We start from the raw sequence: 57,112 nt of genomic DNA on the forward strand, positions 1-57,112 counted from the left end.
GTTCACAGCATCGGCGCCTGGCAATCCGGCGTTCCCCTCACCTGCCACTGGTGCACTACCGCCAACTCGTGCGGGTGGCTGCACCTGCCAGGCCGGGCCTGGTTGCAGGGTCCTGCCCAATTGCACGTCGTCGACTTCAACCACATAGCCATTCAGGCGTGCTTGCTCGTCGAAGTAGATATCACCGAACGCAGCGGCAATTTGCGCAGCAACATCGTGCTGCCAGAAATGTTCGACCCAGTCCTGCGCCGGTCGTGTAGCAATAATTGCCTTGTTGGCGCCGAAGTTAGGCGCCACATGACTGGGTGGCCACAGCGCATTCAAGCGAGCCACTTCGACTTCCCCCAACTCACTGAGCGCCGCGGCCATCCACGGTGATTTATCCGGCGAATAATGCACATGCAACCAGCGGCCATCGGCGCATTGGTGCAACGGAATCGGAATGTGTTTATCCAGGCCCTTGGCGAAGGCCGGGGTTGGCGTTTGCGCGCGGTTCCAATGCATGGTCATGGGTACAAGGGCTGCCTGAGCCAGGCTCGTATGCGCAATGCCGCCGAAGCCATCACGGTCGCGCGCCAGCAACCGCGCCATGACCGCGACCACACACAGCCAGCCCCCCAGCCAATTGGCGAACGGCATGCGGATGAAGGCCGGACCGGGTCGATGCGCGGGTTGCTCGTCCAACAGGCCCAGGCGCGCCAGGATCAATGTTTCCCGAGGCAGGGCATTCGCCAGCGCATGCCGTTGCGGCCAGCCGCTGACCGCCGAGATCACCAATCGAGGGAAGTCTGCGCAGAGCTGCGCGTCAGCCAGGCCATGCGCGTGTGCCACCTCAGGCGTGAAGTCGTGCAGCAGCACATCGGCATCCGCCAGCAGGGATTGCAACTGCTGGCGATCTGCGGCGTTTTCCAGGCTGAGGATGACACTTCGTTTGCCACGGTTAAGCACAGCAAACAGCGCCTGTTTGTCTCTGGTGTGGTTGGTGGGTGGCTCGATCATCACCACTTCGGCACCCGCTTCGCACAGTTGCAAGCCAGCGGTGGAACCGGCAATGCCGGAACACAGACTGATGACGCGAATACCTTCGAGGATTGCCTGGCTCATTCAGCACCTGCCTTGTTCTGCGCTTAGCGTTTTGCAGCAGAGCTGCAGAACGAATCCATGGCGTTACCCTAAGTCATCAAAGCGAAATTCCATAGATAGATTAGTATTCCGAATATAGAATCATAAGCATGAATATGAACAACAAATAACAATTCGTCTAAATATCACTAAAAAGCCGATCAGGGGAGTTGCGATGATTCTGCGCATGGACCACTTCACCATCGTCTCCGACCAACTGGAGGCGACACGGGATTTCTATATTGGAATACTGGGGTTGGTGGAGGGGCCGCGCCCGCCTTTCCCGGTTCCCGGATTCTGGCTGTACGCCGAGGGTCAGCCCGTTCTGCATGTGGTGGGCGTATCACAAATGCCGGAGCCGCGACGTGGCGTGCTCGACCATATGGCCTTTCACGCCCGGGGCTTGCAGAGGATGTGGACGCACCTGGATGAGCTCGGCGTGCGCTTCAAGGTGATCCGTGCTCCCGGCGCCGAGCGCACGTGGCAGCTGTTCATGCAGGACCCCAATGGGGTTGAAGTAGAACTGGACTTCGACGCCAGCGAAGTACCGCCCGCCGATTGGAAAGATCGCCGGGGCGGCTAAATCAATCCGGCGTAACTGCCGCCGTCGATCTGCAGATTTTGCCCGGTGATGTAGCCAGCCTGTGCCGAACAGAGGAATGCGCAGGCGGCGGCCAATTCGCTCGGCTGGCCAAATCGTCGTGCGGCGATCGGCTTGAGCATTTCCACCCGCGCCTCTTCAACACTGAGCTGACGATGCTTGGCCAACTGTTCGGTCATGAAGCGCAGGCGATCGGTTTCAATACGTTCCGGCAGCAGATTGTTGATGGTCACATTGTCCCGCGCCACCTCGACCGACAGGGCTTTGCAAAACGCAGTCAGCCCCGCACGCGCCGCCGTGGACAAACCCAAGGGCAAGCGTGGCGACTTGACCATCGCCGAGGTGATATTGACGATGCGGCCAAAACCTCGCGCACGCATACCGCCGACCACCGCCTGAATCAGCAGGATGCCCGAGAGCATGTTGGCCTCAATCGCGGCCAGCCAGGCCGCGTGATCCCAATCCTCCAGGCGACCAGGCGCGGGTCCACCGTTGTTGGTCACCAGAATGTCGACTACCGGGCACGCGGCCAACAATGTCGCCCGCCCGGCAGAGGTGGAAAGATCCGCCACTACCGTGCGGGGCAGCCGGCCAGTGTGGAGAAAAATTTCCTGCGCGGTTTGCGCCAAGGCATCGGCATCGCGGCCGTTGATCAGGACCTCGCAACCCTCTTGCGCCAATGCCAGCGCACAGGCTTTGCCAAGCCCTCGTGAGGACGCGCATACCACCGCCATGCGCCCGCCAATGCCCAGATCCATAGCCGTACTCCTTGTGTGATGCCGTCAATCGTTCATGCCCAACAAGGCACTGATATCGCGCCCGGGTTCAGCGTCGCTGCCGTAGACGAATTGGCCGGTGCGCTGGCGCTCGACCAATTGCTCCATCTGGTAGCGATAACGAGTTCCCGGGGTATCAAAACGTGAATGCAGGTCACGTCGCTCATCGGTCTCGAAATAGCGCTGATTCTGTGGACGCACCACCGAGTTGTCCTGGGGCTGGATGATGTAGTTGATGCGCGGCATCACGTAGCGAAACGGGGACGGCGCTGCGGTGGTATTGAACGTGACGTCACAGCGCGAGCGATGCTTGCCCACCGGCAAGAACGGTTGCAGGTTAGGCACGTCATAACCGGGACGAAATCGCGGGTAGGAGATGCATACATTACTGCGCAAATGGATGTGCAACACCGCGCGAAAATCCTGGTATTTGGCGCGCACTCCGCCCACCCAACGCATGATCGGTGCTACTGATTTTTGTGCGACGGTGCGGGTGCGGGTCACCGTTTCAGAGGTCCATTGCACCTCGACCTCATCCGACTCACTGATGCCGTCGCCGATGGTATTGGCGTGCAGGAAATCGGCGTGGGTCAGGTCAATCAGGTTTTCGACCGAGAGCGCCGAAGTTGCATCAAACCGCGCGGTCCGCTGGGTGTAGCCGGGAAGGCTGCCGTCTCGCGGTAGAAACGGGATGTGCGGCAGCAACAGCGCATCGGCAGCCTCAGGGTTGCCGTACCAGACCCAGATGTAACCGTAGCGCTCCACCAGCGGATAAAACCCGCTGCCACCGGTGAATTCCGTCAGCACGCGCGTATTTTCACGCAGGCGATAGGGATGAAATTCGGCAGCTATCGGCCGCCCGTTCTCCCGCCACAGGTAATAGGGCTGGGCATGAATGATCCGGCGGATTGGCTGTGCACTAAGGTCACGACTGTGGGATACCGGAAACCAGGTGTCACGCAGGTCGTAGTTGATCGGTGTCCAGTCACCCCGCACTTTGCGCGACGGAGTTTCGGTAGAGTAAGGCACGGCATGCATAGTTAGTTCTCCTGTGCTCAGACGACCGCGCTTGCGGGAATCAAATGCGGCTGGCGCAAGGCTCGCAGGTCGCGGGATGGGGCTTGCAGCAGGGCCGCGACGGCTACGCCGTCAATCAGGTTTTTCACCTGGAACGGCGCCTGTTTGCGCGCGCGGGCAAAACGCCAACGCAACGGTGCACGGGCCGGCACCTGCTCATGCACAAAACCACGCCAGCACAGGCTGGTGGTGCCACGGCGGTTAGCCCCGGTTGCGATCACCAGGGTAATGAGCGGCAACTCTTCTTCGTTGAGCAAATCCACCCGAATACTGCCGCCGCTCAGGGGTACGGCGGTGCGCACAATCAAGGGGTAATCCACTACAAACTGCGACGGCAGAAATTGTGTGGACCATACCGCGCCGCGCTCCAACACTACGCGCCCCTGCTCGCTGCGCAGATCGCCAAGGAAGAAATCGGTGAACCGCACATGGGTAAAGCCGAGCAAGCATTCCGGGCCGTCGAGCATCGCCGCCAGATACTGATCGTGACTCATGTTGACGATGGTGGAACCGGTAAATTCGCGACCGCTTGGCTGGTAATCGTTGCTGGGCAGCTCCCCTTGCGGTGCGCCCTCTCCCAACCACACATGGACGAAACCATTGGCTTCGCTCACTTGGAAAGCCCGTGCGGCATAACGCGGCGGCACGCGTTCATCATCGTGCAGGTTGGGAATTTTTGTACAACCGCCACTGGCACCATCAAAGGTCCAGCCGTGGTAACCACATTGCAAACCAGAATCGACCACTCGTCCCAGCGCCAACGGCACACGCCGATGTGGACAACGGTCTTCCAGAGCAAACGCCTGCCCGGCTGCGTTGCGGAACAGGACCAGTTCCTCGCCACCAAAGGCCACGGCCAATGGCTTTTGATCATTCACAGCCTCGGAAAGCGCCATGGCCCACCAGCCAGGGGTTGTCATCGGTTTGCCTCATTGTTGTTGTGTTTTTTGGGCAGTTGTTTGTCATGCAAGCAACGCCAACGGTAGCGCCACAACGCTGTGATGGCAACCATAAAATAAACAGTTAAACATTTTATGTTCATCATCGAAGAGCCGTATTAACAGCCCATAAAACACTCAAAAAACGCTACAAACATATGAATATGGAGCCAGATAAATCAATTTACCCACATAAATATGAACATTATTTAATTTTATGCCCATTTATTTCTTGAAAAGGTTCGACAGAAAACCTATAAGCCTGATCACCATGAGCATGCTCATTTACTTCAGGTGCGCTGACGATGACCCAATCCACCCTCGGTTTTGTCCTCCATGACGTTGCCCGCTTGATGCGTAAACGCTTCGAACAATGGGCCCGCGCAGCCGGACTCACGCGCTCTCAATGGCAAGTTCTGGCGAAACTGTCCACGCATGAGGGCATTCATCAGAAAGGCCTGGCCGACTTGCTGGAAATCGAGTCGGTCACGCTGGTGCGCTTGCTGGACAAAATGCAGGAGCGCGGTTTGATCGAACGTCGCAACCACCCCACCGACCGCCGTTTTTCCTTGTTATTTCTCACCCCGCAAGCCCACCCGCTGCTGCAATTCATGCGCACCATTGGCGAGCAGACCCGAGTGGAAACCATGGCCGATTTTTCCTCTCAGGAGCACGATCAATTGCTGCAGTACCTCGACCGCATGCGTGAACATTTGCTGACGGCTTGCTGTCAGCCGGTGGATGAGTTCACTGACCTCGAGGCGGGCGAGGTGACCCATGGCTGAGTCCACAGTGCAGCGCCATGCGGTACGGGCAGAAACCCGACCACTCGACCCACTGGCGAAACCCGAAGCACAGACGCCTGAAGCTCCAGCTCTTGATCGTCATGGGCCAGAAACCTCCGGCGCGGCACGGCAACGCTGGCGCGTCGGCCTGTTTTTGCTGGCGCCGATCATCGTCGTGGCCTGTGGCGCCTGGTATGTGTTGGGTGGCCAAGTGGTCAGTACCGACAACGCCTACGTTCAGGCCGAACGGGTGGGCGTTTCGACCGATGTGGCCGGGATCGTGGCGGCCATTGAGGTCAGCGACAACCAAGTCGTGAGCAAGGGCCAAGTGTTGTTTCGCTTGAAGCCAGAACCCTTTGAAATCGCCTTGGCCAGTGCCCGCGCGCAACTGGAAAGCGCGCGTAACCAGATCCTTTACCTCAAGGCCAGCTACAACCAGTCACTGGCCGAAATCGCCCAGGCTGAAGCACGCCTGCCCTACTACCAGACCAATCTTCAACGCCTGGAAAAGCTGGTCAGTGTTGCCGCCGTATCAAAAACAATCTACGACGATGCCCGTCAGGACCTCGACAATACCCGTCAACAGGTTGCGGTAGCCAAGGCCCTGGCTGCGACGGCTCTGGCCCAACTGGGTGGAAGGCTGGACAGGCCTCTGGAGCAACACCCCGCCTACCTGCAAGTACAATCGGCACTGAATGAGGCCGAACGTAACCTGCGCAACTCCGTGGTGACCGCTGCGTTCGACGGCGTAGTCACCAACGTTGACTCGTTACAAGTGGGCGCTTACCTGCAACCACCGCAATCGGGCTTCAGTCTGGTATCCAGCGAACACTTATGGGTTGCCACCTCGCCAAAAGAAACCGAACTGACCCATGCTCATCCCGGCCAAGGTGCAACCATCGAAGTAGACACCTACCCCGGAGTCACGTGGCATGGCACCGTCGAAAGCATCAGCCCGGCGTCAAGCTCCAGCTTCTCGCTACTGCCGGCGCAGAACACAACCGGCAACTGGGTGAAGGTCGTGCAGCGTATTCCGGTGCGGATCCGGATTGACGACGCGGCGGGAAAACCTGCGTTGCGCCACGGCATGAGTGCCGTGGTAGAGATCGACACCGGCACCGCCCGCGGCCTGCCGAAACCATTGGCCGACTTGCTCGCCCGCCATCATGAGTGAAGTGACCGGGCCTCTGCCGCCTTCGCCGCTGCGCGTATTGATCACACTTTGCGTGGTGCTGGCAGTGGTGATGCAAGCCCTGGACACCACCATCGCCAACGTCGCCCTGCCCTATATGCAAGGCAGCGTGTCGGCCAGTGCCGATCAGATTAACTGGGTGCTGACCTCCTACATCGTCGCCACCGCCATCATGACCCCGCCTTCGGCATTCCTGGCCAGACGCTTTGGTCGCAAGCGCGTCTTGCTGTGGTCGATCTTTGGTTTTGTACTGGCGTCAGTGCTCTGCGGCGTCGCCCGTTCCCTGGAGGAGATCATCCTGTTTCGTCTGCTGCAGGGGCTGGCCGGTGCGGCGTTAGTGCCGCTGTCGCAAGGCATACTGCTGGACATTTACCCGCTCAAAGACCGAGGCGCGGCAGTGGCCTTGTTCGGAGTATCGGTCATGGTCGGTCCCGTGCTGGGTCCGATGCTCGGCGGCTGGCTGACGGAACATCTCAGCTGGCGTTGGGTGTTCTTCATCAACTTGCCTATCGGGTTGCTCGCCTGTATTGGCATGATGCGTTTCATCCAGGAAACCCCGGTCGACAAAACCGCACGCCTGGACTGGCTGGGCTTTGGTTCTCTCAGCGTGGCTATCCTGTCGTTTCAATTGTTTCTCGACCGCGGGGAACAACTGGGCTGGTTCGACTCAGGGGAAATAATCCTGGAGGCGCTGGTGGCCGCCATCGCTTCGTACATTTTCATCGTCCACACGTTTACCCACGACAAGCCCTTTATCAGCTTGAAACTGTTCAAGGACCGCAATTACTCGGTGTCTGTCGTGTTTATCTTCATCATCGGCATTACGTATCTGGCGTCACTGGCATTGATGACACCCTACCTGCAAACCTTGATGGGCTACCCGGTGCTCACCGCCGGACTGGTGATGGGTCCGCGGGGCCTGGGTACGATGCTCAGCATGTTCCTGGCCGGGAAAATCATGGGCAAGATGGATATCCGCTGGATCTTGTTTTGCGGCCTGGCGCTGTCTGCCTGGTCGATGTACATGATGACCGGCTGGACCCCGGCAGTGTCCATCGACACCATCATCTACGTCGGCTTTATCCAGGGCGCGAGCCTCGGCCTGTTGTTCGTTCCCCTGACCACAATTGCCTTCACCACCTTGCCCCCACAATTGCGCGGCGAAGCCACCGGCCTCTACAACCTTTCACGCAATGTTGGCTCCAGCGTCGGCATCTCGATAGTGACGGTACTGCTGGCGCAAAACACCCAAATCAACCATGCCGAAATCGGTGCCTATGTGACGCCGTTCAACCACCTGCTCAATGCTTGGCCCGCCAGCAGCCATCTCAATCCAGCAAGCGCCGCCGGCCGCGCAGCGCTCGACAGCATGGTCACCGTACAGGCCAGTTGGGTCGCTTATCTGGATGACTTCAAACTCTTGATGCTGTTGTCCATCGCGATCATGCCGCTGTTGCTGATCTTCAGAACGCCGAAACTTCATGCCAGCAAACCCTCATAATCGCCGTCAGACTTCGAAGCGAAAACGTCCCACTGCCAGATTCAGCTCATCGGACAGCTCGCGCAAAGACACCACGGCGCCGGACACCTGATGGGTGATTGCATCGCCCTCGCCGGCCATCCGCGCAATATGCTCGACGTTGGCGACGATGCCCCGCCCGCCTTCGCTTTGCACGCTCACCGCGTCGGCAATTCTGTCCACCCCGCGCGTTGAGTCGCCGACCAGTTCCGTCGCCTGTTGCAGGGTACTTTCCAATTCACTCAGCAGCCGGCCGCTGTCGTCCAATGCCACCGTGCCGGCGCGCAGGGCTTCGTCAACAACCCCGGACTGACTCTCCAATTTCACCGTCAACTGGTTGATCGAGTTTGCTGCCAGCGCAGAGCGTTGAGCCAGGTTGCGCACCTCGTCGGCGACCACGCTGAAGCCGCGCCCGCTCTCGCCGGCCCGCGCCGCCTCGATCGCTGCGTTGAGCGCCAACATGCTGGTCTGCGCGGAGAGGTCCTTGACCTGGCCGATGCTGGCGGTGATCGCCGTAGTGCTCTCGACGAAATCGCCCACCGAGCCACGGATAGCCGAGAATGCATGGCGCACGCTGTCGATTTTCTCGAGCAGTCGCGCGAGCGCCAAATGCCCGTCCTGCGCACCGCGCAAGCTGGCTTCGGCGCAACTGCGCAGGCTCTCGGCATGACTGGAGATGGCCGCAATCCCGTCGCTCATCTGCTCAATGGTCGTCGACACTGCGCCCACCGCACCGGCCTGTGCCGTAGAGCTTTGCGCCACACGCGCCGAAGCGCCCACTAACTCCTCCGCGGAAAAGCCGACCGATGCCGCGACGCCAGCCACCTTGCGCATGGCCTGCTGGAAGCTATCAATGAGTTCGTTGAATGCCAGCGCAGTGTGACCAACCTCATCTCGGCCCATGACCCGCACCCGTCGGGTCAGATCGCCATCGCGCATGTCGATCGACGCTTGCTCGATTTCCCGGATGGGCCGAATGATCTGCGCACGCAACAGTAGACTCACCAACACCGCCAGTACGCTGCCACCCAGCAAGACCACAACGAGCATCCGTGAGACCTGCCGTTGGGTGGCGCCCGCCTCGGCGAATGCCCCGGAGGTCAGCTCCGCCTGCAGGCCCAACAGACGGTTGAATTGACCTTGTAGACCATTGTTGTCAGCGCGTACCCGCCCCAACAGCGATGCCGCCTGGATCTGGTCATTCATGGCAGTGCGCTTGAAATCGGCAAGGCCCTCACCGACTACGGCGGCCTGTTCCTGTACGGCTTGGTAGAGCGCTTTCTCCTCGTCACCCAAACGGGTTTCAAGGGCTACCTTGTCTAGCCCTGCGCGCATGTCGTCGACACTGGCCTGCATATCTTCAAGATACGACTCAAGGTCCTCCGCGGACGCTTGCCCATTAGATTCGAGGATGCGTGCGCCGGCGGCATAAGCGCCGACCATCGCTGCCTGCGATGCCGCAGCGGTTTCCAGTACTTGGCGGTACTGCTGAAAACGCAACTGGTCGATCTCCTCGATCACCGCTTGTTGCTTGGCCAGCCCGCGGTAGGCCAGCACCGAGACGACCAGTAGAGCGAGCACAAATAAACCGGGAAGCACAAGAAGCTTGGCGCCGATTGAGAAGCCTTTCAAGAATGACATCGTGGGTACCATTTTTGTTTTTATAGGGCATGAATGGGCAGGCGACTCACCCTGCATAATTCTTTATACAGTATTTGATTCTACTGTAAGAATTTTAATTAATAATTCCCCGCCAAGGTTTCTTGGTATTTTTTTTGAAATTGAGAACGCCAGTCCTGCTAACCGGTGTCGGGAATTTCGTACTGGCAACGACAGGTAGGCGATGAATGAGCTATACCCGCTAATCGCCCGTTGCAGTTGTTCACCAGTGGATGTCCGCAATGAAGTTCAGAAGCCCACTTGCAGCGCCAATAGTCACCAAGCGTTTTCGGCTGTACCACTTCATCAGACTACGGACTGTCCATACCTCTGGTTGCCAGCTGCCGGAAACCGGGCTAGTCACCTACGCTATGTTTGATCGTGTGAACACCGCGCTCCAAGCCATACGCGGCTGGACTTTCTCGCCGTCGCAATGACAGTCTTGCTTTCCGGTGAGTACTCCGTCGTCGTGCGAAGTGCGGCGGATAGTGGCAACGTCAATATCTTTGCGGAGATATTAGACAAGGAGGCTCGGTGAAATATCTACGATTGGCGCGCTTCGTGTATTTTTTCCGGACAATCACTTCATTGTCCTCGCCGCGCCGCAGCCGCCCTTCGCGAAAGAACCCGTTGGGTCGATTGCTGCCTGTCACGAAGGGCTGCTTTCGGCAAAAGCGGACGGTTCACCAGAGTTCGTGCGGTCAAAAATAGTCGTCGGGTACCCAGGAAGTCCGAGGAGAGTCGCTGAGTTTTCGACTTGGAAGACCAAGATTTAGCTTCGCTCAACAAGATCGACAAGGCGTAGATAACGCGAGTCTGATTTCAGGTCAGGTTGGGTTTCCGCGATCAGAGCTAGCACCTTCGGCAACTCGTATGGAGGACGTGTGAGAACCTGGGGTGTAACTCTGTTGATTAAATCCAGCGTTGTTTCAGGAAACAAAACGGTGATCGGCTTTTCATCCTTTAAATCTCGAGTGAACCGGTAGAACGGATGGTCATTTGTCTCCACCGCCACCAAGAATTTCTTTACCGCTTCGTAAACTGCGGGAAAGCTATCGCCGGTGTCATCAAGCAAGCCTATCCAAGCTCTCATCGATTTTGAGGTTCTGTATCGGCGTTCTCTGGGCCAGTCTTTGTTGATTAAAGGAATGACGTGCTTGATCCAGCCGTTCTCGTTTTTCTGCCCAACTTGACCCAACCAAAAGATGAATCGGTTTCGAGTGTCATCGGACATAGCTCGAAAGACTGAACGAAGTTCTCCTTCGGAGAGCCCGCTAGTCTCACTTGTGTAGAATATGCGCATGTAGCCTAGCCATTGCGCAGCTCCGATTGAGAGATCTCGATCCCATGAAAATCCTTCGACCCACGGGAATAGGTTGAGTAGGAGCGGTTTGATGATCTCTCGCAACGATCGTCGAGGCACTTGGTTACTGTAAAGAAATCCGTTCCATGCGGGCTCCGACGCTGGATGTTCGAACGCCAACATTGGAACAAATCGTTCCTCAGCCCAGACCGGGTCTATAAACACGAGCCAGTTCAGCATCCTGCTTACTATTGATACGGCATGATCTGAACCTTCACCGCGCGCAGTTAAGAGGCGTTCAATTCGAGACTTGATGTGGTTTGGAATTAGTGAGCCCGCGACCTCCTGCAGCTCTCTGGGCACTGCGTTTAAAAGGGCCTCAGTACACATGCCGACCGGGGCATTGATTGCATGGCCATATGTGCGCGAAGACTGTTCAATCAGTTTTCCACCTTGGTGGGTTTTACCAAACCCACTCTTCGCTGCCTCTGCTCCACCGCTCAAGATGCCTTCGACGATATGATCGTATACCCGCCAACCGAGATCAGCATCAAACTCAAGCATTGTCACCAGGTTCTGCTGGAGCCATCGGCCCAAGGTATGGTTCAGTTTGGCGATAAATGCTTGTGGGAGCTGTGCTACTCGGTTCAGGAATACCCGCCTCAGCCTGGCAGTGGTGTCTGCCGGAAACTCATTGATCATGGACGACCAGAGTGCCTCTGGATAGTCGCCAGCCTTTCCAGCAATCGTCAGCGCAGACAATGCCTTTCGCGGTTTGACTTTTACCAAGCCAGTGAAGGGTCGCCTCTCAGTAAAGCTGTCAAAATCACGCTTCAACTCTTCCTTTGCCTTCGGAACTACCTCGTTTATGGGGAGATCCAAGACTGCGTCTGGTTTTTCGTCCGTGCCGACCCAGCCGGTGTACGAGCCGTGCTCGATGACCGTTGAAGTCGCCCAGCCGTCGTTCCAATCAGGAATACCTTCAGTCATCACGGCAAGCCGTTCACTGTGAGCAGCTGCAAGTACACAACCTTGAAGTTCGAGATATCTCGCGTATCTAGCCGCGAACTCGCCTCGCAGCCGATGGAACTCCTCGTCAGACCAGTGGGCCTGCTGGTCGGGGCCTGTCAAGATGCGGTCGATGAGTTGATTACGACTCGTCTCAGAGAATTCTTTCCATCGGTCAACGATCAGAAAAAGCAGCTCTCGGGCCACATCAATGTCCCAAAAAGCTTCTTGATCTAAAAGTAACATTTGCTCGGCAATCGAGTCGGCCTCGAAGAGGTCGACTTTACTGAAGGCATAAAGCTTGAGCTTTCGGAAGAAGTACCGCTCCGTCGCGGGCCAAGTCATCGCATGCGCTATTGCAAGTACCGGCCATTTGGCAATCATTTGATCGAAAAGTTGAACAAACCAAGCCACCGCCTCCGCGGGTTTCGTGATGTACTTTTTCCCGTCAACTTCGCGTCCCGGATAGCAGGTCGGTGTACGGAAGTACATGGTCTCGATATCCCCCAATAGCCTTGAGGCGAAAGTAAGCTGCTCCTGCAGGATGCCAAATACCTGCGGTAGTAGGTCGTCGGGGATGTCTAAATCTTCGTCGTGCTTATCAAGGAACATGACTTCATACTGACCGAGGTCGCCGAGGTGAATGTCCATCCAGGATGCTGACGGAGGCTTGGACTGCCCCAGGCCAATCGGTCGCTTGATCTCCAAACGCGGAGTCGTAACCTTCCGGAATTCTCTTAGGACACTAGCCGTCCATCCTTCCACACTGATCCGTTCCCTCAGGCCAAACCATTCGCCATCCCACTGACGATTGCGAGGATCTCGATGGTGTTCGAGGATGAGATTCCAGATATGGCGTGCTCGTTTGTCGAGAGTTTTTGAGTGATCCAATTGCCACTCGATTTGTTGAAGAAGTCGCGGATGCAGACCGTTCTGTCGAATCGCCCACCAGGCCAGCACAGGGCTTACGATGGCCTTGCTGACCCAGGTGATAAGGTGAGCAAGCCTTATTGGCGTCGCCTCGAAACCTTCTGCTTGACGCCCACCGAGCCGATGAAACTCGTGTGGATTGTCGTCTTCGTCCCGCCAAACTAATAGATTGTCGTTGCTTACACCCTGCTTGCGATCTTCATCAGAGATATCGCTCAGATCGTCATCAAGTCCGTATGCGACCAAAGGGTCAAAGGTCTCTGCATCAACGCCATAGTCACGTACTCGTTCAGCCGATCGCACATACGCATCCATTACACATACCCATTCAGGATGCGGAGTCGGATCAGCTTCCGAGAATAATCTAGCGCCCTGTACCGTGCGAAGGGCATGAGCAACTTGGCCGCGCACATGAGGGGCAAGGACTTTCGGATCCTGCTGGGATTGAGCGATTACGGATGCACGCCATCTACGAGGATCATCGGCTCGCTCTGCCCAAGCTTCCATGCTCGTCCACAAGTCCGAGTGATCGGAATAGGCTATGGCTGTAACCCCTCGGTCACGCCATTTGGCTTCGATGTCCTCAGGAAGCCCACGGTCAAAGGCATAGAGTCGAGATCGATCATACTGGCCGTCATGGTTAAGGCCCTGAAGAAGATATTTGACGGGCGGGTCTTCTGCCTGATAGCCGACTAAAACGACGGTATGTCGTTCTAGGAGGTGCCTGATGAAGTTGGTAGCCCATCCTTCTGAGAGGTATGCACGTCCGAAGTCCGCGCTGCTAAGCACGTAGGGATGAGTTTCAGAGGCTGCCTCCACCAGTCGCCCGTGAAGATACGTGATCCCCTCAATTTTCGATCCGAAGTTCAGATCGGGAAAAGCAGGCGGCACGTGCCAGACCAGATGCCCCCCCACATGCCCGACCTCGAACAATCGGTCGAAGTTCGTCGTGACAATCTGTGGCACGCCGTTTTGACTTGAAGAAATCCGCTTAATCAGATCGTGTTCACGTCCAACATCTTTGATTTGTAGAGGAGCACTTAGCCGCTCCGTGACTAGAGCGTTAACTTCATCCTTACCGTATTCAAGGTGGAGGAGGTTGAAGATTTGGTCGAGTGGGACATTCGCAGCAGATTGATCATCCAGCCATGGCCGAAACGCGGCCATAATTTCTGAATCGGCTGGCGGGTCAAAAAACTCAATGACGTGCCGAGTAAGACCGATGAAAGTAGGCATTCCAGATGGTAACGAAACTCCGGCACCGCACAGAAATACGACGCGGCCAGCATCACAGCGCTCCAGGAGGATATCTGGTATCGAAGGGCCATCGGGATGGAATCTCATAAGGTCAATTCATCAATGCGTTAAAAGTTGTCATACCGGAGCCGCAAATACGCTTTCGACGGTAGGACTACAGATACTGAGTCGCACAGTATAGGTGTGCATCGACAGTGACTGCCGTCTCCATCCCCATGTACTAATGTTCATAGCTAATATCTGATCTGAAGGGTACCGGCAAGGGACCGCTTTTGGCCGTTTTTTGCCGGTCTTCACTGTGGGAATACTGGTGAATTTCGATGCATTCGGGTGGTTCGGCGCTGCATTTCGTACCTAGGCGCGCAGCTTACGCTGCTCGTAAAGCTTTAGGATTAAGTAAAGAAATTTTGTCCTTGTGGGTGATTTATGCATTTAGAGAAAAGATTCGTTTCCCTTAGAGCTGATATTTAAGTGCAAAGTGGAGAAATAAAACGACGCATCAACCCACGCGCGATGAGTCTCGTCGTCATTTGGTTTCTCGGTATCACGAGTAGTCGAGGTCGATCCAAGAAGATGGTGGCGACAGGCAGAAATCGTCTGTCAATCTCATCTGCTCTGAGCGAATACGATAAGCAGTTCTAGGTTGGCTAGGGAAGGTAGGGTAACGGCGCAAGTGGGAACTCACCTTAAATTATGCAAGGTGAGCTGGACGGACGCTTACTCCCAAGTTGCGTAGACTAATCTTGTAGGCATCACAGTGAGGCTTTGCAAGAGGCGCCATGATCAACCTGTATCGCTTCGACGCCCTCCAACCGGCAAATTGCTCGCCCGTTCTTGGTTATGACGAAACTGTGCCCCTGGGCGACCAGCGCAATAAGGCGTCGGAGTCGCCGGCGAGCCTGGCTACAGCTGACGGTTGTCAACATAACTGAGGCACCTCTTGTATGGGGTTCTAGGGCGTAGCGTCATGCAGCCCTCACGTGCAGTGCAACGCGTCGCACCTATAATCGAAACCGTTAGGCAAACACGCTCCAGCGTCCCCCTAAACGAAAAGCCGAAAATCAGCACCTGCCCAGTCATTTAGCTGACGCCGCGTAAGCGGGTCTCGATGAAACTTTCGTTTTTTCTCAACACTCGACTGGCGGTGGTTGGTCGACCATGGCAACACCGACCCGTCGGATTTCCCAGGACGCATCCCCAAAGGCCCGTCGCGTATTTCGTACCAGCGGTCGTCGCCAGGTGCCATCAGGCAGCACCGCCCCACTCCAGGGCCTGAAGGAGACGGCGAACTTGTTTAGCGCCGATCTCGGTTTCGCAGAGCATGATCGGTGCCGTCCCACCGAGCGCTTTATTCGGTGCCGACATCCACTGTGTGGCCGTCACTGGTGTCTCAAATATCGCCACGACCAAGCGACTGAGCGTAGCAATTCTGTCCAAACGTTCGGAGGCGACAGGATCAAGGTTCTTGTGCGCTCGCCGTCGTCTTTCAAGGGTCGAAATTGATGCATTGAGCAGCGTTTCCAGGTGGCGGTCCTGAAGGTTGAAGGCCAAACGAACAACCTGGATGAGGTCGGCGGGCAACCCTACTTTTATTTGGTGCAGCCTCTGCGCATCCGTCAGCGACTCTCGATGGGAACTGAATCGCCAAAAGGCCGCAATGCCCTCCTCTCGGGCCACCTCTTTCTTTTTTCCCGGACGTCGAGTCGCAGTTGAAGTGCCCATCTGCACGCCCTCCACGTTAGTTTTCCATCAGCTGAAATATCGGCTACGCCTGTCTGAGCAGAACTGCCATTGAGCGCGAGTGCAATTGCGTAACGCAGAGGTAGATAAGCGGTTGGGCCCGTTCTTCTCTGCGTTTCAATGGCTTAGGCTCAGCGACTTTGGGCTGATGATGAGTGGCCACGGCGGTCAATCGATGCTGGAGCTCAGGAAGGGCTCGGTCAGTCGGTCAACTCTTTGCTCGTCGAGCTGCCCGGCCCGCAGGATCTCCTTTGCGTTGGGATAATGCCGCAACAGCTGGCGAGCCTGACGGCGCATCGACGCTGACAGCGCGGAATCTTCTGCCAGCTCGACCAGAAAGTCTCGCGTCTGGATGAGTGCGCGCGTGCGCTCGTTGGGCATTGTCACGGTGTCCTCCTCGCACGAACCGTGCACGGTCCAGCCGCTCTATGCTTGCTGGCGTCCGACGTAGTTTTCTGCCTGGTAAATCGCCTACAGCCTACACCCAAACCAAGCATGCACATCGACGCAATCGCCCGGATCCGCACGGGCTTTTCGTAAATCACGTCCCTCGCCACCTCGGCGTACCGTCGATCGAGCCAATGCCCATCAAAAACAGCCTGGGGTTTGAGAATCTTGGTTTCTCACACCTGTTGATTCGCTCACTTCAAGGGCGAATTAGCTAGGTTGTACAGCTGTAATAACGTAGGCCGTAGCGCAGTATGAAATCGTCGCCACGCAGTCATTTTGACTCATCCGGATGACGGCGCCAGTCACCGAACGGCGCGTCGGCCTCCACGTAGCGCAGCGCGCTGTGAACGTCGCGCCAGCCGACGTACTCCATCAAGGCCTTGGTGCTCCATTGGTTACGCGTGGCCCAGGTGGCAAAACCGCGGCGCAAGGAATGCCCGCTGTAGCGCTCCCCCGCGACCCCGCCGCGGGTCAAAGCCCGGCGCACCACCCGCGCGACGCTGTACGGGTGCAGGGCCTCAGTGGACAGGTGACCCCAGCGATCGATGGCACAAAACACCGGCCCCTGTTGCAATTGACTGAGGCTCAGCCACGCCTCATACGCCTGAACCGGACACAGGCGTTTTAACGCCGGCACACTGACGCTGCGGCCCTGATGCTCACGGTCGGTTTTGCTGCTGGCGAGAAACAGCGTCAGGCCTTCGCCGGGCACGAGTTGGTTGGCTTCAATGTGCAGGTGGCACAGGTCATCACTGCGAAAGGCGCGCCAAAAACCCAGGAGCAGCAAGGCCTGATCGCGACCGGCGCGCAGGCGCACGGCCAGGTCCGGCGACCCAGCCTCGACTTGTAATGCCGCCACGCACTGCGCAAGTTCGCGCAGTTGCAACGGTTCGGCCTGCCGGACCTGCCGCGGGTGCAGTGCCTGAATACCGCGCAACACGTCGCGCACTTGCGGGGCTTTGGTCGGGTCGACAAAACCATGGTTCAGATGCCAGCGCGCCAAGGCCGCGAGATGACCGCGCAAGGTGCTGATCGACAGGGCGTCAGCGTGTTCAGCCAGGTAGCGCACGATGTTGTCACTCGACGCGGGGAGAAACCCACCCCAACCCACCTCATAATGCGCCACGGCCTGCTGGTAGCGCCGCGTGGTGCTTTCGCGGCGCGCCGCTTGCAGGTAACGCTCTGCGACCGTACTCATACATCTGTCCTCCTCCCTGCCTCAGCCGTGCCCAGGCCTGCAGTAAACGGTGTCCTCCCCTTGGAGTTCGGGCAAGTCATGCGGTATGCGCCATACTTCATCCCTACCGGGAATCCTAAAGGAGCTCCTGACATGGCCCGTGGTGGCATCAACAAAACCCTGGTACACGCTGCGCGTGATGCCCTGCTGGCGCGTGGGCTATATCCCAGCATTGACCTGGTCCGCGTCGAACTCGGCAACACCGGGTCCAAAAGCACTATCCAACGTTATCTCAAGGAACTTGACGATCGCGCCAGCGCCGCCACGTCACCGCCGGTGAATGAGGAAGTCCTGTCATTGGTTAACAGTCTAGCCGAGCGCCTGATTAAACAAGCGCAGACGTCTGTGGCCGAAGAGCGAGATGCCGTCGGTCGCCAGCAGGCCGGTTATGCGCAAGAACGCGCGCAGCTACGCGAGCGTTTAGAACAATCACTGACCGCCATCACCCAGCTGACCCACGAACGGGAGGAGCAACGACAATGCGAACGACAATTACGCGAGCAGTTACAAGACAGTGAGGGTGAACACCAACGGTTGCGACAGCTCGTAGCCGGTCAGCAACAGCTCCTCGAAGAACGGTCACTCCGGGTGGAGTCGCTGGAGAAAAAACATCAAAACGCTCGGGAGGGACTCGAACACTATCGACAAGAGCAACGGTCCCTGCGCGAACAGGAACTGCGTCGACATGCCGAGCAAGTCCAGCCGTTACGCCAGGAACTGCGAACCCTGCAAAATACGCAATTGGCCAAACAGGAAGAATTGGTCACGGTGTACCGTGAGCAGGAACGGTTGCTCAATGAATACCGAGCGCAGCAGGCGAATTTGCGTCAACAAATCCAGGCCCTGGAAGATTGTCAGCGCACCAAAGACATAGTGAATGGACAGCTACAGCAGCTGATCACCGAGCATGCCGTATTACGTGGGCGCGTTAGACCGTATTTGCTGCAGCACCGAGAGGATCGTCGGCAGTTGCGTGAACAAGCGCGTCAGATTGAGACGCTGCAAACGCTTTTGCGTCAAATGACACCGACTGCCTAGGCGATATTTGCCTGCCTAGTCAGTCGTCGTCGCTCCGTCAGGTAGAGAGCGCCCACTGCCAAGCTCGAAACTGCATCAGTCAATGAGCTCAATGACCGTCTGACTGTGGTTTGTAAGGGTCCTGTGCACCCGCTGCAATAGCCCTCGCGGGCAATCGTTTGGGCCCTGGTGCAATCGCGAGGCGATTAACTGAAGATCTGCCATTAAATGCCAGAGCATCGTCACACCATAGGCATCCCATTCATGTAACCAGTTTTTTCTTTCCAGAATGCTCCACAACAATTTGTGTCGCGCCAATGCTTTGTTGAAGGCTTTCAGGCTCATCGGCCAGCGGTCCACTTTACCAAGCTGGCCGAGTAGATAGAGCTCATGCAACCGTCTATAGAGTTCTGAGCTACAGGCACAGCACGGCGTCGTCAAACACACGAGCTTTACATAACAGGAAAAGTTCTTGCGCAGCCATAACCGGTGGATCAGGTATTGCAGATCACGCGTGCGCAACAGCGCAATCAGGTAAGCCAGCCGTGTCCAATCGGGGCAACCGCACAGGTCTTCCATCCCCTTTTCGCTGAAAGGCAAAATCGGCACGCCGTTCATGCGTACGCGCTGAATGAACCTGTCTGCCTTATCGCAGTCCTCCCAGCCGAGTACCGTCCAAAGCGGATTGTCCTCAACGACCCTCAATGCGGGAAAGTCTTCCTTGAGTTCACCGCGCCATGGGTCGCGTGGCCATGCTCCTTTCAATAGATCAAGCCACTTGGTGTTGGGTTTGGACCGGGCCGATAGATAGGGGTGTCGTGCTAGCCACCAACGATCACACCACACGGCAAAGTCGCGGTTCGACTCATATCCAGCAATGAAAAAAAGAGTGTCGCCAAAGACCATCGCCTTGAATTTCTGGATCTCACGACGAAATGGATGGCTCATGTCACAACCTCCGACATTCCACTGGGCGGGTTAAGACCCGCTCCAACTGGCGGCTAATACTCTCGAGCCCCAACATACCCAGAGAGTTGGCTGCAAGCATGCACAAACTTTGGTTCGCGCGAGGTGCTATTCCAGAGCCATCTTAAGAATAGTTTATGACCTCCCAGCCAAACCCAAACATTCGAAAAAAAAGCTCAATATATATCGGACTTACCACTGATCTTATTAGCTAATAACTACATTTTTGCAAATGTATAACGATGAGTTCTAAAACTTGAAGGAATGTTTGAAGGCCCCTTTAGCCCCATCAGAAAGGTTGACCCCGCTGGCACAACAGGCTTTTAGAGCACCGCTTATCCTAGCCTCCTGGTGCCGACCTCATTGAACGGCACGAAAGAGCTTTCGGTGCAGACCATCAGGCATCACATCAAAGAGACGTGCCAACGGGACACAGAGTGGAGATCGTCATCATGCGTTCGGAATTTCACGTTGATTCGGTGAAAATTCTTGTCATTGAATCCCGCTTTCTAGCGGTAAACCTTACGGGACCCGATGTGCCCTCCTTATGCTTATCAACTGTCTCCGACGTCCTTCCCAAAACCATCCTCGACTGGCGACTGATTAGCGCCTCATCACTTGCGGAGGCCACCGTCTTCGTTCTTAACTCGCTATTTCAAAGGGCATCGGAGACCGATCCACCGCCAATAGGTATCGGACATCGCTACTAGTATGGCCACTCCGAATATGAGGTCACCGCTGTGTGGGATAACCGTGTCTTCCTTCACCGGATGAATTCTCCCCACCAAGAGGCCTCGGAACGTAATGCCCGGGCAGCGCCAAAACCTGATCGGAAAAATCTCCCAACTCGCACTTTTGTCACGCAAGGTGACACGGCGGCAAAGGTAAAGGAACAGCGTCTAAATTCGCTCAAGCACAGTCGTCTGGATCGACAACCGGAGGCCGTTCAACGGCTCATTCTGGATGAGGTGTGCTCAAGCTTTCGGGTCAGGGGATTGTCAAAACAATCGCTGGTGAAAAACATTGCCTACCACATCACGCGTCTTAATGAATCGCGCTCCTCCAACGAGCAATTCAAGGTGCCCTCCTTTAGTACGTTGCATCGACTGATTCGCGATCTTCACGAGGATTACAAACAGCATCAATACGGGAGCGCCTTCAATGAACAAGTCCGATTATTTCCACATAAATGATCACTCAATCCTTAACGAGAATGTGATCGCATGTGCCACGGAGAAGCCTTTGAGAGCCCCCCAAATAAACGCAGGTGAGCAGACTATGCTCCCCATGAGCCTTTTAAGTTCGACATGCACGCCGTCCCGGAAAACCATCCGGAAGGGGCACCAGAACTTCGCCCACTTCTTCCCTTCCCTAAAAAACGGGATCTCAATTGGTTGCGAAAGCCACCTGGAGACGGAGTGCTGTTACCTACTGGAGTATGATCACGAGATCACCCGCTATCACGCGCAGCCGCACTGTTTCAAATGGGCCGACGCGGGAAAGGACTTTTGCTACACGCCGGACTTCCTCGTGCACTGCGCTGACAGTTCCTTCTACTTGCTCGAGGTCAAACTTGATTTTGAACACCTTGAAGAACGATACCGGGACAAACTGGATTCCTTTTCCGTGTTATGTCGGGATCAAGGCTGGGAATATCGGCAATGGTCAAGGGCGCAGATTCGGAGGCATGCCGACCTCGACACACTGAAGTACTTGTATAGCCGCTCGCATCACATTGACGCCGCCGACAAATTTTTCTTTAGAGAAGCGGCTCGACAAATCAAGTGGCCTGTCACCCTACGCCAACTGATCAATCAACTGCCCCAGTTTTCCATCAACCTGTTATGCCACCAACTGTTTTATCGCGCACTGCGTGCTGATTTGAGGCAGACGGTTACGTTAGACCTTCTCATCGAAGGATTAGCGTGACATGCCCCCTCTCACTCCAAGGGTGGGTGCCCAGTACCGGATCGACGGATTTAGCGCCGAAATCATTCACGTGGATGAGGAACTGGTGACCTTGCGTCACCTCAGCTATCACACGACTTTTCACTACCGGTATGACTTGTTTTTAACCGGTTTGGAAAATCGCAACATCATCGAGATCGCATCGCCGCCCGGCAGCGGCTCGAAAGCTTTAGCGTTCCTGAACGCCGACGACCCCAAAGTGATCGAGGCGAAGCGGAAGTTTCACTATGTCTCGAAAGCGTTGGATGCCTTTGGCGGAACGTTGCCTGTCAAACCGACGGAACAGTTGATTAAAGAAATTCACCGGCAGCTTAACGATGCCCATCCCCCCCGTTACAGCACGCTCTACAAGTGGATTAAAATCTACAAGGACAACAATTTTGACCGTTTCTCGTTGTTGAAAAGCAAGAGCCGCCTCCCTCGGGGCGTGCAGATTGATGGTGAGGTCGATGACATCATCGACCAGTGCATCATAACCTATTACTTGAACACCAAGTGCGTATCACAGGCGCGCATCTTCGCTTTCGTCGATGCTGAGATCATTAAGATCAATCGTAACCGCCACATTTATTCGGAGCATCTGCTGATGCGACCGAGCATTAGTTCGGTACGTCGACGCATAAAAAAATGCTGTCAGTACGATACCGACTTCAAACGCCATGGTCGCGCCTATGCGGAAAAGAAACACCATCACAGTCGATTCCTTCCCGAACCAGGTGAGGTGCTGTTTCTCGCAGAGATTGACAGCCATCATTTGAAAATTCAGCTCGTTGACGAAGAGGGAAACGTGCTGAAAGTCCCGGCCTGGGTCGCAGTGATCTTCGAAGTGAAAACTCGAACGGTCATCGGCTGGGAACTGTCTCTAACGCCGCCTTGCGCTGAAAAATCCGTACGTGCATTGAAGAGTGCCGTGCTGTACATCCCGGGTGACGAATACAGAAGGGGCAAGATGCTTTATTTGTTGAGCGACAACGGATCGGAGTTTACAAACCTATGGTTCGCTTCTTTTGTCGATCAGCTTGGAATCATCGAAGGGTATGCCCCTCCGAAATCGCCAAATGCCCGTGCCCGAGGAGAACGTTTTTTCAAAACTTTTGAATCCTGGCTGCAAGAACAACCAGGGAGCACATCTACGAGCGCAACCGATCGTGGTGAACACATACCAGATAAGCATCCATTTCTAACCATCGAAAAAGCTGCGTATTACTTTGGAAAATGGGTGGAGACCGTGTACCACACCACCTACCACCGGACTCTCAAAAAAACCCCGTTAGTGGCATGGGAGCAATCCATGAAAAACCGCTTGCCACCGGAAAAATTCTCGCAAGACGCCTTAGACAAATTATCTCGAAAGGTGGTGTATTCAAAAATTACACACGGCAGGGTGCACTTTTTACGCCTAAGTTGGACTGGAGAAACCTCCCAGAAATTAGCTCCCGACTGAACGGAAAAGAAGCTATCTGCTATTACGACCCAGGTGACCTTGGCAACGTATGGGTTGCCCATCCTGCCGATCCGCATAACCCTGTTCCTGCTGAAGCAACCTACCCTGAGTACCAGAATGGTTTGACGCTGACAGAACACGAGAAACTCAAGCAGGCTGAAAAAGAGGACGCCTCGAAGTATGATTTTGCAATTCCGCACTTGGCACTGGATCAACTTAGGCAGGAAATTGAGGAAGACTATCTCCGTAGGAAGCAAGCAAATAAATCCAAGAAAGTGCTCACCCCCTCAAAACCTCAGAGTCAAAGCCCCTACACCGAGGCCACTTTGCCAAATATTTCTAACCTTGCAGAAGCAATAATCGACTTACCTGTGGATCACTTGTGACATGGATATAACCGAGATTACTGCGACGTTAAAAAAACTGGGGGCCTGTACCGTCTGGCACCCGGATTTGGAACATGCGAAGCGCTTAATCATGAAAAGCATCACTACCACTGCCGAGCGCGAGGATCCGTCCTCTGTGCTTCTAACGGGGAAGAGTGGTGTGGGTAAAACTCGGCTCTGTAAAATAATCGAACGGGACATTGGGAGAGCATATCAGTATGACTGTGAAAAATATCTAAAGTTAATTCGCCCCTGCGTATACGTGGAGGTTCCATCAAATACGAATATCAAAAGCATGGCTATCGGCATTCTTATGGAAACACTCAAGACCATCAAAGAAATTGAAACTCCGCCCACAGAGGAAATGGAGAAAGCACGCCAAAAAGAGCTTGAAAAAATGAGCACGGCACAAATAAAAACAATGATTGTACGTCGTTTACATACTCTGGAGACTCGACTGCTTATTTTAGATGAGTTTCATCACGTCGCCGACCGAGGTCAAGAAATCACAAAAAACGCAATTTGCAGTTGGCTGACTGAGCTTTTGAACAATTCAAAGATCCCTATTCTTATCTCCGGCTCAGGAAAAATCACCGCGATAGTTAACAGCGTTTCTGAATTGAGTGGCCGATACGCCTATCGAGCAATTATAGAAGAACTAGACTACTGCAATGCGGCCGAAGCCCCTATTTTTTTGAGCGTCCTAGCAGGCCTTCAGAGAGAAATGATCCGGCTGGGCAATCTCGAAAAATACGTCCACCTCACCGACCCGAAGTTATATAAAGCAGTCTTTCTTGCGACCAGCGGAAACTTCCGCCTGCTGAGTAATCTATTGAACGACAGCTTCAAAATCGCGCTGGAACGCGGTGATAAAACATTGGTGATCGCTGATTTCATTGAAGCCTGCAATGACCTTTATTTCAGCCAATTGCATGGAAACCCATTTAATATGTCAGTCAGGGAACTCGACTCCAAACTCGCTGCACGGCTAGAACAAAAGAAATGAAATGGCTTTGCTATGTTGCCAAACCTCGTGAATTCGAGAGCCCAATGAGCCTGCTTATTCGCACCGCGCATTACAATGGTTATGATTCTATCAAAGAGTTATGTCAAATCGCTAACATAATACCTTTTCAGAACGATAGTGAGTTTTTTTCACAAAACTCAGCGATGCTCGCATTACTCATAAGGGAATGCCCTCAGTATGAAGCGCTCCTAACGTCTACATTTTATGCGCCTTGGGACGCAACGTTTACGAGCGGTGATTACAAGCATTTTAACCTCCCGAGGTGTTTAGTGCAACCTTACTTCTGCTATTGCCCCGCCTGTCTTCAAAGTGAAAACCTCACTGTCTTTCAAGACTTGAAAATAACAACCTGCCCAATTCATAAATTGAAGATAATCTGCAACTGCCCACAATGCGGAATTCGTGAATACTGGCAAAATGCAAATTTACGCCAATGTAAATGCGGCTTCCTACGTAATTCAGCAGCCTCAGAAGAAGTAGAATTTTTCAGTAAAGAAATGCTGGATATTTTTGATCGGGAATCATGTTTACATCTTAAACACCTCAGTTGGATGATCGACTCATGCGATACGTTGTGGAACGAACGGAAACTGCCATCTAACCGCACATCATTGGGCATCAAGAATGAGCTACACGTATACCTGACCCGCATGGCAAAAGAACAACTTCTTCGTTATCCTGGATTTACGTTGAACATGCATCTTGCCCCATGGATGACACTGGGAAGTAACTGGTATGCCGTAATTCACCAGTTTATAGAAAAACATTTTTCAATGTGTGCCTTGTGCGACCCCGCAGAATGTTGCTCTTCCATTTCTTTGCCGATCAACGAGCTCCGAATGTGCATTGAGCAACAAAAGCAACCGAACATAATAAGAGCTGCAAGAAAATACTTCACCAGGATCCCTCAATCAAATCAAAGAATTTTCTATGGCTCCTCATCCACCCCAATATGTCAGTTAATTAAAAAACTAAACTCAACCACTAGTTACTCAACCACCAAAATAACCAGCTGGCAAGAAAGTTTTATCGCTTTTCAGAAGACGTGCGGATTATTAAAATGCGGCAAAGGCACCCTCCAAAAACTAATCAAAAAAGGTTTATTAAAAACAGAAATCAACGACAACAACAAATGCACCTGCGGCATGATCTTGGTTGACAAACCATACGCAGTTGACTTTCAAAAAAAATACATCTTACTTGGTGAAGTCAGCGCAGATCTCAAAGCCTCTCCACTAGTAACATTGCGCCTCATCAAACGTTTAAAAATTGCACCCCCGATATCTTCAAGCGCCCCATATTTTTTCGCTCGCGGGGATATTGAGAACGCAATGGAACGCCTCAAATCAGAGATCAATAACACGCCATCATCGATTTGAACTAGTTACAAACACCATAACTCTTTGAACGCCAGCATGCACTTTCAGGCGCCTATCAGCGATCCATAAAAGGACCGACAACAAAGTGACGACTCACGCTTACGTCACGAATTGTCATTCTTAACACATTATGACCATCGGCAATCTATCTACGTCATCAAGGCTCGACGTTTTAAATCATAAGACATTTACATAAAAATGACATTACGTAATACGCCATCTTGCAACTCCCCTCTTAGTCAAGGTTGTTATTTTTCAGCCTTCGTAGTACGCAGACGAAAGCCCGATTATTAAATTAAGGGCAACATCCAGAACACTCAGAAAACTAGATTCGCCGACTCCTTGAGTAACGGATTTCGTCAGTCATCATACTGATTATTTTTTGCTCTCTCGATTGACGACAAAAGGCTTAACCCAACCAGTTTCAGAACTCGGCAGTACGAGGCTAGCGGAGCGAGTATTTAAACTCCGTAACCAAGCCACCGCGATCAATGTGCTTTCTTCTACGACAAAATCATGTATCACGAAAAATTTTCATTTGAGCGCCTTAAGGCGACAATCGAAGAAGAAGCCTTAACCCTTCAAGTTTTATTTTTTACCGCAGCAATTTCCTGCGATGTTAACGTCTGCTGAATGTACGTTTGATCGATTGCTCGGCCAATGCTTGTAAGTAGCTGATATTTCTTACGTGAATTTTACTGTTTGAAGAACACCTATGCCTTGGTCGGGTCAGATCGCATCATGCGCTGGCAGAGGTTGGCGCCGTGCCCGGACATGCTGTACGTCTGGCAGCGTCAGGTCGAACCGTGCGTCAAGTTCCTTGCGCCCCAGCGCCGTCAATGCCAGCGCCCGGCTGTCCAGATCCTGAGTCACCCATTTGCGCTTGATCGCCGCTTGCAACAACGCCGCCCCGAGCGACCCACCCAAATGTGGCCGACGCATGCTCCAATCCAGGCACGGGCAGGCAAAGCGGCGGCGCAAGGTGTTCAGGTCGTTGACCTCGATGCCCAGCCCTTGCATCAACGCTTCGCCATTCTCGCTCAGGCGATAAACCTGTTCGTCAGTTTCCAGCAACCAGCCTTTTTCCAGCATCCGGTCATGCAGCAACACCGCCAGCGTCCCGGCCATGTGGTCGTAGCAGGTGCGGGCGAATTGCAGGCGATCCGGCGTTCGCGAGTTGAAGGTCGGCGCAGTGTTCTGGCCGATCACCATCAGCGCTTCCAATGCCTGGGCCACGCGCTTGTCCGCAAGGCTGTAATAGCGATGGCGGCCCTGCACATGCAAACGCAGCAGCGCCAGTTCCTTGAGCTTGGCCAGGTGCGCACTGGCAGTGGAGGCGCTGACTTCGGCAATCGCCGCGAGCTCGGTGCTGGTGCGGGCGTGGCCGTCCATCAGGGAACAGAGGATTTTCGTCCGGGCCGGTTCCGCGATGGCCGCGGCCACTTGAGAGACGCCGATGTCGTGTTGTTCAACGTTCATATTTCGCTCCCGGACGAATCAAGGCCGTTTCGAACTGGAGATAGTAGCAACACTTCTCCCACCACGAACAAGGCTGCGACCCATGGACCCGATCCTCGCTGCGACTCATGCCGATCCCTATCCTTATTACGCCCGGCTGCGCGCCGAGGGTGGTCTGGTTTTTCACCAAGGACTGAAATTGTGGCTAGCAAGCAGCGCCCACGCCGTTGCGGCGGTGCTGGCGCATCCGGAATGTCACGTTCGGCCAGCCGCTGAGCCGGTGCCCAAGGCGATTGCCGACGGCATGGCCGGCAAGGTATTTGGCCAATTGATGCGGATGAATGAGGGTGAGCGTCAGCGTTGCCCGAGGTCGGCGATTGAGCCAGGTTTGGCCCTGATTGATGCAGACGAGGTCAAAGCACTGGTGGGCGCGAGGCTGATCACGCCGGATGCTGATGGGCTGTATAACGCGATGTTTCGCGGCCCGGTTTGCGTGGTGGCGGCGCTGCTGGGGTTCTCGCCGGCTCAAGGTCGGGCGATCAGTGAACTGACGGCGGACTTCGTGGCGTGCCTGTCGCCGCTGAGTGATCCGGCACAACTAAAGATTTCCCATGCCGCAGCGGAACAGTTGAGGGGTTACTTCGTTGAGCTGTTGGATGATCCGGACAACAGAAGCACACTGCTCGCCGGGATTCGCCAGCGTTTCGCGGCCGACTTCGACACGCTGATTGCCAATCTGATTGGCCTGTTTTCCCAAACCTATGAAGCCACCGCCGGATTAATTGGAAACGCGTTTGTAGCGCTGATCCGAAACCCGTCGTTACTGCGCGATTCAACGCCGGTTGAAGACTTGATCGCCGAAGTTCAGCGCTTCGATCCCTCAGTGCAGAACACCCGCCGGTTTGTTGCGGCGCCGTGCGAAATCGAGGGTGAACACCTCAATCCAGGCGATGTGATTCTGGTGTTGCTGGCGTCGGCCAATCGGGACCCGCAGCTCAATGACAGTCCCGACGCCTTTATTCTGGATCGCCCGCATCGGCAGAGTTTTACGTTTGGCGCGGGGCGGCATCAATGTCCGGGGCAGATGCTGTCGCTGGGGATTGCCAGTGCCACGTTGAAGGAGGTTCTGGCACATCGCCCTGCGCTGGATCGATTGAACTGGAAGTACCGGCCTTCACTGAACGGACGTATTCCGGTCTTTAGCGACCAACTGCTCAAGTCTTTATGACTACATCGCAGTCGTTATGACCATTCTCCAAAAGAGTCAAATTAACAACAGGCCACCCACAACCCGCGTCCTGCCTGACATCCCGGACTGGCCCGTTTTTTGATCCCATGCTTACGCTTTCGATCAACCAACGATCGCACCCTAAAAGACAGGCTGGATTATCAGGAAGAGGATTGCTGCATGCTCAACGAATTTCACAATCGCTTGGCCGTTGTTACTGGCGCGAGTTCCGGCATCGGCCTGGCGGTCACCGAACGACTATTGGAGCAAGGCGCTCGTGTATTGGCGATGTCACGCCAGCTCGGAGGCTTGGGCGAATTGGCGGAACGCTTCAATGACCAACTGGCGTGGGTGGCTGGCGATATCACCCGCCAGGAGGACCTCGCCCGGTTGAGCGCTCGCGCCGAAGCCATGGGTCCCGTGGATTTCGTGGTGCCCAATGCCGGCATCGCGCAACTGGCCGATGGCTTGGATGCAGCCGCCTTCGACCGACAGTGGGCGGTCAACGGCGCCGGTGCGCTGAACACCCTGGCCTGCCTGCGCGGGCACCTTGCGGCATCCGCTTCGGTGGTGTTCATCGGTACGTTCCTGGCCAACGTGACCTTTCCCGGACTGGCCGCCTACATCGCCTCGAAAGCAGCGCTGATGGCCCATGCCCGGACCCTGGCCGTAGAGTTGGCGCCTCACGGCATCCGCATCAACACCGTATCGCCCGGCCCCACAGCCACCCCGATCTGGTCGACCCTTGGCTTGAAGCCTGCGGAACTGGGCGATGTCGCCAACACGGTCAACCAGCGATTGCTCGACGGAAAGTTTCTGGAACCGGGTGCAGTAGCAGACGTCATCCTGTTTCAGTTGAGCCGAGGCGCACGTAGCGTGTACGGCCAGGATTGGGTGGTCGACAGCGGTTACAGCGTGCGCTAGCCCTGCCTATCTCTGCGCTTCAGGACGCCAGTCGACCCGCTACAAAGTCGACAAATGCTTGCAACTTGGGCAGCGACTTCCTGGAGCGCGGATACACCATCTGCACCGGTTTTGGCGGCGGAATGTAGGCGTCCATGATCCTGACCAGCTCACCGCTGGCCAGCGCCGCCGACACTAGAAAGTCAGGCTGCATCAAGATCCCCTCGCCGGCCACAGCCGCCTGCAACAGCACCTGACCATCATTGCTCTTCAACACCGCACTTTCAGGCCAAGGCACTTCGCTCGCGCCTTTCCTCAGCGGCCAGGCAAACCGGTTGTTCCAGGAGGTGTGGGTGAGAATTCTGTGTCGGTGCAAGTCTTCGGGACACTGGGGTTCCTGCCATTTTTCCAGATACCGCGGTGATGCGCAGATCACCATTCGATACGGCGGCAACGGCGTGGCCAGTAGATTGACGCCGATCAGTTCGGAAATCCTGAACGCCAGATCGAAGGACGTTTCGTACAAATCCACCACCTCATTGCTGAGAATCAGCTCGACCTGGATCTGCGGGTAACGCTGCATGAACTCGGCCACCAGCGGCCCGACCAGGGACACGCTGAGACTCATCGGCGCGGTGATTCGCAACAGGCCGCTGGGATCCGGGCTGGACGCTTCCACCCGACTGAACGCGTACTTCACTTGTTCCAGAGCCAGTTTGGCTTCTTCGTAAAACAGTCGCCCCTCGCCCGTGATGGATTGCCGCCGGGTGGTGCGTTGAATCAGTTTGGTGTTGAGAGCTTTTTCCAAGCTCTGGATATGCCGCCCGACCATCACCGCCGACATGCCGACTTCACTGGCCGCATCAGCAAAGCTGCCCGCCTCGACGACCGCGACGAAGACTTCCATTTGCCTGAGTTTGCTCATCACCCTGCCTTGCATTCAATACATCAGGTTAAAGGAGTAATAACCGGCGGTGCGTTTATCACCCGGGACTTTGTCCCTAGAGTCACTTTAATAAACTGCATAACGAGGCGCCATTGATGCAAACCCTACTGGACACGTCACTGAGTTCTTTCGCGCGAGCAGACCTGTTGCAAGGTCCCACGCCAATTCAGCGGGCTGAACGCCTGGAACAACTGCTGGGGTTGAAGGCACAAGGCATCGGCCTGTTTCTCAAGCGCGATGATCACATGTTGATGGGCGGTGGCGGCAACAAACTGCGCAAACTCGAATTCCATCTCGGCGCAGCGCTCGCGGCCGGGGTCGACACGGTCATTACCATCGGCGGTCTCCAGTCCAACCATGCACGGCTGACTGCCGCCGTGTGTGCCCGTCTGGGCATTGCCTGCGAATTGATCCTGACCCGCTCGGTGCCTAAATCCGAAGTGGACTACGAACTTAACGGAAACGTCCTGCTCGACCAGTTGTTCGGCGCTGAGTTACGGGTGCTGGCCGGGGGCAGCGACTCGCTCGCCGAGGCCGACAAACGGGCCGCACAGCTTCGGGATGCCGGGCGCAAAGTGTTGGTGATACCGACGGGGGGCTCAACACCGCTGGGCAGTCTCGGTTATGCGCGTTGCGCAGCGGAAATCGCGCAGCAGGAAACCGAGCTCGGCCTGAGCTTCAAGCAGGTTGTCGTGCCCAATGGCAGCGCTGGCACCCATGCTGGGCTCGCCGCAGGCTTTCAATTGCTGGGTCGCGGGACGTCCCTCGTCAAGTCGTATTCGGTCTTGTCTGATCGGGAAACGTCTGCGAACAGAACCGTGAAGCTGACTCAGGACGCGCTGGCGTTGCTGGGCAGTGATGCAGTCCTTCAGGCTTCAGAGATTGTCATTGATGGCAGTCAGCTGGGCGACGGTTACGGTCTGCCGACCCCTGCCATGCTGGATGCGGTGCGCTTGATGGCTCGCGCCGAAGGTTTGCTGATTGATCCGGTGTATTCCGGGAAGGCCTTCGCCGGGTTGTTGAGTGATTTCAGGCAAGGACGTTTTCAGCGCGGTGACAATGTGCTGTTTGTGATGACGGGTGGAACGCCGGGATTGTATGCGTATCGGGAGACGTTTCAGGCCTGACCGTCAGTCATTGTGGGGGGTTGGCAGTGGCTGAATCACTACATCATTTGTAACTGTCGCAGGAGGCTACATCACCTTGCGCCATTGCCTACAACTGCGCCAGAATCCGCCGGCTTGTGCGCCTTTGGGCTCGTCGGCAACTTGAATCCCGTCACTGCCTATCAGTGATCGGGTTTAGTCGCCCGGTGATTTCCAAAGCAGCATGCACTCGGTTCAGTCAGGTATTCCCATGCCTGCGCTCAATGGCAGCTGTGCGCAGGGCACCTTCGGGTGCGCCGGTTAAAGCTTTGGTATCCCGGTCGACTAACCTGCCTACAGCTGCCACCCCCTTTGTTTAGTCGCGAGGTAGTATCAGCATCGATTAAGGTACCTAAGCAAATGATTAAGCACACTCCAAATCCCCCAGAATCAGAAACCGATACAGACCCGGCCTCCCCCTACGAATCCCTCGATTCCAAAAAACTCCACGAAGCCGCCGAACGCGCCCTCGATCACAACCTCAACCCCGCTGCCCTCAAAGAAGCCAAAACCCCGCGCAAACCCAGCACCATGTTCATGGTCGCCCCCGAGATGCACAGCGAAAGCCTGCTGGCCAATGCCTGCGAATCCATGGCCTCCGCGAGCGTCATGCTCAGTGACTTCGCCGACCTTCTGGAAGGCCCGCATCGCAACAAGGCACTGGGGATTGCGCAGGTCGTCATGCTGGGCGAACTGGCGGTAAACCGGGCGCTGGATAACATCGATCCGCAAGGTTAGTGATGTCTTGTGGTGAGGGGGCTTGCCCCCCGTTCCACCGTTGATGCCTGACTTTTCTGACTACATTTTGTTTCAGCTCAGCGCATAGCAACACGCAGCTGTAGCCAGACGCTCCATTTGTAACAACGGCCAACGCTTCAGAAAAGCCCTACATCCATCCAAGTTTTATTCGTATAGCGTCCGCATCGCTTTCAAAAGTTGATACGAGGACGCTCATGGCGCACAACACCCGGCAGGACCACCTGAAAATCAATCAGGAGCCGAATTATGTTTTTTGGATCAGTGGATTTTTAAAAGGTGATGACGAAGGTGACTTCTTAAAGTACGAACTGACAGTTCCACCTGAATTTGAAGCCACAATAATGGGTGTATTAGGCTGGAAAAATCTTGATGAAAGCGTATACGGGGACTGCTTACTGACCGCCGAGCAAATCCAGCACATCGCTAAAGCACTCATCGTGCAGCTACCGACTGACCTGGACCTCTTCATAGGGCTGCGGGAGTAGCGAGGAAAACTGTTTAACTGCGGCGAGGGGCTTATCCCTTCGCTACACAAGTCATTTCAGCACACGCATCTCAAAAATCAGGTTCGAAACCAAGTTTCAGACACGTCCTACATCTATCAGATGCCCACTGAAATAGCGTCCGCATCGCTTTCAAAAGGATGAACAAGGACGCTTATGGCGCGCAAAACAGACATACCTCGGGTTCTAAATCAACCGTCCGGTGATGGGCATCGCGTCACAAGTCGCTACCTGAGCGTCACGGAATTGGCAGCGCGGGAGGCCAGGCAAAAAACATATGACGACATGTTGGCCCGACAACAGGCGTATGAAGACCATTTCATCACACCAACTCAACAACCGGATCCTCCCGGCCCCATGGGATGTGTGTTCGCCAAAAGTTGCAACCTCCCCAACGGATTAATCAACCATGACAACCCATCCGGGTTTGTCCCGGTCGAGAAACTCGCCGACTACGGACAATTCTCTTTACTGGGTGGCCGTGAAAGGAATGCAGCGGGAACCATCCCCCTCAAAACAATAAGTGGCAGCGCATTACCTGCTGGATTGGGCACGCTTCTTTTGGGACAGGTTGGCACTGCTGGCAACGCGACAAGTGCTGCCGGTGGCGTCGGTGCTGTAACGGGTGGTGTTGCTGCTGGCGCATTGGTGGGAATGGTTGCACTGCTCTGGCCGTCCAGTCTTGGAGACAGTTCCCTGTACACAGAAGACCAGCTCAAGTCGCTCAAAGAAGGCGTACACGTGTCCGATTACATATCGAGCAACAGACCGATGGCACCTTAAAGGGATACGGATACAACACCCAGAATCGCAGCGACTGGGAACTGATTCCTGTCGTTCATTTCGTTGTTCAAGGCACTCAGCAAGTGGCGGATTTTGGTGATGGTGCAACCCTGATATGGACACCAGCCGTTGACCCGTCCGCCACTTCAGGAATCCCGCCGCTAGAAGCTGCCCCACAAGCCCCGCATATCTGGATTTATCCACCTACCGAACAAGCAGATCGCATCATCGTCAACCCGATTTACCCACCTGAGTACAGAGACTTCATCCTTGTATTTCCAGCCGAATCAGGTATCAAACCTCTCTACATTGTCTTGGCACTGGAATTTGATGCAGCCAGTTACCATGGCAAAACGGATAGCCCCGTCAAAAGTAAGGGCCCCACTAACGGACAGGAAGCGCTGGAAAGCTCAATTCAGGTAAAACCTACTTCGCCTCGCAGGATCGGCATTGATCCAGACACAAATGAACTTGTGGTGTTCGACCGCACAGGGGGAGACGTTTACCACGGCCATGTCAGACCATGGGATAAATTCCACCAAGATATGAAAAATGCGTTGATCAAAGCCAAGAAAGTAGACAACAAAGGCAATATTCCAGGAGTGAGAAAGTGAGCCTTCTCTATAAAGATCCATCCATGAGCCATGATGAAGCGACGAAGCTTCTTGCTAGCGGCGTCGATACGCATATCACTGCAGCATTGGTTTCCATCGGTCTGAATGAAGCAGACAGCACCTGGGCTCAGAGCACTTGCCTTAAATACCTCGCAAGTGAGTCCGAATCAGTAGCAGCATCGGCCATTACGGCTCTTGGTCATCTGGCTCGCCGTCATAGCGCACTGAATAAGCAAACGGTTTTTTTGGCACTCGAAAATGTGAAGGGAAAATTCCCAAGCCTTGAAGGAGTTGTTGAGGACACGCTTGACGATATTGAAGCGTTCACCTGATCCAGCGGGAGTTCGAACACGCGGCTTTTGTGGCGAGGGGTTTACCCTCGCCACGAAGCCAACTTCAACTTACGAATCAATCATCCCGCGTCAGCACTTCCAACAATTCAATCTCAAAAATCAGGTTCGAATTCGGCGTGATCTTGCCCATCGTCCGCTCGCCATACGCCAAATGCGCCGGCACCAGCAATTTGCGCTTGCCGCCAACCTGCATCCCCATAATCCCCTGATCCCAGCCCTTGATCACCCTCCCCGTGCCAATCACGCACTGGAAAGGTTTGCCACGGCTGTAGGAAGAATCGAATTCGGTGCCGTCCTCGAGCCAGCCGCGATATTGGGTGGTGATCAGCGCGCCTTTGACGGCGGCTTTGCCGTCGCCGACTTCAAGATCGATTATCTGCAATTCATCATTCATCACGTTCACTCTATTGTTCACTCACCCAACAGGGGCGTAATGGGCGCCGTTTTCCCAGAATTGCGCTCGATTGGCAACCCATACGAACCGTTTCCGGCATTAACCTCAACTAAGATAACCAACACCAAGGCCCATGGATCAATACGACACGATGGCAATTTCTGAATGAATGACGTCTGGACCAGCGCAGCCATCGGCTCAATGATGCTTGCCCTGATCGTCGTGCTGATTTGCCGCGAACGCTCGCTGCAAAAACAGTTGGCCGTGCATCGTGCATTGATCGCCAGCCTGTCCGAAGGCCTGAACATCCGCCATGCCAGCGATGTCGAGCGTTTCAAACGCAGCCAATACTTTGCCCGCATCGGCACCTGGGACTGGGATGTCGACACCGACAAGCTTTACTGGTCGGATGCGATCTATGGAATGTTCGGCTTCAAGATCGGCGAGGTAACGCCCTCCTACGCGCTGTTCTGCGCCTGCGTGCACCCGGACGACCGGGTCAAGGTCCGGGCCGGGGAACTGCGCTGCCTGGAAACCGGCGAAAACCATGACGAGGAGTACCGCGTGGTCTGGCCCGACGGCAGCATTCGCTGGCTGCGGGAAACCGGCAACGTGGTCAAGAATGACCATGACGCCAGCATCAAGATGATGGGTGTCGTGCGCGACATCACCGAAGAAAAAGCCTCAGCCAGTTACCTGCAACACCTTGCCCATTACGACCCGCTGACCGGCCTGCCCAATCGCCTGGTGCTGGAAGAGCGCCTTTGCGAAGCGCTGGAACAGGCACGGGTCAGCGCCACGCGGGTGGCGTTGGTCTTTGTTGACCTCAACGGATTCAAAGCGATCAACGATCATTACGGTCACGCGGCCGGCGACCGGGTGCTGATCACTACCGCGACGCGATTGAAGAAAATCCTGCGCTCGACCGACACCGTCGCCCGGATCGGCGGCGACGAATTCGTGGTGATTCTTCAGGGTCTGCCCCAAGGCGTCAGCCTGCAAGACGAGGCTCGCACCATTTGCCAGAAAATTTTCGTCGAGCTGTCACCGCCGATCACCATTGGCAACGACCAGCGCCACATCGGCACCAGCCTGGGCGTGGCGGTGTTCCCGGACCACGCGCCGAGCATGGACCGGTTGATTCACATTGCGGACCTGGCGATGTATGAGGCGAAGCGCAGTGGGAATAATCAGTATCGGTTGGGCACTGAAAGCCCGGTGCGCGCTCACAGTGAATAGCGCCTAGGTGACCTAACGCTCAATCGGCGTGATCTCCACAATCGTCCCATTAGTCACCATCACCATCATGTACTTGTCATTGATCTGCACCCATTGCGCCTGTTCCTTCGGCGCTTTCAGGCCTTTCGCTTTCCAGTTGCCTAGGGCTTTTTCGCTGCGCTGGTAAATGTCCGGGGCGCGGTCGCCGACCACCAGTTGGCGGACGTTGTTGACCCCGGGTTGAACGGTTTTTGCGGGGGGATCATCCGCCTGAACGATGGGGCTGATACCGGCGAGGCCTGCGACCAGGGCGAGGCTGGCGATAAGGGTCTTGTTGTTCATCGATGAACCTCCAGTTAAATTCGTGGCACCTGAACTCCGACTGCGCCCGTGTGGAATCATTCCTTACTGTTGCGATGATTCTGCTGCGGACTGTACGGGGATCTGCGCATTCGCCGGGCGTACGCTTGGCAAAAACCAGCAGGATCAGCCATGCACATCGCCATTCTGACTTTCGACGGCTTCAACGAACTCGACTCCCTGATCGCCTTCGGCATGCTCAGCCGGATTTCGTTGCTGGGCGACAAGGACTGGCGTGCCAGCATCGCCTCGCCGACGCCACGCGTCACGTCGATGAACGGTTTGACGATCGACGCGCACATCGATCTGGCGCAAGCCTGTCAGGCTGACGCGGTGTTGGTCGGCAGTGGACGCAAAACCCGTGAAGTCGCCGCCGATCCGGTGATCATGGAGCAGCTGTGCTTCGACTCAAGCCGTCAGTTATTGGCGGCGCAATGCTCCGGCACCTTTCTACTGGCCAAACTCGGGTTGCTGGGTGATGCACCGGCCTGTACCGACGACATCAGCAAGCCGTGGGTGCAGGCGGCTGGCGTCAATGTCGTGAATCAGGCGTTCTATGCCAACGGCAATATCGCCACGGCGGGAGGTTGTCTGTCGGCGCAGTATTTGTCGGTGTGGTTGCTGGCCCGGCTCAAGGGCACTGAGGCGGCGCGGGAGGTGTTGCACAATTTCGCGCCGGTGGGTGAGAAGGAAGAGTATGTGGCTCGGGGGATGGCGCATATTGCGGGGTTTGTCTGAGTGACTGGTTGCCCATTCGGACGCCATCGCGAGCAGGCTCGCTCCCACAGGGATTGTGTGAGCACTGAAGATCCACTGTGGGAGCGAGCCTGCTCGCGATGGCGGTATATCAGGCAACATCAAATCATGTTCATGGCTGACGCCTGAAGCCCCACCCTTTATCCTTGGCACTCCGCCGTTTCGTGCTTTGGAGTAAGCCATGCCCCATGAAGGCAACCTGTTGCAAGCCGCTGTCGTTTTTCTGTTCGCGGCAGTGCTCACCGTGCCCTTGGCCAAACGTCTGCAATTAGGGGCGGTACTGGGTTATCTGTTTGCCGGGGTGATCATCGGCCCGTCGGTGCTCGGGTTGATCGGCAATCCGCAAAGCGTCAGCCACATCTCCGAACTCGGCGTGGTGTTGCTGCTGTTCATCATCGGCCTGGAACTGTCACCGCGGCGTTTGTGGGTGATGCGCAAATCGGTGTTTGGCGTCGGTCTGGCTCAGGTAATGCTGACCGGCTCGGTGATCGGCGTGCTGGCGTTGTTTGTGTTCGGCCAACCTTTGAACAGCGCTATCGTGCTTGGCCTCGGCCTGGCGTTGTCGTCCACCGCGTTTGGCCTGCAAAGCCTGGCCGAGCGCAAGGAACTGACCAGCCCCCATGGACGCCTGGCGTTTGCGATTCTGCTGTTCCAGGACATCGCCGCGATCCCCTTGATTGCCATGGTGCCGCTGCTGGCGGGCGGCGATCACACCACCACGGCGACCGAGGACTTGAATCACGGCTTGCGGGTGTTGGGCAGCATCGCGGTGGTGGTGATCGGCGGACGGTATCTGCTGCGCCCGGTGTTTCGCGTGGTCGCCAAAACCGGTTTGCCCGAGGTGTCCACGGCCACCGCGTTACTGGTGGTGATCGGCACGGCGTGGCTGATGGATCTGGTCGGCGTGTCGATGGCGCTGGGAGCGTTCCTCGCCGGGTTGCTGCTGGCGGACTCTGAATACCGTCACGAACTGGAAGCGCAGATCGAACCGTTCAAAGGCCTGTTGCTGGGGCTGTTCTTTATCAGCGTCGGCATGGGTGCCAACCTGAGCCTGCTGCTCAGCGCACCAGTCGCGGTACTGGGACTGACCCTGCTGCTGATCGCAATCAAGCTGCCGCTGCTGTTTGTGGTCGGCCGATTGGCCGGCGGGTTGGGCAAAGTCAGTGCGATTCGCCTCGGCATCGTGCTGGCCGCCGGTGGGGAGTTCGCGTTTGTGGTGTTCAAGATCGGTCGCGACCAAGGGCTTTTCGAGCCACGCCTGTACGACTTGCTGGTGCTGACCATCACCTTGTCCATGGCCGTCACGCCGCTGTTGCTGCTGCTCTGCGCACGCCTGTATTCGCCGAGGGTGCAGCCGGTGGTAGTGCCGGAAAAATTCCGCGACATCGACACCGATGCACCACGCGTGGTGATCGCCGGCATGGGCCGTATGGGGCAGATCGTGGCGCGGATCCTGCGGGCACAGAACATCAAGTTCGTGGCGCTGGACACCTCCGTGGAAACCATCGAGCTGTCGCGCAGCTTCGGCGGCGTGCCGGTGTTCTACGGCGACCCGATGCGCCCGGAAATCCTCAGCGCGGCCAAGGTCGAGCAGGCGGAATACTTTGTCATCGCCACCGATGATCCGGACACCAACATCAAGACCGCCGAGATCGTGCACAAGCTCTATCCGCACATCAAAATCATCGCCCGGGCCCGTAACCGTCAGCATGTGCACCGCTTGGTCGACCTGGGTGCCGAGGCGATTCGGGAGACCTATTATTCGAGCCTGGAAATGAGCCGTCGCACGCTGGTCGGACTGGGGCTGACCCAGGCGCAGGCCGATGCTCGGATCAAGCGCTTCAAGCATCACGATGAACAGGTGCTGGAGGCTCAGCATGCGGTTTATGACGATGCGGCGAAGGTGCTGCAAACCGCCCAGGAAGCCCGGACGGAACTGGCGCGGTTGTTTGAGGCGGATCAGATGGAGGAGCGGGAAGCCGGTAAGGTTTGAGCCTTGTGGCGGCAGGTATGCCGCCATCGCTGGCAGGCCAGCTCCCACAGGTTCTTGTGAGCGACACAAATCCCTGTGGGAGGTATGCCGCCATCGCTGGCAAGCCAGTTCCCACAGGGTTCCTGTGAGCGACACAAATCCCTGTGGGAGGTATGCCACCATCGCTGGCAGGCCAGCTCCCACAGGGTTCTTGTGAGCGACACAAATCCCTGTGGGAGCTGGCCTGCCAGCGATGAACGATAACGCGGTTTAGCGTCAGGCCATCTTTTTCAACCCAAAGGCCTCAACCGCAAACCGATCCGCCAGAAACGGTGTGATATCCAGCGGCAACGGTTCGTTGTTCACCAACTTATCCAGCAACACCCCGGTAATCGCCGACGTCAAAATCCCCGTGCGGAAATGCCCACACGCATTGAGATACCCTTCTACCCCGCTCATCGGCCCAAGAATCGGCAACTCATCCGGCGACCCCGGCCGCAGCCCGGCCCAGGTCCGTTTCAGGTTCACATCCGCCAAATCAGGAATACAGCGCACCGCGCCCTGCACCAACCCGGCAATTTCCGGGTAGGTGGTGGTCACGTCAAAGCCCTTATCTTCCGTAGTGCTACCAATCAGGATCTCGCCATTGTCCTTCTGCGCCACATAACAATCGCTGGTGGTCAGGCAACCGTTGAGGATTTTCGGCATGCGCTCAGTCAGCAAAATCTGCCCCTTGACCGGTTTGACGGGAATCCGGATCCCGGTGGCCTGCTCGCTCAGATCCGCCGCCCAGGCCCCCGCCGCATTGATCAGCGTGTTGCAATGAAACACTCCGGCCTCGGCCGTCTGCACGCCGCTGACACGGGAACCATGGTGCAGAACACCGGTGACATTGGTGTTGAAGTGAAGGTCGACGCCGTTCTGCCGCGCGCCTTCGGTGTAGGCATCGGCCAGTCGGAACGGGCTGACTTGATGGTCGCAGAGGAACTCCAGCGCCCCGCTCGCCTCATGGCTGACACTCGGCTCGGCCGCGCGTAGCGCCGTCTGATCGAGCCAGCGCACCTGATCCGCCAGGTGCGGAATGCAAGCGACGATGTGCTCGGCGTAAAGACGGTCTTCATCATCGTAGATCACGAATTTCAGACCGGTTTTCTCGAACTTGAAATCCATCCCGTGGTGGTCTTTCAACTCCTGGTGCAGCGCCGGGTACATGGCGTTGGACTGCAAGGCAAAATCGAAGAACGACTGCGGCAGGATGTGCGGCGTGCTGGAATCCACCACCACCGCCGAACCCTGGGCTTCGCGCTTGCGGTTGGCCGACATCATGCGAAAGAAAATCACCCCGCAGCCCAGCCCCACCGACTCACCAATCGCCCACAACCCTCCGGCCGAAGCACGGGTTGCGTTGCCCGGACGCTTGCAATCGATCAGCGCGACCTTGAGGTTTTTGCGTTTCGACAATTGATAGGCGCAGGACGCCCCGATCACACCGCCACCGGCGATGACCACGTCATAGAACTTACTCATGATTCGCGGCCTCCGTGCCGACGAAGATGAATGCAGAAAAGGGAATCGGATCGATCGGGAAGCGCGGCCGCAACCAGCCCACGTCCTGCCGCCCCGTGACTTCGCGCAAGCGGTCGGTGCAATAGCCGACGCACATGCGTCCCTGACAATCGCCCATGCTCACGCGAGTGCGCATTTTCAGGCTGGCCAGGTCCTGCACGCCCTGTTCCAGGGCCCGATCGATGTCAGCGCGGGTCGCGTGTTCGCAACGGCAGATCACCGTGTCGGCTGCCGGCAGCGCGGTTTGCCCGGCACCGCGTTCGGTGTACCGGTCGACTGCTGCACGGAAGCGCACAATGGCCTTGAGTTTCGACAAATAGCGGTCGCGCCGTACCAGAGCCAGTTCCGCGTCCATCACATCCCGTTGCAACAGGATCGACGTGGCGGCGATCCGGCCCGCGAGCATCGCCGCTTCGCCACCGCGAATCCCGCCCATGTCACCGGCCAGGTGCACGTGGGGTTCGCTGGATTGCTGCCAGATATTGGAACTGGCCCGCAGGTAACCGTCGCCGCTGAACTCGTGGTTCAGGCCCATCTGCTGACTGAGCTGGGTGCGCGGGATGAAACCGTAACCGACCGCCAGGGTTTGCGCCGCAATCTGCTCGGCACGGCTCAGGTCCGGCACCCAGGTGCTGGAATACGGCGCCACGGTCACAGAGTTCAACTCGCCCTCGCCTTGCGCCGCCACCACGCCCCAGCCGTAATGCATCTGGATGCCATGCAGTTTGAGGAACGCAAGCATGCTCAAGCCATCCAGGAACAGCTGCGGTTTGTTCAGCAGCGAAAGGCTTTCCCGAGCGATTTTGCCAAACGCACAAGCTTCATACACACCCGCGACGGTCACGCCGGACGCGTGCAACTGACAGGCAACCAGAGGCAATAAAGGTCCGGTGCCGGCAATCACCACCGGGCCCTGCGGCTTGACCACTCCGCTCTTGATCTGCAATTGCAGACCGCCCAGCAGCATCACGCCGGGCAAGGTCCAGCCCGGAAACGGCACGCTGCGCTCATGGCAACCAGCTGCGAGCAGCAGTTGCGGGTAGTCGACTTCCTGCAACTGTTCGTCCGCGTTCAGCACCACGAGCGCGCGCGTGCCTTCGGCGCCGATCACGCGGTGATTCAGGCGCACGTCGATCAACGCCGAATACTCCTGAAACTCGCCATGCAATTTGGTCAGCGCTTCCGAATACCTCGGCCCCAGATAGTCGAGTTGCACGCCATCGCGCAACGGTCCGCGATAGACCACGCCACCCAGCCGCGAAGCCTCTTCAAGCAACGTGCAGCGCACGCCGTGTCGGGCCAGTTCAATGGCCGCAGCCATCCCCGCCGGCCCACCGCCGACGATCACCGGAAGCAGGCTCATACGCTCTCCTGCTCAACGATGCGGTTGACTTGGGTTTCGACGGTCATGCCGTCACGTACCACGGTCTGGCAGGCTCGACGTTTGTGCCGACCATTGATTTTCACCAGGCAGCATTGGCACACACCCATGCCGCAATAGGCGCCGCTGATTTGGTCGTGATCGTTGCGGGCCACCTGGCGCAGTCCAAGGGATTGAATGACCGAGAGGACGGTTTCGCCGATAGCGGCGCTGACCGTCTGGCCGTTGATCTGCACAGTCATATCCGCGCACCGGAGCGGCTGGATATCAAACGTTCTGTCTAAGCGAGGCATTGCGATGTTCTTCCATGAGAGTTCAGGTGAGGTTCCACAGCTCCTTGCTGCACTACACCTTGCGGGCCAACGGCTACATAAAAAGCTCGCACTGGTACTTCGACAGCGCAACAGGGTGCGCGTCAATGCACTGTAGCCGAAGCCGCAGAAGGGGCTTGGATCTTTTACGGTAGGGGATATCGCCGAAGGAGATATTGATCCAGGCCAGTGAAAGACGCCGCGCCCCGACCCGTCGATCAGTTGGAGAACACGAACTGGCCCTTGACCTTTTTCGAGCCAATGAAGCCCAGGTCCGGGAACAGCAGGTTTTTGACCAGCGCGGCAAAAAACACCATACCCAAGGTGATTGCAACGCCAACCACGGTCATCACCGGGTCTTCTTCATAGCCCTTGAACATCCGCGAGATCTGGCTGACGGTCAGAATCACGTAAATGGTGTAGGCCTGTGCCACGTTTTTGTAGAAGCCCCAGGCAAACGCCAGCGGTACCAACGCCGCAAACAGGGTGAAGAACACCACAGCGCCGGGGCCGATCGTCGAACCCAGGAAAAACCCTGTGACGGCGCCCAGCAATGCCTGAACGCAGGTCAGCGCAATCAGGATGTTGACCTTGAGTGAGTGTTTCTCCCGCAATGCCGGATCCGGCCGGGCGCCAATCCAGTAAGCCAGCACCCGATCCTTGACCGCCCCACCGGAAAACGCCTTGAACGTCTCGGTTTTCGAGCGCCCGGCGTCGAGCATCGCCACCAGTTGCCGTTTGATTTCCTTTTTGTCCAACGTACTTCTCCCTTCTTGAGTCAATGCGAAATAAATGTGGGAGCGAGCCTGCTCGCGAAAGCGGTGTGCCAGGCGACATCATCGTCGACTGATAGGACGCTATCGCGAGCAGGCTCGCTCCCACAGGGGTTCATCTTCGCTTTATTGGACGCCAGAAAGCAAAACGCCGCTCCCACCAGAGGCGGAAGCGGCAGAGGCACTAGCCTCAGAGAATCAATGCATGAACAGGGCGATCAGGATGATGATCGGGATTGGCACACCAAGAAAGAACAGTAGTAATGAGCGCATGGTAATTCTCCTGATTAGCGAACAGGTGGCACTGTTGTGGTGGTGACGTAGGCGTCATTTTCCAGATATTCCACGGCATCCCGACGACGACCGCCGTAGGTAGCGGCGAGGCTGGCGAAAAACGCACCGATCAGCAGCGCAATGAACATCCACAGCGAAGTCCAGGCAGCGACTTTTGCGGCAGTGTCAGCGGCTTGTTGCGCAGCCAGTTTGGCGTCGGCCACGGCTTTTTGAGTGCGGGCGTAGACTTCATCGACGCGGCGTTCAGCATCGGCCTGGGTCAGGTTGGTGCGCTGGGCAACCAATTGCGCCAGGTAAGTCCGGTCCTCGGCAGCCAGTTGACCGTCATTGCTCAGGGAGCGCACGAAGATGCGAGTCACGGTGCTACGGGCGGCGTCATCGCTGACGGCAGCAGGGCGATCATCGCGGAACAGGCTGTCGACGAAGTAGCCATATTGGTCGCTGTTGGTATTGCCCGCAGCAGTGCCAGCGGCTTGAGTCGCGGCACTCGCAGCGCCACCGACAACACTCGCCCCGGCCTGTACACCACCGCTGACGATGCTGCTCACCGAGCCGACGACCAGCGTCGCGGTCACCAGCGTTGCAACGCACCAGGCCAGGAAGCCATGGGCTGTGTCACGAAAATAGACTTCATCACCGTGCATGTAGGCCCACTTGACCCGCAGACGACCGGCAATGTAACCACCGGCGCCGGACGCCACGATTTGCGTAACGGCCAGCCAGACAATCGTTGAAATCCCCAGGCCCTTGGCACTTACATCCTCGTGGGCCCATGGTGAAACAGCCGAAAATCCAAGACCAAAACCAAGCAGCACTAAAATCAGCGATAACGCCGCCGCCGCAGCGGCACCGGCGAAGATCGCGCCCCAGGACACACCCGAGAGCGTGCTTGATTCTTCTGCGGCAGGATAGAAACCATCAGAGGATCTATTCATTGTTGTATCGCTCCAGGCAGGAAAGATGGTGTTACAACTCTTCAAAGGAGTAAGTGCAGTCACCGTGCCAGTCGACGATTTTAGATTAATCGTTTTATTTCAACGACTTATATATTTTGAACTTCCGCTGGCCATGCAAATTGCAAGGAAACGGTAATTGCAGCGGGTTTTATGCATTGGAGATCGAAAGCTCGCAGCCTCGTTTCACTCGACAGCTGCTACATGGAAATGCGTATCCCCTGTGGCAGCTGGCGAGTGAAACGAGGCTGCGAGCTTTTGATCTTTCCTCTACGTGAAGTTTTATTTAGAAAGTCGACATGCATTTATTGGCAAAATGCCCCCACACTCTGCCATGAACTGACTATCAGGCCAGCCCTATGACCCGCATCTTGACCATCGAAGACGACGCCGTGACCGCCCGGGAAATCGTCGCCGAACTCAGCAGCCACGGCCTCGACGTCGATTGGGTCAACAATGGCCGCGAAGGCCTGGAGCGTGCGGTCAGCGGCGATTACGATCTGATCACCCTCGACCGCATGCTGCCGGAGCTCGATGGCCTGGCCATTGTCACCACGCTGCGGACCATGGGTGTGGCCACGCCAATCCTGATGATCAGCGCCCTCTCCGACGTCGATGAGCGAGTGCGCGGCTTGCGAGCTGGCGGTGATGATTACCTGACCAAGCCGTTTGCCACCGATGAAATGGCTGCCCGGGTCGAGGTGCTGTTGCGTCGCCAGAACACCGTGACTGCCCAGGCGACCACGCTGCGGGTCGCCGATCTTGAGCTGAACCTGATCAGCCACGAAGCCAGCCGAGACGACCAATTGCTGACGCTGCTGCCCACCGAGTACAAGCTGCTGGAATTCCTGATGCGCAACACCGGGCAAATCCTGTCGCGGATGATGATTTTCGAAGAGGTCTGGGGTTATCACTTCGACCCTGGCACCAACCTGATCGACGTGCACATCGGCCGGCTGCGCAAGAAGATCGACCCGCCTGGCAAAGTCCCACTGATTCGGACCGTGCGAGGCTCGGGTTATGTCATTGCTGAACCCCTCTAACGGCTGGCGTTCTTCCAGCAGCCGCTTGCTTGCGCTCTACAGTTCGCTGTTCGTGATCTGGAGCGGGATTCTGATGGGGGTCATGTACTACGAAGTGTCCGCGTACCTGGACAACCTGGCCAAGCACTCGCTGATGCAACGCCAGCATCTGTTTTCGCACTTTCAGGGCCAACAACTGGCCGACGCCCTCGCCGTCAGCATGACCTTCGACATTCGCGGCATCGACGCCTACGGCCTGTTCGATTCGCAGCACCGCTACCTCAGCGGCGCGCTGCGGCACATGCCCGAAGGCCTGCCGCTGGACGGCAAGATCCACATGCTCGGCGACTGCGCCGAGTCAGACGACCCCAGCCTGCCCGCCGACAGTTGCGACGCGGTCGCGACCCAGACCAAGGACGGTCGCTGGCTGGTGCTGGTGCGCGATAACGGTTCTTTGTTTGCCGTGACCCGCATCATTCTGCACGCGTTGCTCTGGGGCGTGACGCTGACCATCCTGCCCGGCATCGCCGGCTGGCATCTGTTGCGCCGGCGTCCGCTGCGGCGGATTCGGGCGATCCAGGCAAGCGCCGAGGCCATCGTCGCCGGCGACCTGACCCGGCGCCTGCCGCTGTCCAACCGCCGCGACGAACTGGACATGCTCGCCGCCATCGTCAACGCCATGCTTGAACGCATCGAACGCCTGATGAACGAGGTCAAGGGCGTGTGCGACAACATCGCCCATGACCTGCGCACACCGCTGACCCGCTTGCGGGCGCAGTTGTACCGAATCCAGCAGCAGGCGGACGACGGCTCTACGCTGGCCGTGCAGCTGGACTCCGTACTCGGTGAGGCCGATACATTGATGGCGCGGTTTCGTGGACTGCTGCGGATTTCCGAGCTGGAGGACCGTCAGCGGCGTTCCGGTTTTGTGCAGTTGGACCCGGTGCCGTTGCTGCAAGAACTGCATGACTTTTACCTGCCGCTGGCGGAAGAAGGTGAATTGGTATTCAGCCTGCAATTGCCGGCGTCGTTGCCGATGCTGAACGGTGATCGGGCGCTGTTGTTTGAAGCGGTGGCGAACCTGTTGAGCAACTCGATCAAATTTACCCCGCCCGGTGGCGAGGTGGTTTTGCGGGGGATCAACGACGGTGGGCACACGCGAATCGAAGTGCTCGATTCAGGGCCTGGCATTCCGGAAAGCGAACGGGAAGCGGTGTTTCAGCGTTTTTACCGGGCCGAGGGCGGGAATCAGAAAAGCGGGTTTGGGTTGGGGCTGTCGATCGTCGCGGCGATCGTCAGCCTGCACGGGTTTGCGCTTGAGGTGGGTACCAGCGAACTGGGCGGAGCACGCTTGGTGCTCGATTGCGGGCTGGATTTGATACCCCAAACCTGAATCCCCACACCATTGTGTAGCAGCTGCCGAGCCTGCGAGGCTGCATTCGGCGACGAAGTCGTCGTGAAATCAGGCCCCGCAGTGTGTCAGGAAAATCGCGTTCGCAGGGTTTACGACGACTGCGTCGCCGAACGCAGCCTCGCAGGCTCGGCAGCTGCTACAGAGGTTGCGTGGACTTCTAGGTTGGGTAGTTCGCCCGCAGGGCTTCGAGGCCGCCCTGATAAATCCCGGCAAACAACTCCTCAACCTCTTGGTCACTCACCCCGACCGGCATGAACCGACCCGACCACGTCACCCGAGCCCCCTGCCCCTGGGCCTCTACCTTGATCGTCGCCAGGTACTCGGTCGCCGGAAACGGTGCCTGCAAAATCGAATAACTGTACGTCTTCCCGGCGTTATCAAACGTCTCCAGGCGCTCAACCACCACCGCCCCGTCGGACGTTTGCAAACTGCGCACCCGGCCGCCTTCACTCAATTCGCTTTTCGGGATAAACGGCAGCCAGTCCGGCAGCGTGTCGAAGCCGCCAATCAATTGCCAAACCTCATCGGCCGAAGCCGGAATGTCGATAAACGCTGATGCCTTTGCCATGTAATGCTCTCGCTCAATCAATAAAATTCAGATCGCCATGCTGTCGACGACACCGCCGTCGACCCGCAATGCCGCGCCCGTCGTGGCCGAGGACAGCGGCGAGGCGATGTACGCCACCAGGTTGGCAACTTCCTCGACATCCGCCACGCGCTGGATAATCGAGGTCGGCCGCGCCTTGCGCACGAACGCGTCGGCCTCTTCTTTGACACTGCGCCCCGATGCGGCGGTGGCGTCCTTGAGCATCTGCTCCAGGCCATCGGTCAACGTCGGGCCCGGCAGGATCGCGTTGACCGTCACGCCAGTGCCCGCCAGCCGCTTGGCCAGACCGTGGGACACCGCAAGGTTGGCGCTTTTGGTCACGCCATAATTGAGCATGTCCGCCGGGATCGCGATGCCGGATTCCGAGGACAGGAAAATCACCCGGCCCCAGCCCTGCTTGACCATGTCCGGCACATAATGCCGGGACAGGCGCACACCGGAGATCACGTTGACCTCATAGAAGCGCGTCCACTCGCTGTCTGGAGTGTCGAAAAAATCCACATCGTTGAAGATTCCGAGATTGTTCACCAGGATGTCCGCGCGCGGTTCGGCGACGAAAAGCTGCTCGGCACCTTCGGCCGTGCCAAGGTCGGCGGTCAGGCCACGCAGTTGCGCGCCCGGCACGCTCTGGCGAATGCTCGCCAGCGCCTGCTCGACCTTGGCCGTCTCGCGGCCGATCACCACCACCGTGGCGCCGGATTCGGCCAGCGCCTTGCTGATACCCAGGCCAATGCCGGCGGTGCTGCCGCTGACAATCGCCAGTTTTCCAGTCAGATCGATCTTCATGCTCAAACTCCTCAGATGGGCAATGGAGCGCGTTCGCTCACCAGTTTCGCGTCGCGCATCGCCTGCCAGAAGGCAGCGGGAATCACGGCCGAGAGTGCGGCGACGTCTTCAGCAATCCGGTCTGGACGGCTTGAACCGGGAATCACCGCCGCCACCGCCGGGTTGGCCAGCGAGAACTGCAACGCAGCGGCCTTGATGTCGACACCGTGGGCGGTAGCAATGCGTTTGATTTGCTCGACTTTATTGACGATCGCCGGGCTGGCCTTCTGGTATTCGAAGTGCGTACCGCCGGCCAGAATGCCCGAGCTGTAAGGACCGCCGACCACGATCTCGACGTTCTGCGCCAGGGCTGCGTCCATCAGACGTTGCAAAGCCCGGTCGTGGTCGAGAAGAGTGTAGCGACCCGCCAGCAGAAAACCGTCCGGTTGGGCTTCGGTCAGATCAAGGGTCAGTTCGCACGGTTCGACCTTGTTCACGCCCAGGCCCCAGCCCTTGATCACGCCTTCTTCGCGCAAACGGGTCAGCACTTTGAACGCGCCGGTGCGGGCCTGGTTGAAGTATTCCAGCCACTGATCGCCGTAGAAATCCTGCGCGATGTCATGCACCCAAACGATGTCCAGACGATCGGTTTGCAGGCGCTTGAGGCTGTCTTCGATCGAGCGCATCGTTGCGTCGGCGCTGTAGTCGTTGACGATCTTGTTCGGGCGGCCGTGTTCGAACACACCGCTCTTTTCACCCAGGTCGCGGGCGGCAGCGTCTTCGACTTCATCGAGGATGACCCGGCCGACTTTGCTGCTCAGCACGTAGTCGTCGCGGTTGTACTTAGCCAACGCGGTGCCCAGGCGAATCTCCGACAGGCCCGAGCCGTAGAACGGCGCAGTGTCGAAGTAACGCACACCGGCATCCCAGGCCGCGTGAACGGTGGCCTGCGCCTCGTCTTCAGGGATGGCGCGGAACATGTTGCCCAATGGGGCAGTACCGAAACCCAGTGCGCCGGGCAATTTGTCTTTCAAGCTCATGATTCAATCCTCGTCAGTTTCAGAGGTCAGCTGAGTGACCGTTGAGCAGATCCTAGATTGCGATGATCGGACCGTCCAAGACATAATGCGCAGCACTTGAGTCCCGATAGGTCTGACATGATCGACATCCGTCAATTGCGCTACTTCGTCGCCGTCGCCGAAGAAGAACACGTCGGTCGCGCCGCCGAACGTTTGCACATTTCCCAGTCGCCCCTGAGTCGGCAGATCGCCCAACTCGAAGAACGCCTGGGCCTGACCCTCTTCGAGCGCAGCCAGCAGCGCATCCGCCTGACCCGCGACGGCCAGACCTTCCTCGCCGAAACCCGCGCCCTGTTGACCCATGCCAATCGCCTCGAATCCCTGGGCAAGCGCCTCGGTCGTGGTGAAGAAGGCGGCTTGTGCATCGGCTACATCGAAAACGCCATGCACGCCGGCGTGCTGCCCAACGCCTTGCGGGTGCTGCGCGTCGATCGGCCGAATGTGCACGTTGCGCTGTACAACCAGAGCTCCGCCGACCAACTCGAAGGCCTGCGTCAGCGTAGCCTCGATATCGCCCTGGTCAGCGAACCGCCCGTCGCCGACGACCCGGACCTGCTGGGTTTTCAAGTGCTGGACGACCCGATGCTGCTGGCCCTGCCCGAGGACCATCCCCTCGCCCACCAGGCCACACTGACCCCGGCCGACCTCGCCGATCGGGAGTGGATCGGTGTGCAGCACCTCACCAGTCGCGCAGACTTCGTCAGCGCCTGCATCCGCGCAGGCTTCACCCCGGACATTCGCATGGAAGCCACCGGTCCCTTCACTGCATTGGCTCTGGTAGCCTCGGGACTGGGCATCGCGATGATTCAGAAAGGTTTGAGCCGCAACGCACCGCCGGGCGTGGTGCTGCGGGAAGTGCCGTGGATTGGCTACACCAGACCGCTGTGGGCGGCGTGGCACCGGATCAATCTGCGGCCATTGGTGGAGACGTTCAGGAAGGTGCTGACAAAATCAGGGTCGGTTCACAAAGACTGACATGTGCGCCAGGGCGGACTGCCTCATCGCGAGCAGGCTCGCTCCCACAGGGATTTGGGTGTGACACAGACAGTGTGTACACGACAACCACTGTGGGAGCGAGCCTGCTCGCGATAGGGCCAGTCCGAACACCGCAAATCCAAGACATGAGATTTAATCAAGCGGCCCTGCGCTTTTGTGCTTTGACCCGTTTCCCTTCCGCCGACTACAACAGCAACTCGCTTGTCATTCCGAGGGGAACACCAGATGCCTGAAAACAAAACCGCATTGCCCGCCAGCCTGGCGATCACTCTGGCGCTGTGTTGCGGCTTTTCGGTTGCGACCATCTACTACAACCAGACCATGCTGCCGTTGATTGGCGCCACGTTCAGCATTTCCGGCGCGCACGTCGGCCAGATCGCCATGCTCACCCAACTCGGCTACGCCCTCGGCTTATTGCTGTTCGTGCCGCTGGGCGATCGCGTGACACGGCGCTCGCTGATTCTCGGCATGTTGAGCCTGAACTTCCTCAGCCTTATCGCCTCCGCCGTCGCACCGACCTACTCATTTTTGCTGCTGGCCAGCGTGGTGCTCGGCCTGTCCGCCGTCAGCGCGCAAATCATCATTCCCGCCGCCACCGCCCTCGCGCACCCGGAGCAACGCGGTAGCGTGCTCGGCATGATGGTCAGCGGTTTGTCAGCCGGTGGCTTATTGGCGCGGGCCTTGAGCGGCGCCGTCAGTACCTGGATCGGCTGGCGCGGCATGTTCTTCGCCGCCGCCGCGATGAATGTGCTGCTGTTTATCGCGATCATGGTCCGTATGCCGATGACCGCGCCGTCGAGCACATTGCCCTATCTGGACCTGATGAAATCGATGTGGAAACTGGTGCGTGATCACCCGACCCTGCGTCGATCCTCAGTCAGCGGCGGCCTGATCTTCGGTGCGTTGAACGTGTTCTGGGGGTCCATGGCATCGTTGCTGGCGCTTGAGCCTTATCACTACTCCAGCGGACAGGCCGGGTTGTTTGGGCTTTCGGCCATCGTCGGGATCATCGCCGCCTCCTGGCTTGGGCGACTCACGCAACATTACGGCATCAAGCTCAGTTACCTGGGAACCGGCGCGGTGCTGTTGGCCTTCATTGCCCTGTACCTCGGCGGTGCCGCGGGTTTCTGGTGGTTGATCCTGGCGTGCGCCACCGCGCTGGACATCGGCAACCGGGCCAACCAACTGGCCAATCAGTCACGCATCCTGGCGTTAGCTCCAGAAGCGGTGAGTCGCCTGAACACGGTGTTTATGGTCACCTACTTTACCGGCGGCGCATTGGGATCGGCGCTCGGGGCCAGCGCCGCGGAGTATCATGGCTGGCCTGGACTGGCGGCGGTGGGCGCGTTGTTTGCGGTGTGCGGATTGTTCTCGATCTTTCATTCCAGACGCGCTGAAAACAGACAATCATAAACAAATGTGGGAGCGACGGTGCGAAGATTCGACCTGCTCGCGATGGCGGATTATCGGGCGAAATCGTCTTTGCCTGACAGACCGCTATCGCGAGCAGGCTCGCTCCCACAGGGTCGGTGTTTCGGGCATGAAAAAGGGACGGATCATCAGTCACTTCTTACCGAAACAGTTCAGCCCTGCGCAATCCATGTGTGCGGGCTCAACTCAGAATGCCGTACAGACAGGCTTCGCCGATATCAAGTCCTTGGCCACCCCCCAAGACAATTCGTTCCTCACGCCTCTGGAACACTGCAGAAAAAATTGTTCCTTGATTGAGGCGCCTGATCCCCTGATTACCAAATTTATTATCAAACTGACCGGTAAGAAGCAGCCGCGCGTACGTCACGCTGCCTGGGTTACCCAGTTCCATGCCGGCCACCACAATTTTTTCATCCGGTTGTGCGACAACCGTCGTCCACGCGCTGAGCCATTCCTCGAATAGGGTCAATACGGGCAAGCCCCCATTAAACAGTGGATCAGGTTCGCCATTTGCATTGAATATCATGACCATTGCACCGATCATGTCCGGCTCTTTGGCCAAGGCGGACCCTACGATGACAAGACGGTCTTGATACGCTATTAGCTGCTTCAGGCTTGCGTGGGGAGCATCCATGATGGCAATGCCATTTTTGCCAAAGTGCAAGTTGAGTTCACCCTTGCCGTCGTAGCAGGCTAACGCTACGAAATACACACCTTCACCGTCACTTACACGAAACAGCTCACCCCCCACAACAATTGCGCCATTGCTCTGAACAACCACTGAGGAAAGTAATGAGTTCTGGCCTTCAAAACGAACGTCGATATATCCCTTCCCACCACCACCGAATTCGTCGTTAAGTTCGCCATTATTGCGCAAAGAAATAAGCCAGCCTGCCGATGACTCTTCGCCCTCGTCGACGACGTAATAACCGTTGACTATCAGAATCCCGCCATCCGATTGGAGACAACCACGAGGCGCTCGAATATCTAGAGCACCCTGCGGTGGAAACGTCAAAACACGATTACCGAACACCAGATCAGAACTACCGCTGGCATGAAAACGGGTAATGGCAACTTTGCCTTGCCCAAATTCGTCAATCGCTAGTCCTATCAAAAGAATCTTGCCGTCAGGCTGCAAGAGGATGTCTGTAGGTCGGGAACTGTTCGCGCCAGCGAATGACCACTTAAGCATCCCGATGCCACCAGCGAAATCAGGATCCGGCGAGCCATCCGCTAAGGTGCGGTACAACCAGACTTCCTTGTCCACCCAAAGGGCATAGATCAGTCTGCTGCTCTCATCTGCCACTAATGCGCGGACAAATCCACGCGTGCCGGGGTCGGGATCGGGGGCGGCTACACCGAACCTGCCAAATTCAACATCGAGATCACTTGGTTGAGCGACAGACGATTTGACTTCCGTATCCATATGTTTTTCCCGGTTTTGGAATTGGTGCCCGAGTGGACGATGGAGTAATCAAATCGCGAAACCGTAACCGTCGCTACTGTCAGATCTGACAGTAGCGACGAATGGTAATCTGCCTCGTATCGGCCTTCCACCTTCGATATATAACAAGGCGGATCTTGCGTCCCTATTTACCGAAACAGTTATGTTCAACGCAATCCTGTAGGAGTGAGCCTGCTCGCGATAGCGGATTATCAGACGACATCATCTTTGCCTGAAAATCGCTATCGCCGGCAAGCCGGTCTCACTCCCTCAGGGTTGGTGTTTCGGGCATGAAAAAGGGGCGGATGATCCGCCCCTTTTCATTGATGTCCGATCAACGCAACGGCTGGCCCCGCGTCTCTGGCATCCGCAGGTAAACCACCGCACTGATCGCGCTGATCACTGCGAGGTAAATCCAGAACAACCCGCCATAGCCCCAGCCCGCCATCGCCGCCATCAGGTACGGCGCGGTGCCGCCGAACAAGGTCACCGACAAGGCGTATGGCAAGGCGATGCCTGTCACACGAACCTCGGCCGGAAATTGTTCGGCCATGGTCACCGCCGACGCGGCGCCGAAGCCGGTCATGATCACCATCGAGACGGTCTGGATCAGCGTCACTTCCATCAGGCTGATGCCAACATGCAGCAGGCCGAAGCTTGGCCAGGCCCACAGGATCGAGGCGATGGCGAAGGCGATCAGCACCGGACGCCGTCCGACGCGGTCCGCCAGTTTGCCGGCGAATGGCAGCAGTACCAGCGACACGCCAACGGAAATCACCCCGGCCAGCAAGGTGTCACGGATCGACATGCCGGTGATCAGGTGCACCTGGTTCGGATAGCTGACCATCCACACGTAGTTGAGCAGGTTGCCGGCCATGGCGATGCCGATCACGCGCATGGCATCGCGGCGATGGCTGAACAGCAGTTCGCGAATCGGGCGTTTTTTGCTGTGGCTGGCGACGCGCGATTTGAAGATCTCGGTTTCGCGCACCGACAGACGAATCCACAAGGTGACCATGCCCATCAACGCGGCAATCACGAACGCGACGCGCCAGCCCCAATCGTAGAGCGCGGTGTCGCTGCCCATCGACGCCAGGGCGAAGCCGAGCAGGAACGACACCAGCGTCCCGGCGTTGATTGCAAACCACTGCCACGACCCGGCGAATGCCCGTCGATGCGCCGGGGCGGATTCGATCAGGAACGCCGAAGCGGAACCGAACTCACCGCCCGCCGAAAAGCCCTGAACCAACCGGGCGAGCACCAGAATGATCGGCGCGGCAATACCGATGCTTTCATAGTTGGGGCAGATGCCGATCACCAGCGAGGCGACGGACATCAGCAGGATGGAGAGCGTCAGGCCTTTCTTGCGACCGTAGCGGTCCGCCAGCTGGCCCAGCACCGCGCCACCGATCGGGCGCATGATGAAGCCGACTGCGAACACGGCCAGCACCGACAGCAAGGCGGTTGCCCCGTCACCGGCGGGGAAAAACTGCTTGGCCAGGATGGAGGAAAAGGTCGCGTAGATGACCCAGTCTGTGTATTCGACGATGGTGCCCAGGGTCGCGGCGACAATCGCTTTTTTCTCTGCACTGTTGAGCTGTCGACCTTGGGTCTGGGCCGTGGCAGTGGCGTTGGATGAGGACGGCAGTTCGCCGTCCACCGTAGGGTAGTTGCTCATGGTTCTGGCTCCCGTGGGCGCTATTATTGTTGACCTTTAGACGCGGCCTCAGTGTTGCTACGGGAGAAATATCCAGCACCGACAGCTTCTCGTGTAGCGAGTTTTCAGGGCGGTTCGGTTGACTAAAAATCAAGCCACTGCATTGAGGTTTTCTCAACGCATGCACCTGTAAAACTCGGTTGAAGGCGCCCGGGCGAGCGAGTGTAAATGCAGGCAATCATGGGGCTGCCCACGACCTCCCCCATGCACTGCATCGACAATAAAAGTTTCGCGAGGAGATCCCGCAATGTTTGAGCAAACCAACAGCTTCATCGATGGGCGCTCCGTGCCGCCGCTGGACGGCCAGTACGAAGACAAAATCGATCCGCGCACCGGCGAAAAACTCAACGAAGTGGCCAGCAGTGGCCCAGCTGACGTGGCCATCGCCATCGACTCCGCCGCCGCGGCGCTGCAAGCCTGGCGCGACATGCGCCCGGCTGATCGCGGGCGCATCCTCAACGATTTCGGCCGTATGATTCGTGCCAGCGAAAACACCCTCGGCGCGCTGGAACGGGCCGAAACCGGCAAGCCCGGACGCGAGATGGCGACCCTAATGGACCTCACGGCGCAGTACTTCGAGTTCTACGGCGGCATCGTCAATGTCATGGACGGCGAAGTGATCAACCAGGGCCCGAACTATCATGTCTACACCCGTCGCGATCCGTTCGGGGTGATCGGCGTGATCCTGCCGTGGAACGCCCCGCTGCATCAGGCGGCCCGGGCGATTGCCCCGGCACTGGCCACCGGCAACACGGTGGTGGCCAAGCCTTCCGAACATACGTCGGCTTCTCTGGTTGAACTCGCGCGCATGGCCGTCGAGGCCGGGATTCCGCCGGGGGTGTTCAACGTGATCGTCGGCAAGGGCAGCGTCATCGGCCCGGCCATGGCGCATAACCCGCACATCCGCAAAATCTCCTTCACCGGGGGTATTCGTGCCGGTCAGGAGCTGGGGCATATTGCGGCAGACCGCATCCTGCCGCTGACCCTGGAGCTGGGTGGCAAGTCGGCCAACATCGTGTTTGACGACGCCGACCTCGACGCCGCGGCGAAAGGCTCGACCCTGGCGTTCACCTGGAACAGCGGCCAATGGTGCGCCGCCGGGACTCGACTGCTGGTGCAGGAATCGATCTACGATCGCTTCGTCGACAGGCTGGTGGCCGAGGTCGGCAAGCTGCGGGTCGGTCCGCAGGACGATGCGACGTCCGGCCCGATCACCACCCGCGCCCAGTTCGAGAAAATCCAGAGTTACTTTGCGATCGCCGAACGCGAGGGCCTGACCCCGGCCATCGGCGGCAAAGTGGCGAGCCATCCCGGTTTCGAGAATGGCTGGTACATCGAGCCGACCGTTTACACCGGTGTGACCAATGACATGACCCTGGCCCGGGAAGAAATCTTCGGGCCGATTGTCTGCGTGATTCCGTTCAAGGATGAAGCGGACGCGCTGCGCATCGCCAACGACAGCGAGTTTGGGCTAGGGGCCGGGATCTGGAGCCGTGACATTGGCCGCGTGCATCGGGTTGCCGGCAACCTTGAGGCTGGACGGATTGTGGTCAACGAATACAGCGGCGGGTTCGTCCAGACACCGTGTGGCGGGTTCAAGCAAAGCGGTTATGGGCGTGAGCAAGGGGTTGATGCGTTGTCGCATTACACGCAGCTCAAATCGGTGATCATCCGCCTCTGAAGTTCCTCCTCCGCCATCGAAAGGGTGCAGCCAGTGCTGCACCCTTTTTTCGTCCTCAAGCACACCTCCCTCCTCAGGTGAAAGAAGTACCTGTGGCGAGGGAGCTTGCTCCCGCTGGGTCGCGCAGCGGCCCCAAAAAATCCATGAGCGCTGCGCACTCAAGCGGGAGCAAGCTCCCTCGCCACAGGGTAATCATTGGTTCATAAATCGAGGATTACCAAAGCGCCAACGAGTACGCCACGATCAACCGGTTCTCGTCGATATCACTGGAAAAATTGCTCCGCGCACTGGCGTTTTTCCACTTCAGCCCCAGGTCCTTCAGCGGCCCGCTCTGAATCACATACCCCAACTCGGAATCACGCTCCCATTCCTTGCCAACGTTGACGCGATTACGCACGGTAACGTCGTCGCCCGACAGATAGCGGGTCATGAAGGTCAGGCCGGGAATCCCTACGGCGGCGAAGTTGTAGTCATAGCGCGCCTGCCATGAACGTTCGTCCTGATT

At 57.0% G+C, this 57,112-nt stretch carries 50 protein-coding genes and 2 pseudogenes (2 of these 52 only partly in view); 26 read left to right on the forward strand and 26 right to left on the reverse strand.

Going from position 1 to position 57,112, the window contains the following annotated elements; all coding sequences use genetic code 11:
- Positions 1-1,104, reverse strand: partial view of a CoA transferase gene (locus ACRC4F_RS07415; RefSeq protein ID WP_438658719.1) — the 5' end (the start) only. It extends 1,134 nt beyond the left edge of the window; 1,104 of the gene's 2,238 nt are visible here — the first part of the coding sequence; the start codon lies at positions 1,102-1,104; the stop codon falls past the left edge of the window.
- A 193-nt stretch (positions 1,105-1,297) separates the two neighbouring features.
- Between ACRC4F_RS07415 and ACRC4F_RS07420 the strand changes: the two genes are divergently transcribed.
- Positions 1,298-1,705 carry a VOC family protein gene (locus ACRC4F_RS07420; protein WP_083376083.1) on the forward strand — a complete coding sequence of 136 codons (408 nt, stop codon included), beginning with the start codon at positions 1,298-1,300 and terminating at the stop codon, positions 1,703-1,705.
- Here the strand turns inward: ACRC4F_RS07420 and ACRC4F_RS07425 are convergent.
- Genes ACRC4F_RS07425 through ACRC4F_RS07435 form a run of 3 tightly spaced genes read right to left on the reverse strand, consistent with a single transcriptional unit; the run spans position 1,702 to position 4,496 of the window.
- Positions 1,702-2,481, reverse strand: a complete 780-nt coding sequence (locus ACRC4F_RS07425; RefSeq protein WP_083376082.1) for an SDR family oxidoreductase — start codon at positions 2,479-2,481, stop codon at positions 1,702-1,704. The genes ACRC4F_RS07420 and ACRC4F_RS07425 overlap by 4 nt on opposite strands.
- 24 nt (positions 2,482-2,505) lie before the next feature.
- On the reverse strand, positions 2,506-3,537 hold the full coding sequence (locus tag ACRC4F_RS07430) for an oxygenase (protein ID WP_438658720.1): 1,032 nt from the start codon (positions 3,535-3,537) through the stop codon (positions 2,506-2,508).
- 17 nt (positions 3,538-3,554) lie between these two features.
- Positions 3,555-4,496, reverse strand: a complete 942-nt coding sequence (locus tag ACRC4F_RS07435) for a Rieske 2Fe-2S domain-containing protein (RefSeq protein WP_438658721.1) — start codon at positions 4,494-4,496, stop codon at positions 3,555-3,557.
- 323 nt (positions 4,497-4,819) lie between these two features.
- On the opposite strand from ACRC4F_RS07435, the gene ACRC4F_RS07440 reads away from it, so the two are divergent.
- From ACRC4F_RS07440 to ACRC4F_RS07450, 3 genes are read left to right on the forward strand one after another with little or no spacing between them, the layout of a single operon-like run.
- The gene (locus tag ACRC4F_RS07440) at positions 4,820-5,299 is read left to right on the forward strand and encodes a MarR family winged helix-turn-helix transcriptional regulator (protein ID WP_438658722.1); all 480 of its coding nucleotides are present in this window, start codon (positions 4,820-4,822) and stop codon (positions 5,297-5,299) included.
- Positions 5,292-6,473, forward strand: coding sequence for an HlyD family secretion protein (locus ACRC4F_RS07445; RefSeq protein WP_438658723.1), 1,182 nt, complete (start codon positions 5,292-5,294; stop codon positions 6,471-6,473). The genes ACRC4F_RS07440 and ACRC4F_RS07445 overlap by 8 nt, the downstream gene beginning before the upstream one ends.
- Positions 6,466-7,992, forward strand: a complete 1,527-nt coding sequence (locus ACRC4F_RS07450) for a DHA2 family efflux MFS transporter permease subunit (RefSeq protein WP_438658724.1) — start codon at positions 6,466-6,468, stop codon at positions 7,990-7,992. The genes ACRC4F_RS07445 and ACRC4F_RS07450 overlap by 8 nt, the downstream gene beginning before the upstream one ends.
- A 6-nt stretch (positions 7,993-7,998) precedes the next feature.
- Here the strand turns inward: ACRC4F_RS07450 and ACRC4F_RS07455 are convergent, their stop codons facing one another.
- The 6 genes from ACRC4F_RS07455 to ACRC4F_RS07480 all read right to left on the reverse strand — a co-directional run bounded on the left by ACRC4F_RS07455 (position 7,999) and on the right by ACRC4F_RS07480 (position 17,555).
- Complete coding sequence (locus tag ACRC4F_RS07455) at positions 7,999-9,651, reverse strand: methyl-accepting chemotaxis protein (RefSeq protein ID WP_223434485.1); 1,653 nt, start codon at positions 9,649-9,651, stop codon at positions 7,999-8,001.
- A 790-nt stretch (positions 9,652-10,441) separates the two neighbouring features.
- On the reverse strand, positions 10,442-14,254 hold the full coding sequence (locus ACRC4F_RS07460) for an SIR2 family protein (protein WP_438658725.1): 3,813 nt from the start codon (positions 14,252-14,254) through the stop codon (positions 10,442-10,444).
- A 665-nt stretch (positions 14,255-14,919) separates the two neighbouring features.
- Positions 14,920-15,093: a type II toxin-antitoxin system prevent-host-death family antitoxin gene (locus ACRC4F_RS07465; protein ID WP_438658726.1), complete on the reverse strand. Its 174-nt coding sequence runs from the start codon at positions 15,091-15,093 to the stop codon at positions 14,920-14,922.
- Positions 15,094-15,412: 319 nt separating this feature from the next.
- Positions 15,413-15,889, reverse strand: a complete 477-nt coding sequence (parS, locus tag ACRC4F_RS07470) for a type II RES/Xre toxin-antitoxin system antitoxin (RefSeq protein ID WP_438658727.1) — start codon at positions 15,887-15,889, stop codon at positions 15,413-15,415.
- A gap of 186 nt (positions 15,890-16,075) precedes the next feature.
- The gene (locus ACRC4F_RS07475) at positions 16,076-16,288 is read right to left on the reverse strand and encodes a BPSL0761 family protein (protein ID WP_438658768.1); all 213 of its coding nucleotides are present in this window, start codon (positions 16,286-16,288) and stop codon (positions 16,076-16,078) included.
- Positions 16,289-16,628: 340 nt separating this feature from the next.
- Positions 16,629-17,555, reverse strand: coding sequence for a site-specific integrase (locus ACRC4F_RS07480; RefSeq protein WP_438658728.1), 927 nt, complete (start codon positions 17,553-17,555; stop codon positions 16,629-16,631).
- A 132-nt stretch (positions 17,556-17,687) separates the two neighbouring features.
- Here ACRC4F_RS07480 and ACRC4F_RS07485 point away from each other — a divergent pair, with 132 nt between their 5' ends.
- Positions 17,688-18,632, forward strand: coding sequence for a DNA-binding protein (locus ACRC4F_RS07485; protein ID WP_438658729.1), 945 nt, complete (start codon positions 17,688-17,690; stop codon positions 18,630-18,632).
- Between the two features lie 75 nt (positions 18,633-18,707).
- Here the strand turns inward: ACRC4F_RS07485 and ACRC4F_RS07490 are convergent, their stop codons facing one another.
- Positions 18,708-19,559 (reverse strand): hypothetical protein, encoded by an 852-nt coding sequence (locus ACRC4F_RS07490; RefSeq protein WP_438658730.1) that lies wholly within the window; start codon positions 19,557-19,559, stop codon positions 18,708-18,710.
- Between the two features lie 743 nt (positions 19,560-20,302).
- On the opposite strand from ACRC4F_RS07490, the pseudogene ACRC4F_RS07495 reads away from it, so the two are divergent.
- The 6 genes and pseudogenes from ACRC4F_RS07495 to ACRC4F_RS07520 all read left to right on the forward strand — a co-directional run.
- A pseudogene (locus ACRC4F_RS07495) lies at positions 20,303-20,770 on the forward strand (hypothetical protein); the annotation flags it as partial.
- Positions 20,739-21,506 (forward strand): TnsA endonuclease N-terminal domain-containing protein, encoded by a 768-nt coding sequence (locus tag ACRC4F_RS07500; protein WP_438658731.1) that lies wholly within the window; start codon positions 20,739-20,741, stop codon positions 21,504-21,506. The pseudogene ACRC4F_RS07495 and the gene ACRC4F_RS07500, both read left to right, overlap by 32 nt.
- Position 21,507: 1 nt before the next feature.
- Positions 21,508-22,989, forward strand: coding sequence for a hypothetical protein (locus ACRC4F_RS07505; protein WP_438658732.1), 1,482 nt, complete (start codon positions 21,508-21,510; stop codon positions 22,987-22,989).
- Positions 22,950-23,375 carry a hypothetical protein gene (locus ACRC4F_RS07510; RefSeq protein ID WP_438658733.1) on the forward strand — a complete coding sequence of 142 codons (426 nt, stop codon included), beginning with the start codon at positions 22,950-22,952 and terminating at the stop codon, positions 23,373-23,375. Before ACRC4F_RS07505 ends, ACRC4F_RS07510 begins: the two co-directional genes overlap by 40 nt.
- A 1-nt stretch (position 23,376) precedes the next feature.
- On the forward strand, positions 23,377-24,381 hold the full coding sequence (locus ACRC4F_RS07515) for a TniB family NTP-binding protein (RefSeq protein ID WP_438658734.1): 1,005 nt from the start codon (positions 23,377-23,379) through the stop codon (positions 24,379-24,381).
- A gap of 44 nt (positions 24,382-24,425) precedes the next feature.
- Positions 24,426-25,781: a hypothetical protein gene (locus ACRC4F_RS07520; RefSeq protein ID WP_438658735.1), complete on the forward strand. Its 1,356-nt coding sequence runs from the start codon at positions 24,426-24,428 to the stop codon at positions 25,779-25,781.
- A 729-nt stretch (positions 25,782-26,510) separates the two neighbouring features.
- Here ACRC4F_RS07520 and ACRC4F_RS07525 read toward each other — a convergent pair.
- Positions 26,511-27,260 (reverse strand): ArsR/SmtB family transcription factor, encoded by a 750-nt coding sequence (locus ACRC4F_RS07525; RefSeq protein ID WP_438658736.1) that lies wholly within the window; start codon positions 27,258-27,260, stop codon positions 26,511-26,513.
- A gap of 82 nt (positions 27,261-27,342) precedes the next feature.
- Here ACRC4F_RS07525 and ACRC4F_RS07530 point away from each other — a divergent pair, with 82 nt between their 5' ends.
- A complete protein-coding gene (locus tag ACRC4F_RS07530; RefSeq protein WP_438658737.1) occupies positions 27,343-28,467 on the forward strand; it encodes a cytochrome P450 in 1,125 nt (374 codons plus the stop codon).
- 180 nt (positions 28,468-28,647) lie between these two features.
- Entirely contained in the window at positions 28,648-29,391 is a 744-nt protein-coding gene (locus tag ACRC4F_RS07535) for an SDR family NAD(P)-dependent oxidoreductase (RefSeq protein WP_438658738.1), read from the forward strand.
- Between the two features lie 19 nt (positions 29,392-29,410).
- Here the strand turns inward: ACRC4F_RS07535 and ACRC4F_RS07540 are convergent, their stop codons facing one another.
- Positions 29,411-30,295, reverse strand: a complete 885-nt coding sequence (locus ACRC4F_RS07540; RefSeq protein WP_438658739.1) for a LysR family transcriptional regulator — start codon at positions 30,293-30,295, stop codon at positions 29,411-29,413.
- Positions 30,296-30,411: 116 nt separating this feature from the next.
- Between ACRC4F_RS07540 and ACRC4F_RS07545 the strand changes: the two genes are divergently transcribed.
- The 5 genes and pseudogenes from ACRC4F_RS07545 (at position 30,412) to ACRC4F_RS07565 (ending at position 34,452) form a co-directional block, all read left to right on the forward strand.
- Entirely contained in the window at positions 30,412-31,443 is a 1,032-nt protein-coding gene (locus ACRC4F_RS07545) for a D-cysteine desulfhydrase family protein (RefSeq protein WP_438658740.1), read from the forward strand.
- A gap of 378 nt (positions 31,444-31,821) precedes the next feature.
- Complete coding sequence (locus tag ACRC4F_RS07550; RefSeq protein WP_438658741.1) at positions 31,822-32,199, forward strand: DUF6124 family protein; 378 nt, start codon at positions 31,822-31,824, stop codon at positions 32,197-32,199.
- Between the two features lie 215 nt (positions 32,200-32,414).
- Positions 32,415-32,705 carry a pyocin S6 family toxin immunity protein gene (locus ACRC4F_RS07555; RefSeq protein WP_438658742.1) on the forward strand — a complete coding sequence of 97 codons (291 nt, stop codon included), beginning with the start codon at positions 32,415-32,417 and terminating at the stop codon, positions 32,703-32,705.
- Positions 32,706-32,879: 174 nt separating this feature from the next.
- Positions 32,880-34,120 (forward strand): annotated as a pseudogene (locus tag ACRC4F_RS07560) (S-type pyocin domain-containing protein).
- On the forward strand, positions 34,117-34,452 hold the full coding sequence (locus ACRC4F_RS07565; RefSeq protein ID WP_438658743.1) for a hypothetical protein: 336 nt from the start codon (positions 34,117-34,119) through the stop codon (positions 34,450-34,452). The pseudogene ACRC4F_RS07560 and the gene ACRC4F_RS07565 overlap by 4 nt, the downstream one beginning before the upstream one ends.
- Before the next feature lie 76 nt (positions 34,453-34,528).
- Here ACRC4F_RS07565 and ACRC4F_RS07570 read toward each other — a convergent pair whose 3' ends face one another.
- Positions 34,529-34,867, reverse strand: coding sequence for an FKBP-type peptidyl-prolyl cis-trans isomerase (locus tag ACRC4F_RS07570; RefSeq protein ID WP_403101949.1), 339 nt, complete (start codon positions 34,865-34,867; stop codon positions 34,529-34,531).
- A 165-nt stretch (positions 34,868-35,032) separates the two neighbouring features.
- Here ACRC4F_RS07570 and ACRC4F_RS07575 point away from each other — a divergent pair, with 165 nt between their 5' ends.
- The gene (locus tag ACRC4F_RS07575) at positions 35,033-36,106 is read left to right on the forward strand and encodes a diguanylate cyclase domain-containing protein (protein ID WP_438658744.1); all 1,074 of its coding nucleotides are present in this window, start codon (positions 35,033-35,035) and stop codon (positions 36,104-36,106) included.
- A gap of 12 nt (positions 36,107-36,118) precedes the next feature.
- On the opposite strand, the gene ACRC4F_RS07580 is transcribed toward ACRC4F_RS07575, so the two are convergent.
- Positions 36,119-36,427 carry an RcnB family protein gene (locus ACRC4F_RS07580; protein WP_438658745.1) on the reverse strand — a complete coding sequence of 103 codons (309 nt, stop codon included), beginning with the start codon at positions 36,425-36,427 and terminating at the stop codon, positions 36,119-36,121.
- Positions 36,428-36,577: 150 nt separating this feature from the next.
- Between ACRC4F_RS07580 and ACRC4F_RS07585 the strand changes: the two genes are divergently transcribed.
- Both ACRC4F_RS07585 and ACRC4F_RS07590 read left to right on the forward strand, forming a co-directional pair.
- Positions 36,578-37,183, forward strand: a complete 606-nt coding sequence (locus ACRC4F_RS07585) for a DJ-1/PfpI family protein (protein WP_438658746.1) — start codon at positions 36,578-36,580, stop codon at positions 37,181-37,183.
- A gap of 199 nt (positions 37,184-37,382) precedes the next feature.
- Positions 37,383-39,194: a monovalent cation:proton antiporter-2 (CPA2) family protein gene (locus ACRC4F_RS07590; RefSeq protein ID WP_438658747.1), complete on the forward strand. Its 1,812-nt coding sequence runs from the start codon at positions 37,383-37,385 to the stop codon at positions 39,192-39,194.
- A gap of 255 nt (positions 39,195-39,449) precedes the next feature.
- On the opposite strand, the gene hcnC is transcribed toward ACRC4F_RS07590, so the two are convergent.
- The 5 genes from hcnC to ACRC4F_RS07615 form a co-directional block, all read right to left on the reverse strand.
- Complete coding sequence (gene hcnC, locus ACRC4F_RS07595; RefSeq protein ID WP_438658748.1) at positions 39,450-40,700, reverse strand: cyanide-forming glycine dehydrogenase subunit HcnC; 1,251 nt, start codon at positions 40,698-40,700, stop codon at positions 39,450-39,452.
- Positions 40,693-42,102, reverse strand: coding sequence for a cyanide-forming glycine dehydrogenase subunit HcnB (gene hcnB, locus ACRC4F_RS07600; RefSeq protein ID WP_438658749.1), 1,410 nt, complete (start codon positions 42,100-42,102; stop codon positions 40,693-40,695). The genes hcnC and hcnB overlap by 8 nt, the downstream gene beginning before the upstream one ends.
- A complete protein-coding gene (hcnA, locus tag ACRC4F_RS07605; protein WP_438658750.1) occupies positions 42,099-42,413 on the reverse strand; it encodes a cyanide-forming glycine dehydrogenase subunit HcnA in 315 nt (104 codons plus the stop codon). Before hcnA ends, hcnB begins: the two co-directional genes overlap by 4 nt.
- A 236-nt stretch (positions 42,414-42,649) precedes the next feature.
- Complete coding sequence (locus tag ACRC4F_RS07610) at positions 42,650-43,189, reverse strand: hypothetical protein (protein ID WP_438658751.1); 540 nt, start codon at positions 43,187-43,189, stop codon at positions 42,650-42,652.
- 302 nt (positions 43,190-43,491) lie between these two features.
- Entirely contained in the window at positions 43,492-44,433 is a 942-nt protein-coding gene (locus ACRC4F_RS07615) for a hypothetical protein (RefSeq protein ID WP_438658752.1), read from the reverse strand.
- Between the two features lie 377 nt (positions 44,434-44,810).
- On the opposite strand from ACRC4F_RS07615, the gene ACRC4F_RS07620 reads away from it, so the two are divergent.
- Complete coding sequence (locus ACRC4F_RS07620; RefSeq protein WP_438658753.1) at positions 44,811-45,494, forward strand: response regulator transcription factor; 684 nt, start codon at positions 44,811-44,813, stop codon at positions 45,492-45,494.
- Positions 45,472-46,866 carry a sensor histidine kinase gene (locus ACRC4F_RS07625; RefSeq protein WP_438658754.1) on the forward strand — a complete coding sequence of 465 codons (1,395 nt, stop codon included), beginning with the start codon at positions 45,472-45,474 and terminating at the stop codon, positions 46,864-46,866. Before ACRC4F_RS07620 ends, ACRC4F_RS07625 begins: the two co-directional genes overlap by 23 nt.
- Positions 46,867-47,044: 178 nt before the next feature.
- On the opposite strand, the gene ACRC4F_RS07630 is transcribed toward ACRC4F_RS07625, so the two are convergent.
- The 3 genes from ACRC4F_RS07630 to ACRC4F_RS07640 are packed head-to-tail and all read right to left on the reverse strand — an operon-like array spanning position 47,045 to position 49,299.
- Positions 47,045-47,455, reverse strand: coding sequence for an SRPBCC family protein (locus ACRC4F_RS07630; protein WP_438658755.1), 411 nt, complete (start codon positions 47,453-47,455; stop codon positions 47,045-47,047).
- Positions 47,456-47,482: 27 nt separating this feature from the next.
- Positions 47,483-48,280 carry an SDR family NAD(P)-dependent oxidoreductase gene (locus ACRC4F_RS07635; RefSeq protein ID WP_438658756.1) on the reverse strand — a complete coding sequence of 266 codons (798 nt, stop codon included), beginning with the start codon at positions 48,278-48,280 and terminating at the stop codon, positions 47,483-47,485.
- An 11-nt stretch (positions 48,281-48,291) separates the two neighbouring features.
- Positions 48,292-49,299, reverse strand: a complete 1,008-nt coding sequence (locus ACRC4F_RS07640) for an aldo/keto reductase (protein WP_438658757.1) — start codon at positions 49,297-49,299, stop codon at positions 48,292-48,294.
- Between the two features lie 117 nt (positions 49,300-49,416).
- Here ACRC4F_RS07640 and ACRC4F_RS07645 point away from each other — a divergent pair, with 117 nt between their 5' ends.
- On the forward strand, positions 49,417-50,313 hold the full coding sequence (locus ACRC4F_RS07645) for a LysR substrate-binding domain-containing protein (protein WP_438658758.1): 897 nt from the start codon (positions 49,417-49,419) through the stop codon (positions 50,311-50,313).
- A 246-nt stretch (positions 50,314-50,559) separates the two neighbouring features.
- Positions 50,560-51,747: an MFS transporter gene (locus ACRC4F_RS07650; protein WP_438658759.1), complete on the forward strand. Its 1,188-nt coding sequence runs from the start codon at positions 50,560-50,562 to the stop codon at positions 51,745-51,747.
- Between the two features lie 199 nt (positions 51,748-51,946).
- Here ACRC4F_RS07650 and ACRC4F_RS07655 read toward each other — a convergent pair whose 3' ends face one another.
- On the reverse strand, positions 51,947-53,191 hold the full coding sequence (locus ACRC4F_RS07655; RefSeq protein WP_438658760.1) for a delta-60 repeat domain-containing protein: 1,245 nt from the start codon (positions 53,189-53,191) through the stop codon (positions 51,947-51,949).
- 352 nt (positions 53,192-53,543) lie between these two features.
- A complete protein-coding gene (locus ACRC4F_RS07660) occupies positions 53,544-54,887 on the reverse strand; it encodes an MFS transporter (RefSeq protein ID WP_438658761.1) in 1,344 nt (447 codons plus the stop codon).
- Positions 54,888-55,173: 286 nt separating this feature from the next.
- Here ACRC4F_RS07660 and ACRC4F_RS07665 point away from each other — a divergent pair, with 286 nt between their 5' ends.
- Positions 55,174-56,607: an aldehyde dehydrogenase family protein gene (locus tag ACRC4F_RS07665; protein WP_438658762.1), complete on the forward strand. Its 1,434-nt coding sequence runs from the start codon at positions 55,174-55,176 to the stop codon at positions 56,605-56,607.
- Positions 56,608-56,821: 214 nt separating this feature from the next.
- Here ACRC4F_RS07665 and ACRC4F_RS07670 read toward each other — a convergent pair whose 3' ends face one another.
- Positions 56,822-57,112 carry the 3' portion of an OprD family porin gene (locus tag ACRC4F_RS07670; RefSeq protein ID WP_438658763.1) on the reverse strand. Its footprint extends 996 nt past the window's final position, so 291 of the gene's 1,287 nt are visible here — the last part of the coding sequence; the start codon falls outside the window, past its right edge; its stop codon occupies positions 56,822-56,824.

Origin of the sequence: Pseudomonas sp. (assembly GCF_051660785.1) — a bacterium.
In the GTDB taxonomy this organism is placed as follows: domain Bacteria; phylum Pseudomonadota; class Gammaproteobacteria; order Pseudomonadales; family Pseudomonadaceae; genus Aquipseudomonas.

Coding starts and splice junctions, on each gene's coding strand:
- ACRC4F_RS07420 (WP_083376083.1), top strand. CDS start 1,298: ATGATTCTGCGCATGGACCACTTCACCATCGTCTCCGACCAACTGGAG.
- ACRC4F_RS07425 (WP_083376082.1), bottom strand. CDS start 2,481: ATGGATCTGGGCATTGGCGGGCGCATGGCGGTGGTATGCGCGTCCTCA.
- ACRC4F_RS07430 (WP_438658720.1), bottom strand. CDS start 3,537: ATGCATGCCGTGCCTTACTCTACCGAAACTCCGTCGCGCAAAGTGCGG.
- ACRC4F_RS07435 (WP_438658721.1), bottom strand. CDS start 4,496: ATGACAACCCCTGGCTGGTGGGCCATGGCGCTTTCCGAGGCTGTGAAT.
- ACRC4F_RS07440 (WP_438658722.1), top strand. CDS start 4,820: ATGACCCAATCCACCCTCGGTTTTGTCCTCCATGACGTTGCCCGCTTG.
- ACRC4F_RS07445 (WP_438658723.1), top strand. CDS start 5,292: ATGGCTGAGTCCACAGTGCAGCGCCATGCGGTACGGGCAGAAACCCGA.
- ACRC4F_RS07450 (WP_438658724.1), top strand. CDS start 6,466: ATGAGTGAAGTGACCGGGCCTCTGCCGCCTTCGCCGCTGCGCGTATTG.
- ACRC4F_RS07455 (WP_223434485.1), bottom strand. CDS start 9,651: ATGTCATTCTTGAAAGGCTTCTCAATCGGCGCCAAGCTTCTTGTGCTT.
- ACRC4F_RS07460 (WP_438658725.1), bottom strand. CDS start 14,254: ATGAGATTCCATCCCGATGGCCCTTCGATACCAGATATCCTCCTGGAG.
- ACRC4F_RS07465 (WP_438658726.1), bottom strand. CDS start 15,093: ATGTTGACAACCGTCAGCTGTAGCCAGGCTCGCCGGCGACTCCGACGC.
- parS (WP_438658727.1), bottom strand. CDS start 15,889: ATGGGCACTTCAACTGCGACTCGACGTCCGGGAAAAAAGAAAGAGGTG.
- ACRC4F_RS07475 (WP_438658768.1), bottom strand. CDS start 16,288: ATGCCCAACGAGCGCACGCGCGCACTCATCCAGACGCGAGACTTTCTG.
- ACRC4F_RS07480 (WP_438658728.1), bottom strand. CDS start 17,555: ATGAGTACGGTCGCAGAGCGTTACCTGCAAGCGGCGCGCCGCGAAAGC.
- ACRC4F_RS07485 (WP_438658729.1), top strand. CDS start 17,688: ATGGCCCGTGGTGGCATCAACAAAACCCTGGTACACGCTGCGCGTGAT.
- ACRC4F_RS07490 (WP_438658730.1), bottom strand. CDS start 19,559: ATGAGCCATCCATTTCGTCGTGAGATCCAGAAATTCAAGGCGATGGTC.
- ACRC4F_RS07500 (WP_438658731.1), top strand. CDS start 20,739: ATGAACAAGTCCGATTATTTCCACATAAATGATCACTCAATCCTTAAC.
- ACRC4F_RS07505 (WP_438658732.1), top strand. CDS start 21,508: ATGCCCCCTCTCACTCCAAGGGTGGGTGCCCAGTACCGGATCGACGGA.
- ACRC4F_RS07515 (WP_438658734.1), top strand. CDS start 23,377: ATGGATATAACCGAGATTACTGCGACGTTAAAAAAACTGGGGGCCTGT.
- ACRC4F_RS07520 (WP_438658735.1), top strand. CDS start 24,426: ATGAGCCTGCTTATTCGCACCGCGCATTACAATGGTTATGATTCTATC.
- ACRC4F_RS07525 (WP_438658736.1), bottom strand. CDS start 27,260: ATGAACGTTGAACAACACGACATCGGCGTCTCTCAAGTGGCCGCGGCC.
- ACRC4F_RS07530 (WP_438658737.1), top strand. CDS start 27,343: ATGGACCCGATCCTCGCTGCGACTCATGCCGATCCCTATCCTTATTAC.
- ACRC4F_RS07535 (WP_438658738.1), top strand. CDS start 28,648: ATGCTCAACGAATTTCACAATCGCTTGGCCGTTGTTACTGGCGCGAGT.
- ACRC4F_RS07540 (WP_438658739.1), bottom strand. CDS start 30,295: ATGAGCAAACTCAGGCAAATGGAAGTCTTCGTCGCGGTCGTCGAGGCG.
- ACRC4F_RS07545 (WP_438658740.1), top strand. CDS start 30,412: ATGCAAACCCTACTGGACACGTCACTGAGTTCTTTCGCGCGAGCAGAC.
- ACRC4F_RS07550 (WP_438658741.1), top strand. CDS start 31,822: ATGATTAAGCACACTCCAAATCCCCCAGAATCAGAAACCGATACAGAC.
- ACRC4F_RS07555 (WP_438658742.1), top strand. CDS start 32,415: ATGGCGCACAACACCCGGCAGGACCACCTGAAAATCAATCAGGAGCCG.
- ACRC4F_RS07570 (WP_403101949.1), bottom strand. CDS start 34,867: ATGAATGATGAATTGCAGATAATCGATCTTGAAGTCGGCGACGGCAAA.
- ACRC4F_RS07575 (WP_438658744.1), top strand. CDS start 35,033: ATGAATGACGTCTGGACCAGCGCAGCCATCGGCTCAATGATGCTTGCC.
- ACRC4F_RS07580 (WP_438658745.1), bottom strand. CDS start 36,427: ATGAACAACAAGACCCTTATCGCCAGCCTCGCCCTGGTCGCAGGCCTC.
- ACRC4F_RS07585 (WP_438658746.1), top strand. CDS start 36,578: ATGCACATCGCCATTCTGACTTTCGACGGCTTCAACGAACTCGACTCC.
- ACRC4F_RS07590 (WP_438658747.1), top strand. CDS start 37,383: ATGCCCCATGAAGGCAACCTGTTGCAAGCCGCTGTCGTTTTTCTGTTC.
- hcnC (WP_438658748.1), bottom strand. CDS start 40,700: ATGAGTAAGTTCTATGACGTGGTCATCGCCGGTGGCGGTGTGATCGGG.
- hcnB (WP_438658749.1), bottom strand. CDS start 42,102: ATGAGCCTGCTTCCGGTGATCGTCGGCGGTGGGCCGGCGGGGATGGCT.
- hcnA (WP_438658750.1), bottom strand. CDS start 42,413: ATGCCTCGCTTAGACAGAACGTTTGATATCCAGCCGCTCCGGTGCGCG.
- ACRC4F_RS07615 (WP_438658752.1), bottom strand. CDS start 44,433: ATGAATAGATCCTCTGATGGTTTCTATCCTGCCGCAGAAGAATCAAGC.
- ACRC4F_RS07620 (WP_438658753.1), top strand. CDS start 44,811: ATGACCCGCATCTTGACCATCGAAGACGACGCCGTGACCGCCCGGGAA.
- ACRC4F_RS07625 (WP_438658754.1), top strand. CDS start 45,472: ATGTCATTGCTGAACCCCTCTAACGGCTGGCGTTCTTCCAGCAGCCGC.
- ACRC4F_RS07630 (WP_438658755.1), bottom strand. CDS start 47,455: ATGGCAAAGGCATCAGCGTTTATCGACATTCCGGCTTCGGCCGATGAG.
- ACRC4F_RS07635 (WP_438658756.1), bottom strand. CDS start 48,280: ATGAAGATCGATCTGACTGGAAAACTGGCGATTGTCAGCGGCAGCACC.
- ACRC4F_RS07640 (WP_438658757.1), bottom strand. CDS start 49,299: ATGAGCTTGAAAGACAAATTGCCCGGCGCACTGGGTTTCGGTACTGCC.
- ACRC4F_RS07645 (WP_438658758.1), top strand. CDS start 49,417: ATGATCGACATCCGTCAATTGCGCTACTTCGTCGCCGTCGCCGAAGAA.
- ACRC4F_RS07650 (WP_438658759.1), top strand. CDS start 50,560: ATGCCTGAAAACAAAACCGCATTGCCCGCCAGCCTGGCGATCACTCTG.
- ACRC4F_RS07655 (WP_438658760.1), bottom strand. CDS start 53,191: ATGGATACGGAAGTCAAATCGTCTGTCGCTCAACCAAGTGATCTCGAT.
- ACRC4F_RS07660 (WP_438658761.1), bottom strand. CDS start 54,887: ATGAGCAACTACCCTACGGTGGACGGCGAACTGCCGTCCTCATCCAAC.
- ACRC4F_RS07665 (WP_438658762.1), top strand. CDS start 55,174: ATGTTTGAGCAAACCAACAGCTTCATCGATGGGCGCTCCGTGCCGCCG.